Origin of the sequence: Pseudomonas sp. (assembly GCF_028293835.1) — a bacterium.
In the GTDB taxonomy this organism is placed as follows: Bacteria; Pseudomonadota; Gammaproteobacteria; order Pseudomonadales; family Pseudomonadaceae; genus Aquipseudomonas.
Genome location: NZ_JAQGNX010000076.1, coordinates 1 through 56,101, shown reverse-complemented (window position 1 = coordinate 56,101; position 56,101 = coordinate 1). Strand labels below are relative to the sequence as shown.

56 protein-coding genes and 1 pseudogene (1 of these 57 cut by a window edge) are annotated in these 56,101 nt (G+C 56.3%); 23 read left to right on the top strand and 34 right to left on the bottom strand.

Features of this window, described 5'->3' with window-relative positions:
- The 7 genes and pseudogenes from JWR17_RS09325 to JWR17_RS09295 all read right to left on the bottom strand — a co-directional run.
- Window positions 1-224, bottom strand: partial view of an EAL domain-containing protein gene (locus JWR17_RS09325; protein WP_299830529.1) — the 5' end (the start) only. The gene continues 1,390 nt to the left of window position 1, outside the view; the window shows 224 of its 1,614 coding nt (coding positions 1-224); it begins with the start codon at window positions 222-224; the stop codon falls past the left edge of the window.
- 82 nt (window positions 225-306) lie between these two features.
- The gene (locus JWR17_RS09320) at window positions 307-1,089 is read right to left on the bottom strand and encodes an N-acetylmuramoyl-L-alanine amidase (RefSeq protein WP_299830527.1); all 783 of its coding nucleotides are present in this window, start codon (window positions 1,087-1,089) and stop codon (window positions 307-309) included.
- 107 nt (window positions 1,090-1,196) lie between these two features.
- Complete coding sequence (locus JWR17_RS09315; RefSeq protein WP_299830525.1) at window positions 1,197-3,281, bottom strand: GGDEF domain-containing protein; 2,085 nt, start codon at window positions 3,279-3,281, stop codon at window positions 1,197-1,199.
- Window positions 3,278-4,156, bottom strand: a complete 879-nt coding sequence (locus tag JWR17_RS09310; protein ID WP_299830523.1) for an endonuclease/exonuclease/phosphatase family protein — start codon at window positions 4,154-4,156, stop codon at window positions 3,278-3,280. The genes JWR17_RS09315 and JWR17_RS09310 overlap by 4 nt, the downstream gene beginning before the upstream one ends.
- 12 nt (window positions 4,157-4,168) lie before the next feature.
- Window positions 4,169-4,810 carry a thiol:disulfide interchange protein DsbA/DsbL gene (locus JWR17_RS09305; protein WP_299830521.1) on the bottom strand — a complete coding sequence of 214 codons (642 nt, stop codon included), beginning with the start codon at window positions 4,808-4,810 and terminating at the stop codon, window positions 4,169-4,171.
- A gap of 198 nt (window positions 4,811-5,008) precedes the next feature.
- Window positions 5,009-5,623, bottom strand: coding sequence for a c-type cytochrome (locus JWR17_RS09300; RefSeq protein WP_299830520.1), 615 nt, complete (start codon window positions 5,621-5,623; stop codon window positions 5,009-5,011).
- A 58-nt stretch (window positions 5,624-5,681) separates the two neighbouring features.
- A pseudogene (locus tag JWR17_RS09295) lies at window positions 5,682-5,960 on the bottom strand (c-type cytochrome).
- Window positions 5,961-6,151: 191 nt separating this feature from the next.
- Between JWR17_RS09295 and yihA the strand changes: the two are divergent.
- Window positions 6,152-6,802, top strand: coding sequence for a ribosome biogenesis GTP-binding protein YihA/YsxC (gene yihA, locus JWR17_RS09290; RefSeq protein WP_299830518.1), 651 nt, complete (start codon window positions 6,152-6,154; stop codon window positions 6,800-6,802).
- A gap of 281 nt (window positions 6,803-7,083) precedes the next feature.
- On the opposite strand, the gene polA is transcribed toward yihA, so the two are convergent.
- The gene (gene polA, locus JWR17_RS09285; protein ID WP_299830516.1) at window positions 7,084-9,846 is read right to left on the bottom strand and encodes a DNA polymerase I; all 2,763 of its coding nucleotides are present in this window, start codon (window positions 9,844-9,846) and stop codon (window positions 7,084-7,086) included.
- Between the two features lie 74 nt (window positions 9,847-9,920).
- On the opposite strand from polA, the gene JWR17_RS09280 reads away from it, so the two are divergent.
- Window positions 9,921-10,208: a DUF2782 domain-containing protein gene (locus JWR17_RS09280; protein WP_299830514.1), complete on the top strand. Its 288-nt coding sequence runs from the start codon at window positions 9,921-9,923 to the stop codon at window positions 10,206-10,208.
- A gap of 36 nt (window positions 10,209-10,244) precedes the next feature.
- Window positions 10,245-11,195, top strand: coding sequence for a homoserine kinase (locus tag JWR17_RS09275; protein ID WP_299830512.1), 951 nt, complete (start codon window positions 10,245-10,247; stop codon window positions 11,193-11,195).
- A 71-nt stretch (window positions 11,196-11,266) separates the two neighbouring features.
- Here JWR17_RS09275 and JWR17_RS09270 read toward each other — a convergent pair whose 3' ends face one another.
- A complete protein-coding gene (locus tag JWR17_RS09270) occupies window positions 11,267-12,190 on the bottom strand; it encodes a zinc ABC transporter substrate-binding protein (RefSeq protein ID WP_299830510.1) in 924 nt (307 codons plus the stop codon).
- 66 nt (window positions 12,191-12,256) lie between these two features.
- On the opposite strand from JWR17_RS09270, the gene JWR17_RS09265 reads away from it, so the two are divergent.
- The 4 genes from JWR17_RS09265 (at window position 12,257) to JWR17_RS09250 (ending at window position 15,119) form a co-directional block, all read left to right on the top strand.
- Window positions 12,257-12,739, top strand: coding sequence for a Fur family transcriptional regulator (locus JWR17_RS09265; protein ID WP_299830508.1), 483 nt, complete (start codon window positions 12,257-12,259; stop codon window positions 12,737-12,739).
- Complete coding sequence (znuC, locus tag JWR17_RS09260; protein ID WP_299830507.1) at window positions 12,739-13,527, top strand: zinc ABC transporter ATP-binding protein ZnuC; 789 nt, start codon at window positions 12,739-12,741, stop codon at window positions 13,525-13,527. Before JWR17_RS09265 ends, znuC begins: the two co-directional genes overlap by 1 nt.
- On the top strand, window positions 13,520-14,302 hold the full coding sequence (gene znuB / locus JWR17_RS09255; RefSeq protein ID WP_299830505.1) for a zinc ABC transporter permease subunit ZnuB: 783 nt from the start codon (window positions 13,520-13,522) through the stop codon (window positions 14,300-14,302). Before znuC ends, znuB begins: the two co-directional genes overlap by 8 nt.
- Window positions 14,303-14,402: 100 nt before the next feature.
- The gene (locus tag JWR17_RS09250) at window positions 14,403-15,119 is read left to right on the top strand and encodes a PA5502 family lipoprotein (protein WP_299830503.1); all 717 of its coding nucleotides are present in this window, start codon (window positions 14,403-14,405) and stop codon (window positions 15,117-15,119) included.
- Window positions 15,120-15,139: 20 nt separating this feature from the next.
- Here the strand turns inward: JWR17_RS09250 and katE are convergent, their stop codons facing one another.
- The gene (katE, locus tag JWR17_RS09245; RefSeq protein WP_299830501.1) at window positions 15,140-17,308 is read right to left on the bottom strand and encodes a catalase HPII; all 2,169 of its coding nucleotides are present in this window, start codon (window positions 17,306-17,308) and stop codon (window positions 15,140-15,142) included.
- A 353-nt stretch (window positions 17,309-17,661) separates the two neighbouring features.
- On the opposite strand from katE, the gene JWR17_RS09240 reads away from it, so the two are divergent.
- Genes JWR17_RS09240 through JWR17_RS09230 form a run of 3 tightly spaced genes read left to right on the top strand, consistent with a single transcriptional unit; the run spans window position 17,662 to window position 20,171 of the window.
- Window positions 17,662-18,669: a methionine ABC transporter ATP-binding protein gene (locus tag JWR17_RS09240; RefSeq protein WP_299830499.1), complete on the top strand. Its 1,008-nt coding sequence runs from the start codon at window positions 17,662-17,664 to the stop codon at window positions 18,667-18,669.
- Entirely contained in the window at window positions 18,669-19,343 is a 675-nt protein-coding gene (locus JWR17_RS09235; RefSeq protein ID WP_299830497.1) for a methionine ABC transporter permease, read from the top strand. Before JWR17_RS09240 ends, JWR17_RS09235 begins: the two co-directional genes overlap by 1 nt.
- 54 nt (window positions 19,344-19,397) lie before the next feature.
- Window positions 19,398-20,171 carry a MetQ/NlpA family ABC transporter substrate-binding protein gene (locus JWR17_RS09230; RefSeq protein WP_299830495.1) on the top strand — a complete coding sequence of 258 codons (774 nt, stop codon included), beginning with the start codon at window positions 19,398-19,400 and terminating at the stop codon, window positions 20,169-20,171.
- 389 nt (window positions 20,172-20,560) lie between these two features.
- Here the strand turns inward: JWR17_RS09230 and JWR17_RS09225 are convergent, their stop codons facing one another.
- Genes JWR17_RS09225 through JWR17_RS09205 form a run of 5 tightly spaced genes read right to left on the bottom strand, consistent with a single transcriptional unit; the run spans window position 20,561 to window position 24,504 of the window.
- Complete coding sequence (locus JWR17_RS09225) at window positions 20,561-21,193, bottom strand: SCO family protein (RefSeq protein ID WP_299830493.1); 633 nt, start codon at window positions 21,191-21,193, stop codon at window positions 20,561-20,563.
- On the bottom strand, window positions 21,190-22,089 hold the full coding sequence (cyoE, locus tag JWR17_RS09220; RefSeq protein ID WP_299830492.1) for a heme o synthase: 900 nt from the start codon (window positions 22,087-22,089) through the stop codon (window positions 21,190-21,192). The genes JWR17_RS09225 and cyoE overlap by 4 nt, the downstream gene beginning before the upstream one ends.
- A gap of 11 nt (window positions 22,090-22,100) precedes the next feature.
- Entirely contained in the window at window positions 22,101-23,195 is a 1,095-nt protein-coding gene (locus JWR17_RS09215; protein ID WP_299830490.1) for a heme A synthase, read from the bottom strand.
- A gap of 9 nt (window positions 23,196-23,204) precedes the next feature.
- Complete coding sequence (locus JWR17_RS09210; protein WP_299830488.1) at window positions 23,205-23,798, bottom strand: hypothetical protein; 594 nt, start codon at window positions 23,796-23,798, stop codon at window positions 23,205-23,207.
- Window positions 23,764-24,504, bottom strand: coding sequence for an SURF1 family protein (locus JWR17_RS09205; RefSeq protein WP_299830486.1), 741 nt, complete (start codon window positions 24,502-24,504; stop codon window positions 23,764-23,766). Before JWR17_RS09205 ends, JWR17_RS09210 begins: the two co-directional genes overlap by 35 nt.
- Before the next feature lie 80 nt (window positions 24,505-24,584).
- Between JWR17_RS09205 and JWR17_RS09200 the strand changes: the two genes are divergently transcribed.
- On the top strand, window positions 24,585-24,788 hold the full coding sequence (locus JWR17_RS09200; RefSeq protein ID WP_299830484.1) for a twin transmembrane helix small protein: 204 nt from the start codon (window positions 24,585-24,587) through the stop codon (window positions 24,786-24,788).
- Between the two features lie 61 nt (window positions 24,789-24,849).
- On the opposite strand, the gene JWR17_RS09195 is transcribed toward JWR17_RS09200, so the two are convergent.
- Genes JWR17_RS09195 through coxB form a run of 4 tightly spaced genes read right to left on the bottom strand, consistent with a single transcriptional unit; the run spans window position 24,850 to window position 29,134 of the window.
- Entirely contained in the window at window positions 24,850-25,737 is an 888-nt protein-coding gene (locus JWR17_RS09195; RefSeq protein ID WP_299830482.1) for a cytochrome c oxidase subunit 3, read from the bottom strand.
- A gap of 56 nt (window positions 25,738-25,793) precedes the next feature.
- Complete coding sequence (locus tag JWR17_RS09190) at window positions 25,794-26,351, bottom strand: cytochrome c oxidase assembly protein (protein WP_299830480.1); 558 nt, start codon at window positions 26,349-26,351, stop codon at window positions 25,794-25,796.
- Window position 26,352: 1 nt separating this feature from the next.
- On the bottom strand, window positions 26,353-27,951 hold the full coding sequence (ctaD, locus tag JWR17_RS09185; RefSeq protein WP_299830478.1) for a cytochrome c oxidase subunit I: 1,599 nt from the start codon (window positions 27,949-27,951) through the stop codon (window positions 26,353-26,355).
- A gap of 55 nt (window positions 27,952-28,006) precedes the next feature.
- Window positions 28,007-29,134, bottom strand: coding sequence for a cytochrome c oxidase subunit II (coxB, locus tag JWR17_RS09180; RefSeq protein ID WP_299830476.1), 1,128 nt, complete (start codon window positions 29,132-29,134; stop codon window positions 28,007-28,009).
- Window positions 29,135-29,520: 386 nt separating this feature from the next.
- Here coxB and JWR17_RS09175 point away from each other — a divergent pair, with 386 nt between their 5' ends.
- On the top strand, window positions 29,521-30,165 hold the full coding sequence (locus JWR17_RS09175) for a hypothetical protein (protein WP_299830474.1): 645 nt from the start codon (window positions 29,521-29,523) through the stop codon (window positions 30,163-30,165).
- Between the two features lie 68 nt (window positions 30,166-30,233).
- Here the strand turns inward: JWR17_RS09175 and JWR17_RS09170 are convergent, their stop codons facing one another.
- Window positions 30,234-30,965, bottom strand: a complete 732-nt coding sequence (locus JWR17_RS09170; RefSeq protein WP_299830472.1) for a carbonic anhydrase — start codon at window positions 30,963-30,965, stop codon at window positions 30,234-30,236.
- A 237-nt stretch (window positions 30,966-31,202) separates the two neighbouring features.
- Here JWR17_RS09170 and JWR17_RS09165 point away from each other — a divergent pair, with 237 nt between their 5' ends.
- Window positions 31,203-31,451: a hypothetical protein gene (locus JWR17_RS09165; RefSeq protein WP_299830470.1), complete on the top strand. Its 249-nt coding sequence runs from the start codon at window positions 31,203-31,205 to the stop codon at window positions 31,449-31,451.
- Window positions 31,452-31,613: 162 nt separating this feature from the next.
- Here the strand turns inward: JWR17_RS09165 and JWR17_RS09160 are convergent, their stop codons facing one another.
- Entirely contained in the window at window positions 31,614-32,672 is a 1,059-nt protein-coding gene (locus JWR17_RS09160) for a PA0069 family radical SAM protein (RefSeq protein ID WP_299830468.1), read from the bottom strand.
- A 297-nt stretch (window positions 32,673-32,969) separates the two neighbouring features.
- On the opposite strand from JWR17_RS09160, the gene JWR17_RS09155 reads away from it, so the two are divergent.
- Complete coding sequence (locus tag JWR17_RS09155) at window positions 32,970-34,643, top strand: hypothetical protein (protein WP_299830466.1); 1,674 nt, start codon at window positions 32,970-32,972, stop codon at window positions 34,641-34,643.
- A gap of 45 nt (window positions 34,644-34,688) precedes the next feature.
- Here the strand turns inward: JWR17_RS09155 and JWR17_RS09150 are convergent, their stop codons facing one another.
- The 5 genes from JWR17_RS09150 to prlC all read right to left on the bottom strand — a co-directional run bounded on the left by JWR17_RS09150 (window position 34,689) and on the right by prlC (window position 41,350).
- On the bottom strand, window positions 34,689-35,996 hold the full coding sequence (locus JWR17_RS09150; protein WP_299830465.1) for a cytochrome c: 1,308 nt from the start codon (window positions 35,994-35,996) through the stop codon (window positions 34,689-34,691).
- 12 nt (window positions 35,997-36,008) lie between these two features.
- Window positions 36,009-37,784: a GMC family oxidoreductase gene (locus tag JWR17_RS09145; RefSeq protein ID WP_299830463.1), complete on the bottom strand. Its 1,776-nt coding sequence runs from the start codon at window positions 37,782-37,784 to the stop codon at window positions 36,009-36,011.
- Between the two features lie 2 nt (window positions 37,785-37,786).
- Window positions 37,787-38,533, bottom strand: a complete 747-nt coding sequence (locus JWR17_RS09140) for a gluconate 2-dehydrogenase subunit 3 family protein (protein WP_299830462.1) — start codon at window positions 38,531-38,533, stop codon at window positions 37,787-37,789.
- A 445-nt stretch (window positions 38,534-38,978) separates the two neighbouring features.
- Window positions 38,979-39,266, bottom strand: coding sequence for a YheV family putative zinc ribbon protein (locus JWR17_RS09135; protein WP_299830460.1), 288 nt, complete (start codon window positions 39,264-39,266; stop codon window positions 38,979-38,981).
- Window positions 39,263-41,350: an oligopeptidase A gene (gene prlC, locus JWR17_RS09130; RefSeq protein ID WP_299830458.1), complete on the bottom strand. Its 2,088-nt coding sequence runs from the start codon at window positions 41,348-41,350 to the stop codon at window positions 39,263-39,265. The genes JWR17_RS09135 and prlC overlap by 4 nt, the downstream gene beginning before the upstream one ends.
- Before the next feature lie 67 nt (window positions 41,351-41,417).
- Here prlC and JWR17_RS09125 point away from each other — a divergent pair, with 67 nt between their 5' ends.
- Window positions 41,418-41,957, top strand: a complete 540-nt coding sequence (locus JWR17_RS09125) for a gamma carbonic anhydrase family protein (RefSeq protein WP_299830456.1) — start codon at window positions 41,418-41,420, stop codon at window positions 41,955-41,957.
- Between the two features lie 974 nt (window positions 41,958-42,931).
- The gene (locus JWR17_RS09120) at window positions 42,932-43,582 is read left to right on the top strand and encodes an HAD family hydrolase (RefSeq protein ID WP_299830455.1); all 651 of its coding nucleotides are present in this window, start codon (window positions 42,932-42,934) and stop codon (window positions 43,580-43,582) included.
- Window positions 43,583-43,620: 38 nt separating this feature from the next.
- Here the strand turns inward: JWR17_RS09120 and JWR17_RS09115 are convergent, their stop codons facing one another.
- Window positions 43,621-44,679 (bottom strand): aminopeptidase, encoded by a 1,059-nt coding sequence (locus tag JWR17_RS09115; RefSeq protein WP_299830453.1) that lies wholly within the window; start codon window positions 44,677-44,679, stop codon window positions 43,621-43,623.
- A gap of 96 nt (window positions 44,680-44,775) precedes the next feature.
- Between JWR17_RS09115 and JWR17_RS09110 the strand changes: the two genes are divergently transcribed.
- Window positions 44,776-45,189 (top strand): hypothetical protein, encoded by a 414-nt coding sequence (locus JWR17_RS09110; protein ID WP_299830452.1) that lies wholly within the window; start codon window positions 44,776-44,778, stop codon window positions 45,187-45,189.
- On the opposite strand, the gene JWR17_RS09105 is transcribed toward JWR17_RS09110, so the two are convergent.
- Together JWR17_RS09105 and JWR17_RS09100 are read right to left on the bottom strand one after the other, a co-directional pair.
- On the bottom strand, window positions 45,190-45,423 hold the full coding sequence (locus JWR17_RS09105) for a DUF1161 domain-containing protein (RefSeq protein WP_299830451.1): 234 nt from the start codon (window positions 45,421-45,423) through the stop codon (window positions 45,190-45,192). It lies immediately after the preceding gene.
- Between the two features lie 124 nt (window positions 45,424-45,547).
- Window positions 45,548-45,979 carry an OsmC family protein gene (locus JWR17_RS09100; RefSeq protein ID WP_299830450.1) on the bottom strand — a complete coding sequence of 144 codons (432 nt, stop codon included), beginning with the start codon at window positions 45,977-45,979 and terminating at the stop codon, window positions 45,548-45,550.
- 235 nt (window positions 45,980-46,214) lie between these two features.
- Between JWR17_RS09100 and JWR17_RS09095 the strand changes: the two genes are divergently transcribed.
- A complete protein-coding gene (locus JWR17_RS09095; RefSeq protein ID WP_299830449.1) occupies window positions 46,215-47,216 on the top strand; it encodes an LLM class flavin-dependent oxidoreductase in 1,002 nt (333 codons plus the stop codon).
- Window positions 47,217-47,280: 64 nt separating this feature from the next.
- Here the strand turns inward: JWR17_RS09095 and JWR17_RS09090 are convergent, their stop codons facing one another.
- On the bottom strand, window positions 47,281-47,505 hold the full coding sequence (locus JWR17_RS09090; protein ID WP_299830447.1) for a DUF1161 domain-containing protein: 225 nt from the start codon (window positions 47,503-47,505) through the stop codon (window positions 47,281-47,283).
- A gap of 136 nt (window positions 47,506-47,641) precedes the next feature.
- Window positions 47,642-47,857, bottom strand: a complete 216-nt coding sequence (locus JWR17_RS09085) for a dodecin (RefSeq protein ID WP_299830446.1) — start codon at window positions 47,855-47,857, stop codon at window positions 47,642-47,644.
- 153 nt (window positions 47,858-48,010) lie between these two features.
- On the opposite strand from JWR17_RS09085, the gene JWR17_RS09080 reads away from it, so the two are divergent.
- Complete coding sequence (locus JWR17_RS09080; RefSeq protein WP_299830444.1) at window positions 48,011-48,334, top strand: DUF883 family protein; 324 nt, start codon at window positions 48,011-48,013, stop codon at window positions 48,332-48,334.
- Between the two features lies 1 nt (window position 48,335).
- Here JWR17_RS09080 and JWR17_RS09075 read toward each other — a convergent pair whose 3' ends face one another.
- The gene (locus JWR17_RS09075; RefSeq protein WP_299830442.1) at window positions 48,336-49,235 is read right to left on the bottom strand and encodes a LysR family transcriptional regulator; all 900 of its coding nucleotides are present in this window, start codon (window positions 49,233-49,235) and stop codon (window positions 48,336-48,338) included.
- Window positions 49,236-49,359: 124 nt separating this feature from the next.
- On the opposite strand from JWR17_RS09075, the gene trpB reads away from it, so the two are divergent.
- From trpB to JWR17_RS09060, 3 genes are all read left to right on the top strand, one after another.
- Window positions 49,360-50,589, top strand: a complete 1,230-nt coding sequence (gene trpB, locus JWR17_RS09070) for a tryptophan synthase subunit beta (RefSeq protein ID WP_299830440.1) — start codon at window positions 49,360-49,362, stop codon at window positions 50,587-50,589.
- Window positions 50,586-51,404 (top strand): tryptophan synthase subunit alpha, encoded by an 819-nt coding sequence (gene trpA, locus JWR17_RS09065; RefSeq protein WP_299830438.1) that lies wholly within the window; start codon window positions 50,586-50,588, stop codon window positions 51,402-51,404. The genes trpB and trpA overlap by 4 nt, the downstream gene beginning before the upstream one ends.
- A gap of 115 nt (window positions 51,405-51,519) precedes the next feature.
- Window positions 51,520-51,954 carry an anti-virulence regulator CigR family protein gene (locus tag JWR17_RS09060; RefSeq protein WP_299830437.1) on the top strand — a complete coding sequence of 145 codons (435 nt, stop codon included), beginning with the start codon at window positions 51,520-51,522 and terminating at the stop codon, window positions 51,952-51,954.
- Between the two features lie 128 nt (window positions 51,955-52,082).
- Here the strand turns inward: JWR17_RS09060 and JWR17_RS09055 are convergent, their stop codons facing one another.
- Window positions 52,083-54,005: a methyl-accepting chemotaxis protein gene (locus JWR17_RS09055; protein WP_299830435.1), complete on the bottom strand. Its 1,923-nt coding sequence runs from the start codon at window positions 54,003-54,005 to the stop codon at window positions 52,083-52,085.
- 230 nt (window positions 54,006-54,235) lie between these two features.
- Entirely contained in the window at window positions 54,236-55,186 is a 951-nt protein-coding gene (locus JWR17_RS09050; protein WP_299830433.1) for a LysR family transcriptional regulator, read from the bottom strand.
- A gap of 114 nt (window positions 55,187-55,300) precedes the next feature.
- Between JWR17_RS09050 and betC the strand changes: the two genes are divergently transcribed.
- Window positions 55,301-56,101, top strand: an 801-nt coding sequence (gene betC / locus JWR17_RS09045) for a choline-sulfatase (protein ID WP_299830431.1), incomplete at its 3' end; no start/stop codon positions are given.

The following is a 56,101-nucleotide window of genomic DNA, read 5'->3' as shown; positions in this document are numbered from 1 at the left end:
GCTTCCAGCTGATCGAGGCCTTCGCGCAATTGCCCGAACAATTGCTCCAGACGTAGCAGAAAGCGCTCACCCTGAGCATTCATCTGCGCGCTTTCGTCTTGCCGTGCCTGATGCAGGGTCAAACCCAAGCTGCATCCGAATAAAAGGACAGCGCTGAGTGTTGCCGCTAGCAGTGCCAACAACCAGGGACGTGAGTTTGCGATGAGTGTTGCAGCCGTAGCCATCAATGGATATCTCGAGGAATAGCCAATGAGGTATAGCAACAAGTCGGAAAATAGCCCGCCCAATCGGACGGACCGAGCGTATTTAATCCTGGTTGTTCAGCACTTGAAGGATAGCGGCACTTTGCACGTCCGGCTGGCCATCGAAGCGCTCAGGACGGTAATGCATCTGAAAAGCCGCAATGACGCGGCGTGTAGCGGTATCGAGTTCACCTGTCTGCGGTGTCGCATAACCCAAATGGAGCAACTGCTGCTGAAACCAGCCGACGCTTGGCACGTTGTCCATCATTAACGCCTGACGCTGAACCACGGCACGAGCATCCGGCCAAACGCCCAACCCTTCTGCAGCCAGACGCTTCCATGGAAACAACGGCCCCGGATCAAGCTTACGCAGCGGGGCGATGTCACTGTGGCCGATCACGTGCCGCGGTTCGATATGGTTACGCTTGACGATGTCCTTGAGCAGCAGCGTCAGGGCCTGGATCTGCCCTTCGGTGTAGGGATACCAGACTCGGCCTGTGGGCAAATCACGATAGCCAGGGTTCACGATTTCAATACCGATGGAACTGGAGTTGAGCCAGGTGCGGCCCTCCCACTCGCTCTCACCTGCATGCCAGGCCCGAAATTGCTCATCCACCAACTTGTAGATCACCGGGTGTTGCTGGTCGCCGATCAAGTAATGGCTACTGACCTCGCCATGGGTCAGCAATGCCAGGGACCGTTCCAGCGACGCGGTCGTGTAGTGCACGATGACGAACTGCGCCCGGCCGTCGAAGTTGGTCGATGGGTGAGTGGTGTCGAGCTTCAGGCCGGGACTGCTGCAAGCAGTCAAGAGAACGAGCAGTACCAAAGAGACGAGCAATTTCATGGCAATTCAAATTACACAGCGGAGTCATGCAATAGCATAACGTAATGCAGGATAAGCGCTGAGTTAAAGCCTGGATTGAAATATCCGCTCATTAAATAGCTCAGCGATCAGCCCTGCTCGATCCGGTTACGCCCTTCGCTCTTGGCACGATAGAGCGCCTGATCCGCCCGCTGAATCACCGACTCGCTTCGCTCGCCGATTCTGAAGGCGGTGATCCCCATGGAGAGCGTGATCGTCACCGGCTCGCCTTTGAAATGGAACGGGCACGCCTCGACGGCGATGCGCAGCTTATTCAGTAGTGCTATGCCCTCGGTTTCGGAGGTATTAGGGATCAGCAAGACAAATTCTTCCCCGCCAAACCGAGCGATGAAATCACCCGGTCGCAGGCGTTTACGTAACTCGTTGGCGATGATTTTGAGTACCTTATCCCCCGCCAGATGGCCGTAGTTGTCGTTGATCCGCTTGAAGTGATCGAGATCGATCATGCTCAACAGCAGCTTGTTTCCATTTTTTTGCCAGAGACTAACTTCGTGTTCCAGCCGCTCGTTCCACGCCGCGCGATTGGGCAACGTTGTCAGGGGATCGATCAGGGCCTTCTGGCGCTGCTCTTCCAGGTGCACCCGAAATCCTTGCGCCTCTTGCTCCATGGTTGCAACGCGGGTCGCCAAGCCTTGTAGGCGTGAGGCAATGTCCTGTTCACGTTGGTCATGTTGCCGTTGATGCTGGTCCATGGTGCCGAGCAAACCTTCAAGACGGTTTTCCAATACCTGCTTGAGGCTGTTCAGGTCTGCGGCTTCTAGCACACTGCTTTGTAAACCGCCGACCTGTTCACGCAGCTCGCTCTGCATGCCCCGCGCCACCGAGCGACCATCCGCATGATCGTTACTGGCCGTCTGCAAGTTGCTCTGGAAAGCCTCCAAGCGCTCATTGAGCTGCTTGAGATACACCTCGAAGTCGTGCTGACCACTGTCGTTGATGGCCAACATCAGCACTGCAAGGTCGTCGAGAATCGGTAATAACTCGTACCAGTTCAGCCCCTTTTCCAAGCGCGCCCGCATCGCCATCGCTTGAGGACGGTGATGCTCTGGCAAGGTCAAATCATCAAGCAGACCTAATAAGGTTTCTTCGATATGGTTCGCCACCGAGCTATAGCTTGGCTCGGGACTGGAAGGCAGAGCGTAAGTCGGGTCTGCCGGCTCGCCGGTAAAGGTATCCGGAGCGCCAGATTCTTCAGCGGCGCCTTGTTCGAGCTCCGCTTGTTCCGACGGCTCTATAGGCGCTGAAATTGTTTCGCCTGGTTCTGGTTCTGGTTCTGGTTCGGGCTTTAGCTCCGGACTCGGCGTCTCGACCCCCTCGTTGGCGACCGGTGGTGCTTCAGCAGCAGATATTTCAGCGCCGGCGACAATTTCGCTCAGGGTCTGTACGGTTTCGGAGGGATCCGGGACTGCAACCGGAGCCGTCGCTTCAGCCGTTGGCGTTGGCGTTGGGGCTGGCGTAGCCATGGCAATCGGACTGAGGTCGGGCGCCATTTCAACGACAATAGGGGCAGTTTCGACGGAGAGGGAATCGCCCTCGTGGATTTCTTCAGCGTTCCGGGCTAGCGCATCCGCCGCGACCGGACCCGCTACTGAAACCTCTGATGACTGTTCCGCACCCGCATTGGCCGCATCCCGCGCGCCGAACAAGCGCTGCAAAAACCCTGGCCGTGCACCCTCATCAGGATTTTCCAGAATACTTAAGGCTTTGCCTTGCAGGCCACTCAATTCATCCAACAGCAGTGGCAGCTCCCGTGCCTGGGAAATCCGGTCATCGAGTTTTTTGGCGAAGGCCTTGAGCGGTCGGCTGACTTCGCGGGGCAAAGGCAAGCGTTGCAACTGGCTGACCAACGCATTCAGGGCAGCGCCCATCTGACCGACGCGGGTTTCACGGCGCTGCTCTGAATCGAGTACCGCTTTTTCGAGACGCGGGATCAATGCAGCAAGGCCTGCGTCCATGTCGTCCTTGCGGACGATTTCACGCATTTCCTTCATGCATTGGTCGACTGCCCGATCAGTGCCCTCGGCCGCCAGACTGCTGCGCACCAAGCCGCGACGCAGCAAGTCGAGCTGGGCGTCCCAGCGACGCTGAAGCTTGTCCTGTTGATCTATGTTTTTGAGGTATTTTTCTTTCCAGCGCGATGCTTCGTCGCTCATGCAAGTGTTCCACGAGGAGGCGTGCTGAGAGCCGGCAGCGCGTCAGCGCTTAAAGAAACGGGCAACCGAATCTCTACCGCAACGGGTAAGTGGTCGGAGATGGGTTGAGCTAAAACCTGTACCCGTTCAAGGGTCAGGGTAGGGCTGAGTAAAATATGATCCAGACAACGCTGCGGACGCCAACTGGGAAACGTCGCCTCGATTTGCGGGGCTAATAACCCCAGGTCACGAAGCGGCGAGTTTTCCAGCAAATCGATGGCGTGGGTGTTCATGTCGCCCATCAGCACCTGGTGCCGATAACCGCCAATCAGTTCGCGAATATAAGACAACTGACGGGTGCGGGTTCGCGCACCCAACGCCAGGTGCATCATCACGACAACCAATGCTTCCGGGCCCTCGCCGAAGCGGACCAGGATAGCGCCACGTCCTGCAGGCCCCGGCAACGGATGATCTTCAATTGCCCACGGTCTCAAGCGGCTGAGCACGCCGTTACTGTGCTGGCCAAAACGACCCAGGTTGCGATTGAGCTGTTGGTACCAGTACGGGAAGGCCCCAAGGTGGGCGAGGTGTTCGACTTGATTGACGTAGCCCGAGCGCATGCTGCCGCCATCGGCTTCTTGCAAAGCGACCAGATCAAAGTCGCCCAGCAGGTCGCCAATTTTTTGCAGATTGCCGGCTCGCCCGGTGTGCGGTAATAAATGTTGCCAGCCTCGGGTCAGGTAATGTCGGTAGCGCTCTGTGCTGATACCGACCTGAATATTGAAACTGAGCAGGCGCAACCGACCATCAGCCGGTAAACCGCTTGCTTGCAGGTGGTGCTCGTTGACCTTTGCATCCGGGCGGCCAACGATGCGCTCTGCTCTCCAACGTCCCATGGCCGGGGCCGCTTACTTGGCAGCGACTGCGGCGCGCTCTTTGGCAATCAACTGATCAGCGACTTGCAGCGCCTGTTCAGGTCCGCCAGCCGTGCCCAGGTCAAACCGGTACTTGCCATTGACAATCATGGTCGGTACGCCAGAAATCTCGTATTTCTTCGCCAGTTCTTTGTACTGAGCAATCTTGCCCTTTACGGCGAAGGAGTTGTAAGTCTCAAGGAATTTGGTTCTATCGATACCCTGGGTGGCGACGAAGTCAGCCATGTCGTCCGGCTTGTCGAGACGCTTGTGTTCTTTCTGGATAGCTTCGAACACTGCGGCGTGGACTTTGCTTTCTACGCCCATGGTGTCGAGGGTGATGAACAGTTGACCGTGTGCATCCCACGGGCCACCGAACATCGCTGGAATACGAACGAAGTGAACGTCGGCAGGCAGTTTGGCTACCCATGGATTGATGACGGGTTCAAAGGCATAGCAATGTGGGCAGCCATACCAAAACATTTCTACTACTTCGATCTTGCCCGGCACAGAGACAGGGACGGCGCTGCTCAGCTCTACATATTGTTTACCGGCTTCGATTGGGTCGGCAGCCTGGGCAGACATCCCGAACAGGCTGGCGGCAACGAGAGCGGCGCTGAGAATCAGATTACGCATGCTTTACTCCTGGGCATTTGAGGTCGCCTTGACGCGACCAGTCTTGGACTGGCTCGGTGGGCTTGAGTTCGTTAGTGTAACGCTGGCAGATGCGAAAAAGGGCAGCCGAGGCTACCCTTTTTGTTGCTGCGTCTCAGTGATTAAGCCTGAAAAAACTGTTGCGAAAGATGAAATCAATCGCAACCGATCAGACCGATATCAATGCAGACCTTCAATGTACGCCGACAATGCCGCGATATCCTTGTTGCTCAGCTTCGACGCTACGCTACGCATGACCATCGTATCGCCATCGTTGGTACGATCGCCTTCACGGAAACCGGTCAGCTGTTTGGTAATGTAGGCAGCGTGCTGGCCGCCAAGGTGCGGAAAGCCGGCAGCCGGGTTGCCGACACCATTGGGCGAGTGACACCCGGTGCAGGCGGGCATGCCCTGGTCCAGTTTGCCACCCCGGAACAGCGCTTCACCGGCGGCAACCAGCTTGGGATCCGCTGCGCCGACGCTGCCTTTCTGACTGGAAAAATAGGCCGCGAGGTCCGCGAGGTCCTGGTCTTGCAGGTTATTCAGCAGGCCGGTCATTTCCAGAACGACGCGCTTGCCGTCCTTGATGTCATGCAACTGCTTGATCAGGTAACGGTTGCCCTGACCGGCCAATTTTGGAAAGTTAGGCACCATGCTATTGCCGTCCGGGCCATGGCAAGCGCCACACACAGCAGCTTTTGCCTGACCGGCAGCAGCATCGCCAACCACACCGGCAGCGTGGGCCATACCGGAGATGCCCAGGGTCAACAGCAGACTCGCGAGTAATTTGTTCATCAGCTAATCCAACTACGGCTAAGGGTTAGAAAGTTATGTGGCGGGTTTACGCGCTCATTCATCGAATGATTGCGCGGTAATCCTCGCTACCTGCAGTCCATGCACAATCCACGCGGCGGCATTGCCTTGAAACCCTGGGTGACGTGTTGCACCAGCGCCTCCATACCTTGCGACAGTCTAGGCGCCCAACTGCCAGATCACCGGATTTCGGTGGTATTTGGCAATGGTCGGCACGAAAGGCCCCACAAGCACGGTTGTACACAGCTTCTGGATCCTGTGTAGCCTGAGCACTGAAGAACGGCATCAAGATACCGGTAGCTAACAGCCATTCATTCATGAAAACGACTTTTTCAGGGCTGGGAACGTGCTGCGTTCTAGTTGCGCAATTCACTCATCGTTCCCGTGTACTTCATCCTATGGTGGGACAAAGCACACACAAAATCTGCGGCATTATATACTGGCGCTACTGAAACGGAAACGACACCGCTTGCCGCGCTTCTGCCGGCACCCGCCCTCATCGGAAATCTCATGCAACTCAAGAATCCCATCCTCGGTCTGTGCCAACAGGCTACCTTCATGCTCAGCGCTGCCAAAGTCGATCAATGCCCCGACGACGAAGGTTTTGAAGTGGCTTTCGCAGGGCGCTCCAACGCCGGCAAGTCGAGCGCGCTGAACACCCTTACCCACGCCAGCCTGGCGCGGACGTCGAAAACTCCGGGTCGTACCCAACTGCTGAACTTCTTTAATCTGGACGAGGATCGACGCTTGGTCGACCTGCCTGGTTATGGCTATGCGAAGGTGCCGATCCCGCTGAAATTGCACTGGCAGCGTCACTTGGAAGCCTATCTGGGCAGCCGCGAAAGCCTCAAAGGTCTGATTCTGATGAAGGATATCCGTCATCCAATGACCGATTTCGACCTGTTGATGCTGGATTGGTCCATCGCCAGTCACATGCCGATGCACATTCTTTTGACCAAAGCCGACAAACTCACCTACGGCGCAGCTAAAAACACGCTGCTGAAGATTCAAGCAGAGATTCGCAAAGGTTGGGGCGAGGCTGTGAGTATTTCGTTGTTTTCAGCGCCAAAACGCTTGGGTTTGGAAGAGGCTTACACGGTATTGGCAGGCTGGATGGAGTTGGCAGACAAGGGCTCGGAACTGGTCGAGCCAGAGGCGTAACAAACTGCGGGCAAAAAAAACCCCGGACTTCTATGGGGAGGGGGAAGTTCCGGGGTCCAAGTTCCAGACCCTTAGGGCGGGGGTCTGGATATCTGCCAACACTTAACACAACATAGGAGCATCGAAGGGCTTCACCAGCCATTCCCAAGCTCTGACTGGCAATTCACTGGTTTAGTTCCAACGTCGACCGCGCCTCTTTGCTATAAACGTCGTCCGTTTGAGGCATAAAGGGTCGATGCGGCATCCAGGCTGCGACCTTAAGTCGCGGCCCGGGCAACAGGCTAGTGCGCCTCGTCCCAATTATTGCCCACGCCAACTTCCACCAGCAGTGGCACGTCCAGGGTGGCCGCGCCGCTCATATGCGGTCGAATCTGTTCGCTGACCTGCTCGACCAATTCCTCGCGTACTTCCAGCACCAATTCATCGTGGACCTGCAGAATGACCCGGGCATCAATTCCAGAGTCGGTCAGCCAGCCATCCACGGCGATCATGGCTTTCTTGATGATGTCAGCTGCAGTGCCTTGCATTGGCGCGTTGATCGCCGTGCGTTCGGCGCCTTTGCGCAGCGATTGATTTTTTGCGTTGATGTCCGGCAAATACAGGCGACGGCCGAAGATGGTTTCGACATAGCCTTGCTCTGCAGCCTGTGCGCGGGTGCGTTCCATGTACTCGAGCACACCGGGATAACGGGCGAAATAACGGTCGATATAGGCTTGTGACTCCTTACGGTCCACGCCGATTTGTTTGGCCAGGCCAAAGGCGCTCATGCCGTAGATCAAGCCGAAGTTAATAGCTTTGGCCTTACGACGCATGTCGACGCTGACGCTTTCCAATTCGACCCCAAATACCTCGGCAGCCGTTGCGCGGTGTACGTCCAGATCATTGCGAAATGCATGCAGCAAACCTTCATCCTTGGCCAGGTGCGCCATGATCCGCAGCTCAATCTGCGAGTAGTCCGCCGCCAACAGCTTGTAGCCTTTGGGCGCGACGAACGCCTGACGAATCCGACGCCCTTCGGCGCTACGAATGGGAATGTTCTGCAGGTTGGGATCACTGGAGGACAGGCGACCCGTCGCGGCCACTGCCTGGTGGTAGGAGGTATGGATGCGCCCGGTACGTGGATTGATCTGCTCAGGAAGTCGGTCGGTGTAAGTGCTTTTCAGCTTGCTCATGGAGCGGTACTGCATCAGCACTTTGGGCAGCGGGAAATCCAGCTCAGCCAATTCGGCCAGCACCGCTTCGGCAGTAGACGCCTGGCCTTTAGCGGTCTTGTTGAGCACCGGCAGACCGAGCTTTTCATACAGGATGACGCCCAGTTGTTTCGGCGAACCTAAATTGAATTCCTCACCGGCGATAGCAAACGCCTCGCGCTCCAGAGCGGTCATCTTGTCGCCCAGCTCGACACTCTGAATACCCAGCAACCTGGCATCGACCAATGCGCCCTGACGTTCGATTTTCGCCAAGACCGGTACCAGCGGCATCTCAATCTCGGTCAGCACCGGCGCCAGACTTGGCGTCACGGCAAGTCTTTCCATCAAGGCCTGGTGCAGACGCAAGGTGACGTCAGCATCTTCGGCGGCAAACTGCGCTGCCTGTTCCAGTGCGATCTGGTCGAAGCTCAACTGTTTCATACCTTTTCCAGCAATGTCTTGCAGGCTGGTATTGGTATGGCTCAGGTACTTGAGGGCAAGGCTGTCTTTGTCGTGCCGAGTGGCGGTGGAATCAAGCACATAGGATTCGAGCATGGTGTCGAACGCCAGACCCCGAACGGTGATGCCTTGGTTTTGATCACCGTTCAGGGCGCAGTTGGCGAGAATATTGATGTCGAACTTGGCGTGCTGGCCGACCTTGATTTTGCTGGCGTCTTCAAGCAATGGTTTGAGCGCACGCAGCACCCAGTCACGGTCCAGCTGTTGCGGCACGCCCATGTAAGAGTGGGTCAGCGGGACATACGCCGCTTCATTGACCTTGACCGCAAACGAAATACCGACCAGTTGCGCACGCTGGGCATCGAGCCCATTGCTTTGAGTGACGAACGCAAACAGCTTGGCGTCGCTGAGCTTTTTTAGCCAGGCGTCCAATCGGTCCTGCTCGAGGATGGTTTCGTAGTGCGTTTCAGCAACCACCGGCTCATCGGGGATAATAATTTCTTCACCGGCGCGCTTGGCGTCGCGCTGCAATTCATCGATCCAGCTTTTGAATTCCAGCTCGGTGTACAACTCCATCAGCTTGTCGCGATCCGGCTCGCTGCAATGCAAGGCGTCCAGTTCGATGTCCAACGGCACATCTATCTTGATGGTCGCCAGTTCGTAGGACAGGAACGCCATATTCTTGTGTTCTTCAAGCTTGATCGCCAGGGTCTTTGCCCCGCGAAAAGGCAACGCGGCGATTTTCTCCAGGTTGGCGTAAACCTCAATCAAACCGCCGCCGATACCCACCAGCAGACCAACCGCCGTTTTTTCGCCCACGCCCGGTACGCCAGGAATGTTGTCGACTTTGTCGCCCATCAACGCCAGGTAATCGATGATGTGCTCAGGACCGACGCCGAACTTCTCCTTCACGCCAGGGACGTCCAGCACAGTACCGGTCATCGTATTGACCAAGGTAATGTGCCCGTCTACCAGTTGCGCCATGTCTTTGTCGCCGGTGGAAATGATCACCGGGCGATCGGCCGCCGCGCTGCTGCGGGCCAGCGTACCGATGACGTCGTCAGCCTCGACGCCATCAACGCACAGCAACGGGTAACCCAAGCCTTTTACACAGGCGTGCAGCAGATCAACCTGCACCCGCAGATCGTCCGGCATGCTTGGGCGATTGGCTTTGTACTCGGTGTACAGCGCATCGCGGAACGTGCCGCCTTTGGCGTCAAATACCACGGCAAAAGGGCTTTCCGGGTACTGTCGACGCAGGCTTTTAAGCATGTTGAGCACGCCTTTCACGGCTCCGGTCGGCAGGCCTTTAGACGTGGCGAGCGGCGGCAGCGCATGAAAAGCGCGGTAAAGATAAGAAGAACCGTCCACCAGGACGAGGGGGGCTTGGCTCATGAGCAGGATCAACCTTTTCGACGGGGTCGGCGCTAGAATGCGAGGACCGTTGACGACAAAGGGACAAGGTTATCATGCGAACAACAAATCGCCTGTGGCTGGCCGGCCTGTTACTACTTTGTTCGACAGCCGTTTTGGCGGAGGAAGATGCTCCGTCAGCGGAACCTGACATCACTATTCGCACGGAAGGCGACAAAGTCATTCAGGAATACCGGCAAAATGGCTTCCTTTATGCAATCAAAATAACGCCGGAACACGGCAAACCGTACTTTTTGGTACGCGCCGATGGCACAGACGCCAATTTTATTCGTTCGGACCAACCGGACATGCTGATTCCCTCTTGGGTCATTTTCAGCTGGTAACGCCCTACATTCACCTTATTGCTGGCAGTCTTGACCATGTCCGTGTTTACCCCCCTGGCTCGTCCCGAGTTGGAAAATTTTCTGGCCCCTTATGGGCTTGGCCGTTTACGTGATTTTCAAGGCATTGCTGCTGGCAGCGAGAACACTAATTTTTTTATCAGCCTGGAACAGGGCGAATACGTTCTGACGTTGGTCGAGCGCGGCCCGATTCAGGATTTGCCGTTTTTCATCGAGCTGCTCGACATTCTTCACGATGCCAGCCTGCCGGTGCCTTACGCCTTGCGCACCACCGACGGCAGCGCCCTGCGCGAGTTGGCGGGTAAACCAGCGCTGTTGCAACCGCGCCTGCCCGGCAAACACATCAAAGAACCGAATGCTCAACACTGCGTGCAGATCGGCGAGTTGCTCGGGCATTTGCACCTGGCAACCCGTGAACGGGTACTGGAGCGCAAAACGGACCGTGGCTTGGATTGGATGCTGGTAGAAGGCGCGAACTTTTTATCGCACCTGGACGTTACCCAGCGAGGGTTGTTGCAATCGGCCCTGGAAGAGATCGAACGCCTGAAGCCAAGAATCCTGGGGTTGCCGCGGGCTAACCTGCATGCAGACTTATTTCGGGACAACGTGCTGTTCGAAGGCACCCACCTGACCGGACTGATTGATTTCTACAATGCCTGTTCAGGCCCCATGTTGTATGACTTGGCCATTGCGCTTAACGACTGGTGCTCAGGCGAGGACGGCCAGATCGATGGCCCCCGCGCCCGCGCCATGCTTGGTGCCTATGCTGGACTACGGCCGTTCACGGCCAGCGAAGCCGAACTGTGGCCGACGTTGCTGCGTGTGGCCTGCGTACGCTTTTGGCTGTCACGCTTGATCGCCGCAGAATCGTTCGCCGGACAAGACGTATTGATCCACGACCCGATGGAGTTCCAGCAACGGCTGACACAACGTCAGCATACCCACACGCCGCTGCCCTTTGCGTTGTAAAAGCCGGATCCTACAGATTGTGTTTGCTGCGCGACAACGCGGCGTCTGGATGAAGGGCGACCTCCTATGGCTTACAACGACTCCAGACACACAGCCAGATCATTACCAAGCTTTTCCATCATGTGCTCATAGCCTTGGGCGGTCGCCGGGGTGTAGCCGCCCAATCCATCGAGTTCGGCCAGTTTGACCGGCAACCCTGCTGTCAGGGTTTCTGCCAGGCGCGGACGCAGGGGTGGCTCACTGAACACACAGGTTTTACCCACTTCCGTCAATCGCGCGCGCATTGCCGCGACATGCTTTGCACCTGGCTGCACCTCTTCGGCGACGCTGAAGACGCCAGCGTGCTTGATCCCATAGGCATCTTCGAAGTAATCAAACGCCTCATGGAAGACAAAGAACGGCTTAGTACCGACGCCCGCAAGCCGAGCCTTTAACCGGGCGTCCATGGCGTCGAGGCGCCCATCGAACGCCTTTAAATTGCTTTGATAACGCGCGGCATTAGCCGGATCCGCTACAGCAAGATCACTGGCCATCCGCGCCGCTATCACTCGCGCATTGACCGAAGACAACCATAAATGGGCATCAAGACTGCCCGGCTGGTGATCGTGATCATGTTCAGCGGGATCAGCTGCTTCATGGGACTGACTGTCTGCAGCGAAATGGCGCAGCTGCAAACCAGGCAATGACTGCACACTGACAGTGGGCAGCGTGCGACTTTTCAGTACTCGCGGTAGGAAGCTCTCCATGTCCGGACCGATCCAATACAGCAAGTCCACCTCGCTCACCCGCCGTACGTCGGACGGACGCAGCGCATAATTATGCGGTGAAGACCCCGGTGGAAGTAACACTTCAGGCGTACCTACGCCGTCCTGAACGGCAGCGGCGATCAGTTGTAATGGCTTGATACTGGTCAGGACCCGGACGTCAGCCTGGGCGGAGGTAATCAGCAAAAGGCTGGCTGATAAAGCAACAATAAACGCAAAAAGACGGGACACGAAGACCACCCAAGGGGACAGGAACAGGTAACATAATAACGTCTCTCACAAAAGCCGTCGCCGCTCATGCCTAAAACACCGCTTGCCAGTCGCCCCCATGACCACTCCCATTGCGTGCACACCGCGCTCTCCGAGGCTGACACGCTGTGTGCGCGTAAAGGTTTGCGCCTGACCGCCCTGCGCCGTCGGGTACTAGAGCTGGTCTGGCAGAGCCATAAACCGTTGGGTGCCTACGACATTCTCGCGGTCCTCAGCGAAGAAGACGGTCGCCGTGCAGCGCCGCCTACGGTTTACCGTGCCTTGGACTTCCTGCTGGAAAACGGCCTCGTTCACCGCATCGCATCACTCAACGCGTTCACCGGGTGCAACCACCCAACGCATGCGCACCAGGGCCAGTTCCTGATCTGCCGCGAATGCCACGCCGCCATTGAACTGCAACACCCCGCCATTACCCAGGCGGTCATCGGCGCGGCTACCGAAGTCGGCTTTACGGTGGAAGGGCAGACCATCGAAATTATCGGTATATGTGCAGGCTGCAAGGCCGCCTGATGAGCACTGCATTGATCCGCCTCGATCAGCTGACCGTCAACTATGCCGGGCAAAGCGTGCTTGAGAACATCAAACTCAGCGTCGAGCCGGGACAGATCGTCACGTTGATAGGTCCAAATGGCGCGGGCAAAACCACGCTGGTTCGGGCGGTTCTAGGCTTACTTAAACCCGACGCGGGTCGCGTCTGGCGCAAGCCTAAATTGCGCGTCGGCTACATGCCGCAAAAGCTGCACATTGATCCAACCCTACCCTTATCCGTGCTGCGTTTCTTGCGACTTGTACCCGGTGTCGACCGCAAAGCGGCATTGACGGCACTCAATGAAGTCGGGGCGGAAAGGGTCATCGACAGCCCGCTGCAAAGTATTTCTGGCGGTGAGATGCAGCGTGTCTTGCTGGCCCGCGCCTTGCTTCGCGAACCGGAACTGCTGGTTCTCGATGAGCCGGTGCAGGGCGTAGACGTCGCAGGCCAGGCCGAGCTCTACAGCCTGATCACCCGGTTGCGTGATCGGCACGGTTGCGGCGTCTTGATGGTGTCTCACGATCTGCATCTGGTCATGAGCACCACCGATCAAGTGGTCTGCCTCAATCGACACGTCTGCTGTTCGGGCCATCCGGAACAGGTCAGCAACGATCCAGCCTTCGTCGAGCTGTTCGGCACCAATGCTCAAAGCCTGGCGATTTATCACCACCACCACGATCACGCCCATGATCTGCACGGTGCGGTGGTCGATGACGGTGCCGTAGCGGCGCACACTCACGTCCACGGGGACAACTGCAAGCATGGATGACTTTCTTCTCTATGCCCTGCTCGCAGGTCTGGCATTGGCGTTGGTTGCGGGGCCTCTGGGCTCGTTCGTGGTCTGGCGACGCATGGCCTATTTCGGCGACACCTTATCCCACGCGGCGTTGCTCGGAGTGGCCTTGGGTTTTCTGCTGAATATCAACCCCGCGCTGGCGGTTACCGTCGGCTGCCTGCTGCTGGCAATCTTGCTGGTGACCTTGCAAAAGCGCCAACCGCTCGCGTCTGACACCCTGCTGGGAATTCTCGCACCCAGCACCTTGTCCCTCGGGCTAGTGGTTCTGAGCTTCATGCACAACGTACGGATCGACCTGATGGGCTATCTGTTTGGAGATCTGTTGGCGATCAGCCCCACTGACCTTGCCTGGATCCTGGGTGGCAGCGCCGTGGTCATGGGACTGATCGTCGGGCTCTGGCGCCCATTGCTCGCCATTACGGTGCATGAAGAACTGGCCACCGTAGAAGGCCTGCCCGTGGCGGCCTTGCGCATGACGCTAATGCTGCTCATTGCCATCGTGATCGCCGTCGCCATGAAGATCGTCGGCGTGCTGTTGATTACATCGTTATTGATCATTCCGGCAGCTGCGGCACAACGCCACGCGCGCTCGCCTGAACAAATGGCCCTCGGTGCGAGTCTATTAGGCGTAGTCGCGGTATGCAGCGGGCTGGCCTTGTCGTGGTTCAAGGACACACCGGCCGGACCCTCGATTGTGGTCAGCGCCGCGGTGTTGTTTCTGCTTAGCTTTGTTTTGCCCAGGCGGTAGCCCCTGACCCGAAAATGCGCCCACAATCGAACAGTTATTTTCGGGGCAAGGCACTTGTGTGTAGACTTGCTCGTTTTTTGCGCAATTAGAGAATCGCAGGATGAAGCCGTTCACCTCCCGTTATCTGCTCCTTGTCGCATTTTCAATTCTGTTGGGCGCTTGCCACACTGCGCCGATGGTCGAAGCACCCGCGCCTGCCGCCCAGCCCTCCGGCTTCGAGCAGCTTGAGCAAAACATCGCCAGCAGCGAACTGGCCACTGCCGAAGATCAGTTGGCCGTTCTGCAAAAACAGATGCCGGATGATCCGCGGATTGAGCAGTACCAACGACAGTTGGCTGAGGCGTACTTGAAGCGCAGCCAGATTGTTCTTCAGAAAGGCGATGTCAACGCAGCCGCCACCGCGCTGAGCCGTGCACGGGTGCTGATGCCCAAAGCCCCGGCCTTGACCAGCGGCGTTAATGGCGCGATTGCCCAGGCGCGCAAGGCAGAGTTAGAGAAAGCCGAAGCCGATTTGAAGGCCGCTGAAGCCAAACGCATCGCAAAAGTCATCGACCCCACGGCTGAAAGCACGACCGTCGCGCTGAAAATCGGCAATATGCGTGAATTGCGTCGTCAGTTAGACGCGATTGCCGCCGATGTCACGGCCTTTGATTGCACCGTTGTGCTTCAGGTGCCCCGCACGGATGACTTCCAGTGGCTCGCAACCCTGCTGACCAAGCGCGTAACCAAAATCAATCCGGATTTTGAATTGCAGCTGGAGCGGCAGATTGACCGAAGCCAACCTGCCCACATGATCCTCAAGCCCGCGAAGTTGTAATTTCTATAGGTTATCGGGGGTCAGGCCGGAATCGCCTTTGCCTTCGGCTCCCGCGCCCATACCCTGTGTTGAGCGATTGCGGCGATAAATGGCTTGAACAGCTTGCCATTCTTGCCCACTAACAGCCCCTCGTCCGCTTCCAGGTGCAGAACGTCCAGCAACTGACTGGCTTCACCGCTCAAGGCAATGGCCTTCAGATGCTTGTACGCTTCCAACAAGAAGTGCAACGCCACACCATCGCTGCTCAGCGCCGTGACCGAATCAGCGCCGCCCGGTACAAACACGGCGTCGAACGCAACAGATGGCATGCCTTCCATTGAGGCGTCCACCGGCAGCGTTCTGCCATCCGCCGTAGTGACCGGTGCCGAGGTCGGCCCAAGTAACCTGGCGTGAGCGCCTTCGGCCTCCAAAGCCTTTTTCAGCGCGTCGATAGCCGCACCATCAACGCCGTTGGCAGCCAGAATCGCCACTTTGCGCGAAACGATGTCGCCCGACAGCAAGTTCACTTGGCTCAACGCCGGAGACTCGGTCACCGAAACCGCTTTAGCGGGAACAGTCCCGGCGGTGGGCGCAGAAAGGCCAAGGTTTGCAGCAACCCGGGAGGCCAATTGCAAATCAATGTTGGCCAGGATTTCATTGACCTGACGCTCACGAATCCACTCGCGGTCAACCTTGCCCAACTCGAAGCTGTACGCCGCGATGATGTGCTCTTTCTCGTGGTGGCTCATGCTGTTGAAAAACAACGTCGCCTGGGAGAAATGGTCAGAGAACGATTCGCTGCGGCGCCGCACCTTGTGTGCCTCCAGGCGCTCAGGGTAGGTTTCGAAGCCACCGTCTTGAGACGCAGACGGCGTTTCTTTCGGCCAACCGCTGTCGATTGAGTTGGGCTCGTACGAGGCCCGACCTTTGTCGATGGTCGTCCGGTGTTGCGCGTCGCGTTGATTGCTGTGATTGGGTGCCAGCGGACGGTTGATAGGAATCTCGTGAAAGTTTGGTCCACCGAGTCGGCTGATCTGCGTGTCGGTGTAGGAAAACAAACGGCCCTGTAGCAGCGGATCGTTGGAAAAGTCGATGCCGGGGACCATATGGCCTGGGCAGAACGCGACTTGCTCGGTCTCGGCGAAATAATTGTCCGGGTTGCGATTCAGCACCATTTTGCCCAGCGGCGTGACTGGCACCAGCTCTTCAGGAATGATCTTGGTCGGGTCGAGGATATCGAAGTCGAACGAATGTTCATCTTCTTCAGCAACGATTTGTACGCCAAGTTCCCATTCCGGATAGTCACCGGTTTCAATCGATTCCCACAAATCCCGGCGGTGGAAGTCGGTATCTTTGCCTGCCAGTTTCTGCGCCTCATCCCACAACAATGAGCAAACGCCGAATTTTGGCTTCCAGTGGAATTTGACGAAGGTTGACTTACCTTCAGCATTGATCAGGCGGAAGGTGTGAATGCCAAACCCCTGCATGGTCCGCAGGCTTTTCGGAATAGCGCGGTCAGACATGGTCCACAGCACCATGTGCGCCGACTCTGGCACCAACGAAACAAAATCCCAAAACGTGTCGTGGGCCGAGCCACCGGTTGGGATCTCATTGTGCGGTTCGGGTTTTACCGCATGTACAAAGTCTGGAAACTTGATCGCGTCTTGAATAAAGAATACCGGCATATTGTTGCCGACCAGGTCGAAATTGCCCTCATCCGTGTAGAACTTGACTGCAAAACCGCGGACGTCACGCACTGTGTCCCCAGAGCCCCGTGGCCCTTGCACGGTCGAAAAACGGGCAAAGACCGGGGTCTTTTTCCCTGGGTCCCGCAGAAAACCAGCCTTGCTCAGCAGCGCATGGTTTTCATAGGTCTGAAAATAACCGTGGGCGGCGGTGCCGCGCGCATGGACGATGCGCTCCGGAATCCGCTCATGGTCAAAGTGCGTGATTTTTTCACGCATGATGAAGTCTTCCAACAAGGACGGACCACGATCGCCAACCTTCAGGGTGTTCTGATTATCAGAAACCTTTACGCCCTGATTGGTGCGCAAGGCTTGCCCGGTGGCGTCGGATCGAAACTGCTCCAGGCTCTCGACTTTCTCATTGGTGTTGCCCCTATCCAATGTGTCAGTGCCGGCCAATTGGCTGTTTATGGTGTTGGGAGTAGCGGCAGTAGTGGTGTTTGTTATGGTCTTCTTCGTGGCCATCAGACTAAAACTCCTTGGACGCAGGTAACCCGCCGATCAGGTCGTCACGGGGCCAATCAGATTTGACTTTCCTGGCGCGTGTCTCAGGAAATTCAAATGCTTATTAATGACTGGCGCCCGTACTAACCGTTCCGTGTTTTCGCGACCTTCGGTCTGCCTGCATTTGCCGCCAAATCCGATTAGCTTTATTGCCGTTTCGTAGGTCTGGTAGCAAATTAATGCTAAGAACCTTGACCCGGACAGGCTAAAATGCGCGCCCGGCTTATCCAGCCGGCGCTCGCTGGTTGTAAGAACGCCTGAGCATTCGGCACTTTCACCACCCTTTTTTATTGCGCCCCCACAAGGTTCGCTACGTGATCGAGTTCCATAACGTCCACAAAACTTATCGGGTTTCAGGCCGGGAAATCCCGGCGCTGCACCCCACCAGCCTGCGGATCGAAGACGGCCAGGTATTCGGCCTGATCGGTCATTCCGGCGCGGGCAAAAGCACCTTGCTGCGGCTGATCAATCGTCTGGAAACCCCCAGCGGTGGGCAGATTGTCGTTGATGGCGAGGACGTCACTGCCTTTGATGCCACCGCGTTGCGCGGTTTTCGTCGGCAAGTCGGGATGATCTTCCAACACTTCAATTTGCTCTCGTCACGGACTGTTGCCGATAACGTCGGCATGCCGTTAACCCTGGCCGGGGACATGACCCGCAGCCAGATCGATACCCGCGTCGCCGAGTTGCTTGAACGAGTTGGTCTGTCGGACCATGCGAAGAAGTACCCAACTCAATTGTCTGGCGGACAAAAACAGCGCGTGGGAATCGCACGTGCGCTGGCGACCAAACCGAAAATCCTGCTGTGCGACGAAGCCACCAGCGCCCTTGACCCGCAAACCACAGCGTCGGTTTTGCAGCTACTGGCTGAAATCAACCGCGAGCTTAAACTGACCATCGTCTTGATCACCCATGAGATGGATGTCATCCGTCGCGTGTGCGACTACGTGGCGGTCATGGATGCCGGCAAGATCGTCGAGCAGGGCGCGGTGGCCGACGTGTTCCTGCATCCGCAACATCCGACCACCAAGCGTTTCGTGCAAGAAGACGAACAGGTTGATGAAGGCGAAATGCGTGATGACTTTGCCCATGTGCAAGGTCGTATTGTGCGTCTGACGTTCCAGGGCGAATCCACCTACGCGCCACTACTGGGCACCGTCGCCCGGGAAACCGGCGTCGATTACAGCATTCTTGCCGGACGCATTGACCGGATCAAAGACACCCCTTACGGACAGCTGACACTGGCTATTACCGGCGGTGACATGGAAGCGGCCTTTGCTCGCTTCACCGCTGCGGATGTTCATATGGAGGTGTTGCGCTAATGGACACGTTGATCAACCTGTTCTCCAATGTCGACTGGTACGAAATCTGGCTGGCGACCGGCGATACGCTGGTGATGCTCGGTATTTCCCTGGCCTTCACCGTACTGCTGGGTTTACCGCTGGGCGTCTTGATGTTCTTGACGTCACCACGCCAGTTGCTTGAAAACCGGCGGTTGTACGCCACCGTGGCGCTGTTGGTGAACATGCTCCGCGCCCTGCCCTTCATCATTTTGCTGATCGTGATGATGCCGCTGACCGAGCTGATCACGGGCACCTCGCTAGGCGTTCTTGGCACCTTGCCGCCGCTGGTAGCTGGCGCCACACCGTTCTTTGCGCGGCTGGTCGAGACCGCCTTGCGCGAAGTCGATAAAGGCATCATCGAAGCGACCCAGGCCATGGGCGCCACCACTCGGCAGATCATCATCAAGGCGCTGTTGCCAGAGGCACGTCCCGGCATCTTGGCTGCAGTGACCGTCACCGCCATCGCCCTGGTGTCATTTACCGCCATGGCCGGCGCGGTGGGTGCCGGAGGCCTCGGCGACCTGGCCATTCGTTATGGATATCAGCGCTTTCAGAACGATGTGATGTTCGTGACGGTCGTATTGCTATTGGTCCTGGTGCAGATCCTGCAAACCGTCGGCGACAAGCTGGTGGCGCATTTCACTCACCGATAGACCTGGACACCAAGACGCTCCTCCCCAAGAGGGTCTTTTCAATGGAGTTGATGCATGAAAAAGCTTCTAGCAGTGTTTGCCGCACTGATTGCCCTAAGCGCCCACGCCGATGAAACCCTGACCGTCGGCGCCTCAGCCGTGCCCCATGCAGAAATTTTAGAAGTGGTCAAACCGATGCTGGCCAAAGACGGCATCGATCTGCAAATTAAAGTGTTCAACGATTACATCCAGCCTAACGTGCAGCTCGCAGAGAAACGCCTGGATGCCAACTTCTTCCAGCACCAGCCTTATCTGGACGAGTTCAACAAGGGCAAGGGTACTGATCTGGTGGCCGTGGCCAAGGTCCACATTGAACCGTTGGGTGCTTACTCGAGCACCTATAAAAAAGTCGATGAGTTGCCAGACGGCGCTACCGTCGCCCTGCCAAACGACCCGACCAATGAAGGCCGCGCATTGTTGCTGTTGGCCAAGGGTGGCTTGATCACGCTTAAAGACCCGAGCAACATTTTGTCGACACCCAAAGACGTCTCTGGGAACCCCAAGGGTCTGAAGTTTCGCGAGCTGGAAGCCGCCACCTTGCCGCGCGTCCTTACCAGCATCGATTTGGCACTGATCAATACCAACTATGCGCTGGCGGTCAAACTTGATCCCACCAAAGATGCCTTGCTCATCGAAGGCAGCGACTCGCCGTACGTGAACATTTTGGTCGCACGTCCCGACAACCGTGATTCGATCCCGATGCAAAAACTGGTTGCCGCCTTGCACAGCCCGGAAGTGAAGCAATTCATCCTGGAAAAATATCAGGGCGCCGTGGTCCCGGCTTTTTAATCGTTCAATGGTTGGATTGGCGAACCTGCCGATAAATGGACACCGAGACCGTGCGCGGGCGAACAAGTTGGCTCTTATCAACAACGGCTAAGTCACTGAATCGGCATAAATTAAACGGTAGGAGCCAACTTGTTGGCGATGAAGCGCGAAGCGATCCCAAATGCCATACCCGGTTTTAACGGGAAGAAACCTACTCAATGAACCGCGACTGCTGCGCAGCCGATCGCGAACAAGTTCGCTCTTACAGGTTTCGTGTTTGCTGCGCGACAGCGCGGCGTCGAAAACGAGGCGGACCCTCCTACAGATAAGGTATACCCCGGTAAGCTTTTGATTCTGGATCTTGAAAAGCGGGGGCCTTCATTGTTCAGGCAGACCCAGCCCTGGGTTAGCTATTCCCGAACTAACAACCCCGGCAGTTGCTCGACCATTTTCTTGTCATTCAACGGCGAGCGGATGAAGCCGCGTTGGGTGCCGTCCGGGCCGAGCAGGGCGAGGTTGCCGCTGTGGTCGACGGTGTAGTTGGGTTTGCTGGTGTCAGCCGGGATGAACGGGATACTCACCGCATTGGCAAGTTTCGCGATGACATCGACTGGCGCGGTGAGCCCCATGAACGAAGGGTCGAAATAGCCCAGATACTGCTTGAGCTGCTGCGGCGTGTCGCGGTTGGGGTCGACGCTGACCAGGACGATTTGCAGCTTGCCGAGTACTTCTTTGGGCAATTCGCTTTTGATCTGACGCAGTTGCGCAAGCGTCGTTGGGCAAATATCCGGGCAGAAGGTGTAGCCGAAAAACAGCATCGTCCATTTGCCTTTCAACTCATCGATGGAAACCGTTTTGCCGTCCTGATCAGTCATCTTCAGGTCAGGGATACTTCGGCTGGTGGGCAACAAAATGATCCCGGCATCGATCATTGCCGTCGGATCACCTTGGCCTCTGTTAGATAGCACCTGATTCACCGTGAGGCCCAGAACCAGCGCCACCAGCGCAACCAAAATGAAAACCGTTTTTTGAACTCGAGTCATATTTTCAACAATAAGTAGTGGTCGACGAGCAACGCGATGAATAACAGAAACAAGTAGTAAATAGAGTACTTGAAGGTGTCGATGGCCGCGTGTGGTTTAACACCTCGGTACAGCACCCACGACATGTACAGAAACCGTGCGCCCAATCCCAACGCACACAGCAGATAAAGCATACCGCTCATGTGGATCACGTACGGCAGCAAGCTGACCGCCAATAGCACCAGCGTGTACAGCAGAATATGCACCTTGGTGTAGTGCTCGCCGTGGGTGACCGGCAGCATCGGAATGTCGGCCTTGGCGTATTCCTCCTTGCGGTGGATTGCCAGCGCCCAGAAGTGCGGCGGAGTCCAGGCGAAGATAATCAGCACCAGCAGCAGCGGCTCAGCGCCGACATGGCCGGTGATGGCGACCCAACCCAGCAAGGGTGGCGCGGCGCCTGCCAGGCCACCGATTACAATGTTCTGCGGCGTCGCCCGCTTCAAAAAGCCTGTGTAGACCACCGCGTAGCCCAGCAACGAAGCCAGTGTCAGCCAGGCTGTCAGCGGGTTAGTAAACGCCAGCAGCAGCGCTTGCCCCGCTACCGCCAGCAGCAAGGCGAAGGTTAACGCCGCAGCAGGTGTCACGCGGCCTTCGGCCAATGGCCGCTTCTTGGTACGAGCCATTACCGCGTCGATGCGCCGGTCTACCACATGGTTGACCACCGCCGCGCCGCCTGCGCAAAAGGCGATGCCCAGGTTGCCGAACACCAGCACGGTCCACGGCACGCCCGCGCGGGTGGCCAGAAACATACCGACCAGCGAGGTGATGAGCATCAACACCACCACCTTGGGTTTGGTCAATTCCAGGTAGTCGCGCCAAATAGCCTGGCTGTGTTGCTCACGTAACAGAGAAGCCACGGCATCCCTCCTTATCGTAATAATCTGTGCCCGATTGCCGTGCCCGGCTGTTTGTCTGGATGCAGCCCTTGTCCCTGATGCCGCGCTGCAAAGCTATGCCCAGGTGCAGCCTTGACTGCCCACCCAAGCGCGGATCGCACGCGATAGTTCACTAGCGTCAGGGTCAACATCAACGCTGCACCGCCCGCGTTATGGGCCACCGCAATCGGCAGTGGCAGATGGAAAATCACATTGCTAATGCCCAACGCCACTTGCACGGCCAGCGCCAGGACCACCAACCAAGCCATGATTTTAAGGCCGGCACGGTTCAATTGCCACGCCAGCGCCAATAACACCCCAGTCACTAGCATTGCGCCCAACCGATGGGTGAGATGAATCGCCGTGCGCGCGTCGCTGTCCAGCTGCCCACCCAGGTAATTCGGGCCAATGTGCTGAGTCAGACGGAAACCATTGACGAAGTCGGCCTTGGGCCACCATTGACCATGGCAGGTTGGCAAGTCGGCGCACGCGATCGCAGCGTAGTTGGAACTGACCCAACCACCGAGGGCGATTTGCGCCGCCACCAAGACCAACCCCAACGCGGCCAAATGACGTAACCGCACGGGCAATTGCGGCAACGGGGCGAACGCACCCGAGAGACGCAGGGTTAGCAAGAACAACAAACTTAAGGTCGCGACTCCACCCAGCAAATGCGCGGTGACCACCTGCGGCCACAGCTTGAGCGTCACCGTCCACATGCCAAACGCAGCCTGGAAAACCACCACACCGAGCAACAGCATCGGCAACATAAAGGGCTGCCCTTGCTGATGGCGCCGCCGCACCGCTTTCGCCGCCAGCAATATGATCATCAAAGCCAAGCTGCCGGCGAAGTAGCGATGCACCATCTCATTGCGGCCTTTATGCGGCTCAACCGGCGTGTCGGGAAAGTGAAGTTCAGCATGGGCCAGTTGCGCCTCGCTGCTGGGCACGCTGATAAACCCGTAACAGCCGGGCCAGTCCGGACAACCCAGCCCGGCGTGGGTCAGCCGGGTGTAGGCACCGAGCAACACCACGACCAGCGCAAGCAGTGTGGCAAGGAAAGCGAGGCGAAATCCAGGTCTGGCCATGGCGATGCCCTATCCGATGTTCGACAGTTTCAACAATTGGCGTAGATCGTTGAGCAGGTCCTTGCCGTTGACCTTGGCGTCGTAACGCAGCACAAGGTTGCCGTGGGGATCGACGATCCATAGTTGTGGCGCTTCAACGCCCGGTGCGGCTTTGTTGTACAGCGACAAGTCCAGCGGGTAGCGCTGCAATTTGGGGTATTCACGGGTCAACTTGGCGGTGTACGCCGCATCCAGCGGCCGAGCGGTGGCCAGACCGTGGCTGGCCCGAGCAGCGTCCTGACCCAAACCGATATTCAGCTGGCGAGCCAGGTACACCAGATGTTGGCAATCGGCCTCGCAGCCTTGGGGCGCACTCACCAAAAGCTGCCAGCGGTTTTCGTCTGCCTGCACCCCAAGTTCGTCGCGGCTCTGACCATTGCCGATCATTTCGCCGTGAAAGCTGCGGCTGTCCGGCACCCAGAACTGCAGCTTGTACATGCCGGTCGCGAGGATCATCGGGCCGACTGCGATAAGCGCCACCAGAAGCAGCTGCAGGCGTCCTTTACGGCGCGATTGCAGCGGGCGTGCTTCAGACATGTTGGGTTGATTCATGGCTCGTTCCATGGTTTTTCTCCTTGGCGTTGCGATATCCGAGGTACAGAAACAGTCCGAACAGCGCCGCCGCCATGGCAAACCACTGGACGGCATAACCGAGGTGCTTCTCCGGGCCCATGGCAACCACTGGCCAGTCCAATTGATACGCCGCGACTCCTGGCTCCAGTCGCAGTTCATCGGCAAACCCTTCGCGCCCGAGTTCGGTCCACAATTTTTCCGGATCGATCGCGGTGACCAATCGTGGCCAAGGCGCGCCCACCGGATCGGCCCCCAACTGAAACGTCGCCGCAGACGGCACATACACCCATGCATTCAGGCTCAGCACTTGCTCGGGCGTGGTGAACACCGGCGGCACGCGTCGATCAGGCCAAGGCAGCCAGCCGCGGTTGACCCACAGCCACAGCCCGCTGGCCTGATCATGAAAGGGTTGAATCAGCTCGATACCGCCACGGCCGCCACGGGTGCTGTTGTCCAGCATCAGGCTGTGTGCAGGGTCAAACTGACCGCGCAGTAGTACGCGTCGATAAGTGGGGTCGGCGGTTTGTTCCAGCTGGGTGCTGGCGATGGGTTCAGCGGCGCGGCGCTCGGCGTAATTGGCCAGCAATACGCGTTTTTCCTCGCCACGATCGAGCTGCCAAAAGCCAAGAAATATCAGCAGCGGCAGCAGCAGCAAGACCACCACGGTAGGGAGCACGCCCGGTTGAAAACGCTTCATGGCGCCTCCGAATCGACGCATCGGCGAGTAGCTATACTGTTCGGCATCCAGTCCCCCCCGACGCACTGTGGAGTTGCATCATGCTCAAAGCGGCGATTGTTCTAATGCTCATTGCCACGATGATCAGCCTGTTCAGCGGCCTGTTTTTTCTTGTGAAGGACGACAGCAGCTCCAACCGGGTGGTAAAGGCCTTGACCGTTCGTGTCTGCCTGGCCGCAATCACCGTCATCCTGATAGCCTGGGGCTTCTACAGTGGGCAGCTGGTGTCCCATGTGAATTGGTAAGTCCTCCAGCAGCACCGAGTGGTCCCTCGCCAACACGTTGGCTCTTGCAGAGTTCCGGTGCCTACAGCACATAAACGAAGACAAACAAGCCAATCCACACCACGTCGACAAAGTGCCAATACCAGCTGGCCGCCTCGAAGCCGAACTGATGCTCAGCGTCGAAATGCCCGCGCATTATTCGCATCAACATTACAAACAGAATGATCGTGCCGATGGTGACGTGAGCGCCGTGGAACCCGGTGAGCATGAAGAACGTCGCGCCGTAGATGCCCGAACCCAAGGTCAGGCCAAGCTCGTGATACGCCTCTCGATACTCCATGGCCTGCAACGTCAAAAAGCCCCAACCCAGCAAAATAGTGATCGCCAGCCAGACTTTTAGCGCGCCACGATGACCCTTTTTCAACGCGTGGTGAGCGATGGTCACTGTGGCGCTGGAGCTGACCAGCAAGATGGTATTGATCAATGGCAGGTGCCACGGATTGACCACTTCTTTAGGGCCGGGAAACAGCTTCGGATCGGGCGGATTCAACAGCGGCCAAGTGTAATGAAAGTTCGGCCAAAGCATGTGCGCTACACCTTTTGAGCCTTCGCCGCCAAGCCATGGACCCGCCCAGGTACGCACGTAGAACAGGGCACCAAAAAAGGCCACGAAGAACATCACTTCCGAGAAGATGAACCAGCTCATGCCCCAACGGAACGAGCGGTCCATCTGCGCGCTGAACAACCCCGAGCGGCTTTCCTTGATTACCGTGCCGAACCAACCAAACAGCATGTAGGCCAGCAGCAGTCCGCCGACAGAAAAGATCAGCGGCCCGTGGGATTCGGAGTGTGCTGCTTTCATGTCGTTGAACCACGTACCGAGGCCAAACATGGTGGTGAACATGCCCACTGTGGCAATTATCGGCCACTTGCTTTGCGCGGGAACGTAGTAATGCTCGTGCCTTGCCATTTTATTGTTCTCCTTATCGGGCGCCCGGACTGCTCAAAGTGCTAGCTGCTTAGGGCTTAGCCGCCATTGCTTGCTACTTTAGCTACCGGTGGCGAGCGAGCGGTGATGTCGAACAGCGTGTAACCCAGCGTTAGTTGTTTCACGTCTTTGGGCAAAGCCCGGTCGAGGATGAAACGCACCGGCATCTCGATGCGCTCGCCCGGCTGCAAAGTTTGTTGGGTAAAACAGAAGCACTCGGTCTTGTGGAAATACACCGCGACTTCACCCGGGGAAATACTCGGAATCGCCTGCGCTTTCATCACATGGTCGGTGGGGTTATGTGCCACGAACAACATCTCGTTGACCGCCCCAGGGTGTACGTCCAGCACTTCATTTTTGGGGTAGAAATCCCAACTCATGTCCACGTTATTGCTCGATAGAAACTGCACCCGCACTTGGCGGCTTAGGTCAACCACTTGCGAACCTTCGTATCTGTCGCCGGTTTTGCCGTTAATCCCCAGCGCTTTGCACATCACGTCGTACAGCGGCACCAGAGCAAAACCAAACGCAAACATCGCCACCACCAACAACAACAGGCGGATGACCAGGCGTCTGATAGAGCGCTGTTCGTTCATCTCATTCCACTTCTGGCGGCGTGCTGAACGTGTGATACGGCGCGGGTGACGGAATGCTCCATTCCAATCCCTCGGCACCATCCCACGGCTTGGCGGGCGCAGGCTCGCCGCCACGAATGGTCTTGATCACGATAAACAGGAAGAAGATCTGTGTGGCGCCAAAGGTGAACGCGCCAATCGACGAGACCATGTTGAAGTTGGCAAATTGCAGGTTGTAGTCCGGAATTCGCCGTGGCATACCCGCCAGCCCAAGGAAGTGCATGGGGAAAAAAGCGACGTTCATGCCGATGAAAGACAGCCAGAAATGCAACTTGCCCAGGGTTTCGTCATACATATGGCCGGTCCATTTCGGCAGCCAGTAATAGGCCGAGGCGAAGATGCCGAAAATAGCACCCGGCACCAACACGTAATGGAAGTGCGCCACTACAAAGTAGGTGTCCTGATACTGAAAGTCGGCCGGTGCGATGGCCAGCATCAGCCCGGAAAATCCGCCGATGCTGAACAGAATCACAAACGCCACGGCGAACAGCATCGGCGTCTCAAATGTCAGCGATCCCTGCCACATGGTGCTGACCCAGTTGAACACTTTTACCCCGGTGGGCACGGCGATCAGCATGGTGGCGTACATGAAGAACAACTCGCCCACCAACGGAATGCCGACTACAAACATGTGGTGCGCCCAGACGATGAACGAGAGGAAGGCTATACTCGCCACCGCATAGACCATCGAGGTGTAGCCGAATAACGGCTTACGGGAAAACGTTGGAATGATCGAACTGACCGCGCCAAACGCTGGCAGGATCATGATGTACACCTCGGGGTGACCGAAGAACCAAAACACGTGCTGGAACAACACCGGGTCGCCGCCACCTGCCGCGCTGAAAAAGCTGGTGCCAAAGTGAATGTCCATCAACATCATGGTTACGCAACCTGCCAGCACCGGCATCACCGCAATCAACAGGAACGCAGTGATCAGCCAGGTCCAGACAAACAGCGGCATTTTCATCAAGGTCATGCCGGGCGCGCGCAGGTTGAGAATAGTCGCGATCACGTTGATCGCACCCATGATCGAGCTGATACCCATCATATGGATGGCAAAGATGAAAAACGTCACGCTTTGCGGCGCATACGTCGTCGACAGTGGCGCATAGAACGTCCAGCCGAAGTTCGGGCCACCACCGGGCATGAACAGCGTCGAGACCAACAGCAGGAACGCCGCTGGTAGCAGCCAGAAACTGAAGTTGTTCATCCTCGGCAACGCCATGTCTGGCGCGCCGATCATCAGCGGGATCATCCAGTTGGCGAGGCCGACAAAGGCTGGCATCACCGCACCAAAGACCATCACTAGGCCGTGCATGGTCGTCATCTGGTTAAAGAAGGCAGGCTCGACAATTTGCAGACCGGGCTGGAACAATTCGGCGCGAATGACCATGGCAAACGAGCCGCCCAGCAAGAACATGCAGAAGCTGAACCATAGGTACAGCGTGCCGATGTCTTTGTGGTTGGTCGTCAGTACCCAACGCATCAGTCCCTTCGCGGGGCCGTGGGCGTGGTCATCAGCATGGCCGACATGGCCATGGTCATCGATCACTGCACTCATGATCTGTCTCCTGCGAAACCGTCTGCGAAACGATGTGAGCGCGCCATGGACGAGGTCATTTCGCGTCCGCCTGTTTCAAAGCCAACACGTCTTTGGGCGTGACCATGTCGCCCTTGTTGTTGCCCCAGGCATTGCGCTCGTAAGTAACCACTGCGGCGATGTCGACCTCTGAAAGCTGTTTACCGAACGCGGCCATCGCCGTGCCCGGTCGACCGTGGAACACCGTATTGAGGTGGCCCTCTTTCGTACCGGTGACTGTTTTCGAGCCTTTCAGCGCCGGGAACATTGGCGGCAGGCCCTGACCTTCGGCTTGGTGACAGGCCACGCAAGTGGTGTGATAAACCTTATCGCCACGCGCCACCAGTTCATCCAGCGTCCAGTCTTTACTGGTCAGTTCTTTCAGCTTAGCGCTTTCGACTTTGCGCTCCGCCAGCCAAGTGTCGAAGTCCGCCTGGGTTTTGGCCACTACCACAATGGGCATGAAGCCGTGGTCTTTGCCGCACAGTTCCGAACACTGGCCGCGGTAGGTTCCGGGCTTGTCGACGCGGGTCCAGGCCTCGTTGACGAACCCTGGAATGGCGTCACGCTTCACCGCAAACGCGGGTACCCACCATGAGTGAATAACGTCAGCGGCGGTCACCAGAAAACGAATTTTCTTGCCCACCGGAATCACCAGCGGCTGGTCGACTTCCAGTAGGTAATTTTCGCCTTTGGCTTCTTTGTTGTGGATCTGCTCGGTAGGCGTCGCCAAGTTGCTGAAGAACTCGACGTCTTGTCCCAAATATTTGTAATGCCACTTCCACTGGTAGCCGGTGATCTGGATATCAATATCCGACGCACCGGTGTCATACATTCTGATCATGGTCCGGGTAGCCGGGATGACCATCACAATCAGAATCAAGAGCGGCACAATCGTCCAAAGAATCTCGATTTTAGTGCTCTCATGAAACTTGGCGGCCACTTGGCCAGTGGAGCGCCGGTGAAGCATCATCGACCAGAACATTGCACCAAACACCACGACGCCGATCACCACACATATCCACAAGATGGCCATGTGCAGATCGAATATTTCGTGGCTGACTTCAGTCGCTCCAGGCGCCATATTCATTGTCCAGGCGGCCTGCGCCTGGTTGAATACTGACCACAACAGGAGGCCCATCCAGACATGTGGATGTCGCATCATTGCGGGTTCCCCTTATCGTTCTTGTTATCCCGCCAGCTTTCACGATCACCTGCGGCCAAGGGAGCGGCTGTCAAGAATGGGCTTGACCACCGGGGCCAGGGCTGCGAATGCAGTCGGGCGTTGCCAGCTAATCTTCCTTCAGACCCGAGTATAGACAGCGCCTCGGACCTCGCAATGTGAGGACGTAAAAACTCGTTAGCTGGCTAAATTGTCAATTAAGGACTATGACGGGCGCACGAGTTAGTCCCGCTGTGGCTCCGCTTATATAAGTCATCCACATAAATATGAATTTGTTATGACAAATGCGTCTGAGGAATTTTTATAAGCAGGCTACCGTATGGCTTCGTTTTGCTTTTTGCCTTAATTGACTACGTTCAGGAGTTTTCATGAACACCGCCGCTTTGCGCGAGCAGATTCAACATGCGCTTCACCTTGAGGCCGAGACCGGCCAATTGTCGCGTCAGCTTGAAACTCAGTTGCCCCACCTACACCCAGCCATTGACCTTCCAGAAGTGGACGCGAAGGGCGTTTTGACACGTTTTGTTGCAGCTTATATCGAGCTTGTTCCTGATCTGCTCGACGCCGCCAATGAAGTGGCCATCGAAGCAGGTATCGAAAACCAGATCAAGCCAGTGCTAAAAATTGCCGAGCAATTTTTTCTTCAACCGCCAGCAATTTTGACCGGCCACCAAGGCCTTGACGGTTTGCTCGACGAAGCCTACCTGGCCCATCGCCTGGTCGAAGAGGTTAACGATCTCTACATCAAACATTTTGGCCAACCGCTGATTCCGTCGAACACCACCGTGGCGAGCGTCATTGCCCACCAGTTGATCGGTGAAGCGTTTGCCAACCAGCTGGACGAAGCCGTGCACCACGCGGTAGACCAAATGCTCGATGAGGAGGGTTTCGCGCTAGAGTCCGTCGAAGCCTATCGAGAGAAGCTGAAAAGCCCGGAGACCGAAGCGGCATGGAAGCGTTGGCCAAGTCTGTCGCGCCAACTGGGCGTCGGGCTTGATCTCAACCAACCGTAAATCCTGTAGTAACTCCCACCAAGCGCAGGACTCAGGGCCGACGTCGTGCGCAGTTTTCCACTACGTGATTAGAACCTCGACTTCGGGGTTGCAACCGGGATCGGGTGCAATCCGTCGAGCGGCAGAAAGCAATCCTGCTCAGCGTCGTAAGCGAGAATGTCGCTGGTTTCGATGCTGTAGACCCAGCCGTGAATAAACAACTGACCGCTGGCCATTCTTGAGGCAACGGACGGGTGTGTGCGCAAATGTTGCAGCTGCGCGATCACGTTTTCCTGGGTCAGGATGTGCATACTTTCCTGCTCATCAGCACAATGGCAATTGTCCTCGACCACGGTCTTTGCTACTTCGGCATGCCGCAGCCAGCCCTTGACCGTGGGCATTTTTTCAAGGGTTTGTGGATTAAGCACGGCACGCATGGCACCGCAATCAGAATGCCCGCAAATAATGATGTGCTGAACACCCAGCGCGATCACCGCGTATTCAATGGCGGTGGAAACACCGCCGTTCATTTGGCCATATGGTGGAACAACGTTGCCGACGTTGCGGGTCACGAACAAATCGCCGGGCGAGCTTTGGGTGATCAGCTCCGGCACGATGCGCGAGTCAGCGCAGGCAATAAACATCGCACGCGGGCGCTGGACCGTCGCCAGGCTTTTGAAAAGCGCTTCCTGCTTTGGAAAGACTTCGTGACGAAAATGCAGGAAGCCGTCAACGATATGTTGAAGCGCTGCCTCGGCGCTTTCCGCTTCTGGCAAGGCATTGGCCGGCGCAGCCAACGGCTGTTTATCAGTGCCGCTCATAGTCATCGTCTCCATGCTAGCGTGACCGACTGGCCACCTCGATTGGATCATAGCTGATTAAACTTAATTGAAACTAGTTATGCACTCCGTGCGATGCAACGGTGCGAAATTTCACACGGTTTGTATCATTTCTGACAGAGACAAGAGAGCCGGAGACGCTTACTGTTTAAACAGGAAGCGGGTTTGATAATCAGGCAACGCTACCGATTTATTAATTCTGAATAATGAGGCAATTTGATGGCTATTTACGAAGTTCGCTTGTCGACTGAAGACCTTGAAAACGATATGAGTCCAGAGGTGCTGGTCGAGTTCTATGATAAAAATGAATTAGAGTATGTTGCGTCGGTTTCCAGCTCGAAGAAAGACGGCGTCCTCGACAAAGTCTCTGGCGAGACTGACATTGATGGCGAAGCGGGATACACCAAAGCAGACGACGAGATAATGATAAGCCTGGCTACTGCTTTCTCGAAAATTAAATTTGTATGACCCCGCGTTAATTCGCCAATGCTAATGCGTTGGCGAGAAACATGACTATCCGAACATAAACGTAATCTTTTATAGGAGCTGCCGCAGGCTGCAATAACCGGCAAGAACTTCGGCGGGTATAGTTTTCGGACGCACCCCGGTCTTCGGCTTCTCCTATAAATACTACAACAAAGACATCTGTCCACCTGGTGGGCAAAACGCGTCGCAATCCAGGATAAAACTCTCGCGATTGTTAAGGCCCAGGCGCTTCACCGCCTTGCTGTAACGCTGCGCCAATAAATCGGCAAATGGTCCTTCACCGCGCATCCGAACGCCGAAGCGACTGTCATACACTTCGCCACCTCGAACCTGTCGGATCAAGCTCATGACATGGGCAGCCCGTTGTGGGTAGTGCGCTTGTAGCCACTCCTCAAACAGCGGCGCGACCTCCAGTGGCAAACGCAGCATCACGTAACTCGCGCTTAAGGCGCCAGCTGCCTTGGCCTCACTCAGCAGGCTTTCCAGTTCGCTGTCATTGATCATCGGGATCATCGGTGCGCACAACACACCGACCGGAACACCCGCCTCGCGCATGACCCGAATAGCTCTCAACCGTGCTTTGGGCGCCGCAGCACGCGGTTCAAGGATGCGCTTTAGCTCATCATCAAGGGTCGTCAGACTGATGAATACCGACACCAGTCGCTGCTTGGCCAGTTCAGCCAACAGATCCAGATCACGCAAAATCAACGAGCCTTTGGTGATGATCGTCACCGGATGCCGGTAACGCAGCAACACCTCAAGCGTCGCCCGAGTAATTTTGTATTCGCGCTCAATCGGCTGATAGGGATCGGTATTTGAGCCGAGGGTAATCGGCGCGCAACGATAGCCCGGCTTGGACAACTGCTGCTCCAGCACCGCCGCCGCGTTAGTCTTGGCGATCAATTTGGTTTCAAAATCCAGCCCTGGTGACATGTCCCAATAGGCGTGGCTGGGCCGTGCATAGCAGTAAATACAACCGTGCTCACAGCCTCGATATGGGTTTATTGAGCGGTCGAAGGGAATATCCGGTGAGGTGTTGCGGGTGATGATGGTCTTTGCTGTTTCGCTACGGACCTCAGTGCCCTGAGTCATCGGCACCTCTTGGTACCAACCATCGTCCTCGGCCACGGAGCGATTGGGCGCAAAGCGGTTATGCGGGTTGCTGGCGGTGCCTCGACCACGGGGCGGAAGGGAGATAGACATGAGGATTTTCCCTGTACTGTTTATACATACAGTACAGCGGAAACGTGACTTTCTCCAACTGTCTGTCAGAAAAGACCTCTGGCCTGATAGGCGGCAGCCATAAAATTAGTAGAAAACTTTCATCAGCTCTTGGAATTATCCGTAAGGCTTGTAACTAATTTCACGTCACACATTGAAACTACCTAGATCCTACAAGCGATATAAATTCATCTATTGTTTTTTTGCGATGTTGAAAAAGACACAGCTCTTTCATCGCTTTCTTAGAACCATACCTCAGACTTTGAAAAGGATTTCAACGTGAATCACCTCTCCACCATCAGCGCCCTATTGGGCGGCTCACTTATGTCGATTGCATTGACCGCTCACGCGAACGCTCCGTTTGCGGCCAAAGACAAATCATTTGATCAATACTCCTGGGTAACCACTCATAACTCGTACGAAAAAATTAACCAGAACCTCGCCGAAATACCCCGCCAACTACGAGACGGTGTACGGGGCTTTATGCTAGACATTTATTCATACGACACGCCACGGCCAGCGGAAGTTCTTAGGGTGTGCCATAAGACCATTGCATGTTATGGACCATGGTCGAATCAGCTTAAAAATGAGTTTATCCCTTTCCTCAAGAGCAATCCGACGGAAGTGGTCACTATTTTTTTGGAAACCTATGCAGAACGAAAGCACTTGCAGACGGTGTTCGAAACCATTCCAGAGTTGGCCGACTATAGCTTCAACCCCAAAAATTTTTCCGGCAGCAATTGGCCTACGCTCGGCGAAATGGCGGAAAAGAACAATCGGCTTATTCTTTTTACCAACCGGGCCAACACCAGTGGCGACTACATCGTTAACGGAAAAACCATCACTGTTTTGGATGAAGGTCATTGGGTGGTATCCAATAAATGGGATTCGCTGGGTGCGTCGGTGTTCACCCATGATTGGTCGTGCCCCCCACGAAACCAAGACTTGCCAGTCACCACGGAAAAGGTCAATCCAGACACAAAAAAGGACTCTTGGAATCGTCTGTTCCTGATGAACCAATTCCACAGCTTCATTTCGACCGTTACTGATTCGGCGGCTAAAGACAACAACCTGACCTACCTCGCTCGCCGTGTTCAGACCTGCGGTAAGACGCCCAATTTTATCGGTATCAACAACTATCAAAACGGTGACACAACGCCGTATACCAAAGCGTTAAGCGAAGGCGGCATTTATTTCTGGGAAGGGAACAACGCGGATCCCAAACAGGATGCTGTGTGTGTCGTTCCTCGCGGCCAAACCACATTGAGTCTTCCAGCTCGAGGCTGCGAAAATGACGAAGCACGCTCCCTGACGCTGTCGGGCATGGCCAAGGGCACCCGAATCACAGTGTTTGACAGCCGCGACGGTGATCGCAACGATGATTACACCGTTGTGCATCTTAAACGGAACATTGACATCAACGAACGCGTTGTACTTCCCTCTTTTGAAATCGATAGGAATACCGCTACCTATAAAGTAGTGAATTTCCGAAACAATGGCCTGGACGGTAAAGTCTCCAGAATCGTCGTTGACGGACCCGCTCCGGAGAATTTACCTCCCGTCATGATGATGTACGAAGGTAATAATGTTTCGCAGAATCGGGTGTGTACGGTACCCCTTAACGCCCGTGACAGTTTCAACATGAAGTCGCACAAGTACGGTTGCCGCAATGACGAAGTCAGGTCGATGAAAATCTTCAAGGCAACCAAAGGGTCAAGAATGGTGTTCGCCGGTAACCCCAGTGGAAGTCACAACCAAGGTGTCACTGAGATTACGATTTTGAAGGATATTGACTTCCCGGTTCCGATCAATTCGTTCGATAGGTCGTTCACCAATGAATACGTTCGTGTGGAACACCGCGGTAACAGTATCGATGGGAAAATTTCCCACATTCAGGTTCACCATGAAGGCCTTTCGTCAAAACAGCATGCTGCCGGAGTGGCTAGCTTCTAACATTTAAAATGCGGCCCGCTGCTCGGGCCGCATTTAACGTCAATGCTAGTTGTGCTGCGTGACCTGCCCCAGGTCATCGCTTGACGTCGTTTTCAAATCATCCTTACGCTGCTTTTCGATGTCCCCCACTTTTACCATTCCAGCCTGATTGCCCCAACTGGTGCGAATAAAATTCACTACATCCGCCACTTGTTGGTTGGACAGTCGCCAGGCAAAGGCGGGCATCGTAAAGTCTGACGGTGCCGTGTGGGTGGCCGCCAACGTGCCGCCTTTAAGGACGAGATTTATCAACGACGCCGCGTCTTCAGACTGCACTACCGGGTTGCCGGCCAGCGCCGGGAACACTCGGGTATAACCCTGACCGTCGGTACGGTGGCACGCTGAGCAGTTATCGACATACACCGCAGCCCCCGCTTTGCTGTCGTCACCTTTCCATAAGGCTTTGGCGACCGTTTCGTCAGACGTCTGTGGTTTATCGTTGGGATCGTTCGCGGGCAGGGATTTCAAGTACCGAGCAATAGCCGTCAGATCTTCGTCGCTCATGTACTGCATGCTGTGCACGACCACGTCGGTCATGCCACCAAACACGGCGCTGTGATCACTACGACCGGTCTTGAGAAATTGCACCAACTGGCCTTCCGACCAACTGCCCAAGCCGTCTTTGTGGTCGCCGCGCAGGCTTTTTGCAATCCAGCCTTCCAACGGCGCGCTGCCAGACAAGTACGCTGAACCTTCACTCGCGCGGAGGGCTTTCTCCTGCATGCTGATGGCGCGGGGGGTGTGGCATGCGCCGCAGTGCCCAAGGCCTTCGACCAAGTAAGCGCCACGACTGACCACGGCATCCTGTGCAGCAGGGGCCTGATAATCCTCGACCGCCGGCGCGAACATCCAGCGCCATCCGGTCAACGGCCAGCGCATGCTCAACGGCCATGGAATATCCACCTCTTTGTTGTCCTGCACCACCGGTACGACGCCTCTCATGAAGTACGCGTAAAGCGCATGCATATCGTCTTCTTTTACCCGTGCATAGGACGGGTAGGGCATGGCTGGGTACAGCGTGCTGCCCGCTTTTGAAACCCCGTGGCGTACCGCTTTGTCGAAATCCGCAAAGCTGTATTCGCCAATGCCGGTTTTATCCGGAGTGATATTGGTCGAATAAATAGTGCCGATGGGTGTTTCCATGGGTAGGCCACCGGCGAACGGCTTGCCACCCTTGGCCGTGTGGCAGGCCACGCAGTCACCGGCGCGCGCCAGGTATTCACCTTGTTTGATCAGCGCCGCATCTGAGTCGTCAGCAGCAAAAACCGGTGTGCCGAAACACACGACCAAGGTCGCGATAAACAGACTTTTCATGATCATCGCTCCTTAAGCCTGAACCAGCGGGCCAGGGTTCTTCAGGTACTGTTCACGGATGGCCTTGGCCGACCAATAGGTCAGGGCGGCGACTAGACCTGTGGGGTTGTAGCCCAAGCCCTGTGGGAAAGCGGACGCGCCAGGCACAAACACGTTATGCACGTCCCAACACTGCAGATAGCGATTGATCACACTGGTTTTCGGGTCGGTGCCCATGATCGCGCCGCCGTTGAGGTGAGTCGTCTGGTACGCCGCCGTATTAAAGTGATCACCGACCTTTTTGCCCAGCTGGGCAATGGTTTTAGGGTTCATGGCTTCGGCAACTTTGGTCAACTTCGAGACCATGAACTGGTTCATCTTGATGTCGTTCTCTTGCCAGTCGAAGGTCATGCGTAACAATGGCTGACCGTAAGAGTCGCGATACGTCGGATCAAGATCGAGGTAATTTCCTCGGTACGATTGATGTGCGCCGTGGGCGTCCATCGACACTTGATGCGAGTAAAAGTCAGCAGTGGTACGCTTCCAGGCACTGCCCCAAGCTGGAGTGCCCGGTGGGTTGGACGTACCGGCAATCGGCCGGCTGCCGGCCTGGTTGACCCACATCGGTGAACCGCCAACGAAACCATGGGGCCCATGGTCGAAGTTATCGGCGTTAAAGTCGTCTATCGCCACGCCTGCGCCACCGGCACCAATGAAGTTGTTGGTGTATACGTCCTTGTCGAAGAACGCCTTGATGGTCGCCATGTTCTGGTAAGCGAAGTTTTTGCCGACTACTCCTTCGCCCGTTATCGGGTTATACGGCTTGCCAATACCGGACAACAGCAACATTCGTACGTTGTTGAACTGGAAAGAGCCCAGAATAACCAGGTCCGCGGGTTGCTCCAGCTCCCGGCCTTGGGCATCGACATAAGTCACCCCGGTGGCTTTGGTCTTGCTGCTGTCGAGGTTGATCCGCAGCACGTGGGCATTAGCGCGGAGCTCGAAGGTCGGCACCTGTTTGAGCGCCGGTAGAATATTCACGTTGGGCGACGCTTTGGAATACATGTAGCAGACGTAGCCGCTGCAAAATCCGCAAAAATTACACGGCCCCATCTGCGCGCCGTACGGGTTGGTATAAGGCCCGGAGGTATTGGCTGACGGCAAATCGTATGGTTTGTAGCCAACCGCGCCGGCAGCCGCATGAAACAGTTGCGCGGAGTAGGTTCTTTTCTGTGGCACCAGCGGGAAATGATCGGAGCGATCAGGCGCATAGGGATTGCCCGGCCCGACATGCTGGCCCTTGACGGTAAACGCCTGCCCAGACGTGCCGAATACTTTTTCGGCGAAGTCGAAGTGGGGTTCCAGCTCTTCATAGCTGACCCCGAAATCCTGAATGGTCATGTCCTTGGGGATAAAACTTTTGCCATAGCGCTCTTCGTAATGGCTGCGCATGCGCAACTCAATCGGATCGACCCGAAAATGCACGCCCGACCAGTGCAAACCCGCGCCGCCCACCCCGTTGCCCGGCAAGAACGCGCCAAGCTGACGATTAGGCAGGGCCACATCATTGACGCTGTGGCGGATGGTCACGGTTTCTTTGGAGATGTCCTGAAACAGCTTCTTGCGCACGCTGTAGGTCAGTTCGTCGATCACTTGTGGGTAATTGCCGTCTGGATAGGTGTCCTGCATCGGCCCGCGTTCCAGCGCCACGACATTGAGACCCGCCTCGGTGAGTTCCTTGGCCATGATGGCGCCGGTCCAGCCGAAGCCGATGATGACTGCATCGACCTTCTTCATTACGGTTGCCATGCTCAAGCTCTCTCGCCGCGAATGGATACTGCTGGAAAGGGATAGGGCTCGTTGCGCTCTACCCAGTCCATGAAGTCGGCGCGGGCGCCGGGGAATCCGACCATGGTCCAACCGACCAGGCCTTTATTGCCGCCGTGGATGGGGTCGCAGAAAAAGCCTTCTTTGGTGTTTTGCACCAGCAAGTTGAAAAACATGCTCGGCGGTACGGTATCGAATGCCGCCTTGCCCGCTTCAAGCTGCCTGAGCGTTTCATCCTGAGCCGCCGTGCTTAGTTCAGCGAACGTCTTGCCTTGCTGCTGCTTGCACCAAGCGTCGCAGGCGGCGATGCCCAAGCGGTAGATTTCCTTAGGCACTAACTTGCTCTGCCAGCCCATTTCGGGCGCAGCGTCGGCCACGAACGGTCCTTGCATGAACCACAACGCACCGCTGGCGTAGGGCGTGCTCATCTGACGGTCAATGTATTCCGGCGCGCCGGCTTCGAGAGCGCCGGGCCCTTGCTCGTCCGCAGGGATCAAACGGGCAACTGCTGCCTTGATAAAAACCCACTCTTCGGCGGTGAAATAGGTGGGTTCGTACACCACATTGCTCGGCGGAGCCACCGGTGGTGGCGTGGCCGTGGACACGGCCGCAGGCTGCGCCATCACCACGCGGCTGCCTAAACCAAATCCGGCGCTGGCGACGGTCACGACCGGAATCAACGTCAGGGTTTTGCGCAGGAACTCACGCCGGGGGTTGTCTTGTTCAGACATGAAAGACCTCATCTTGCGAGCACGGTTAAGGAGCCGCTCGAGAACGGCTTAACTTTTTCTTCGGGGCTGTTCCGGTCGCACAGACGAGGCGTTATGGCCTCAATTACTGATTACGCCAGCAAACATCAGTTACAAAGGTTAGCAGGCTATCATTAAGAAAAAACGATTCATCATCAAATAAACAGATCAATTCGACGAATGAAACCGGTATCAGCGTTTGTTTCACTGTTGATGGGCGCAAAAAATGAACGCGACTACGCCGGTCCCTCGGTAGGAGCGAACGAGTTCGCGAGGCGGTGTACCTGATAGGTCGCAACAATCCTTTCGCCGACACGTTGGCTCAGGGTACGAGCGATCAGAAGGGTCGGGAAATCCCCCACAGATTTGAAAACATCTGTGGGGCGAATTGATCCCTAAGAGGAAAGGCGTGACGCGGACGTTCCAGCTAGCTCGGATTAAGCGGTTTTTTCAGCTTGGGGTTAGGGAAAAACTGCACACCCTGCACCTTTGGATCAGCCACTTTAACCGGAGCTGTATTAACCCGCGTGCCCAATTCCTTAGGCACGGACAAGCCTTGTTCGTTGAGTGTATCGGAGTAACCACAGCTCACGCATTCGCGGTGAGGCACGTCGTTCTCATTCCACATCATCAACTTGTCCGGCTCGCTGCACGCCGGGCAAACAGCCCCGGCGATAAAGCGTCTTTTAGTAATCGTGACGGGTGTATCGGTCATGCTGCCGCTTCCTCACTCAGGCCTGAATGGCGCAACAGTGCGTCAATCGAAGGCTCACGTCCGCGGAAGTCGACGAACAGCACCATCGGCGCCTGTGAACCGCCACGTGCGAGGATGGCGTTGCGGAATGCGCGGCCGGTTTCGGCATTGAACACCCCGTCTTCCTCGAACTTCGAGAACGCATCGGCAGACAACACCTCAGCCCACTTATAGCTGTAGTAACCCGCGGCGTAGCCACCAGCAAAAATGTGCGCGAAGCTGTTGGGGAAGCGGTTGTAGGCGGGCGGACGCATCACCGACACTTCGTCGCGAATGTTCTCCAGCACTTGTGCGACGGTGCGGCCATCGCCGTGGGTCGCGTGCAGCTCGAAGTCGAACAGCGAGAATTCCAGCTGACGAACCATCATTAGCCCGGACTGGAAGTTTTTCGCAGCGAGCATTTTTTCCAGCAAGTCCTGGGGCAGTGCTTCGCCGGTCTCGTAATGCGCGGAGATGAGCGCTAGACCTTCGGGCTCCCAGCACCAATTCTCCATGAACTGGCTCGGTAACTCCACCGCATCCCATGCCACGCCGTTTATGCCGGACACGCCTGCATGCTCAACGCGGGTCAATAAATGGTGCAGACCATGACCGAACTCATGAAACAGCGTGGTCACCTCGTCGTGGGTCAGCAGCGCAGGTTTGCCGCCGACTGCGGGAGTGAAGTTGCACACCAGGTTTGCCACCGGGCTTTGTAATTGACCTTCGGCCGTACGGCGACGATCACGCGCACCGTCCATCCAGGCGCCGCCACGTTTATTGGCACGAGCGTACAGGTCGAAGAAGAAGCGTCCGACGTGCTGGCCGTTCTCTTTGATTTCGAACAAACGAACGTCCGGGTGCCAGGTGTCGAAGCCTTTCTGCTCGGCGATTTCGATTCCGTAGAGACGCTGCACGATGGCGAACAGGCCGCTCAGCACGTTATCGATGGGAAAGTAGGCCCGAAGAGCTTCTTGAGAAACGCTGTAACGCTGCTCACGAAGTTTTTCGCCATAAAAACCACTGTCCCAGCTTTGCAGGTCGTCGCAACCTTGTTCTGCCGCGTAGGCCTTGAGCTGCTGCAGATCCTGGACCGCAAACGGTTTACTGCGCTTGGCCAGGTCACGAAGGAAACTCAAGACCTGGTCGCTGGACTCAGCCATTTTGGTCGCCAGGCTCAGTTCGGAGAAACTGGCGAAACCGAGCAACTGGGCCAGTTCACGGCGCAAATCAAGAATCTGTTCCATGACCGGGCCGTTGTCGTTCTTGCCGGCATTCGGGCCTTGGTCTGACGCACGAGTGCAATACGCCGCATATAACTCCTCACGCAGGGCACGGTCTTCAGCGTAAGTCATCACCGCAAAGTAGCTCGGAAATTCCAAGGTAATCAGGTAGCCATCGAGGTCCTTTGCCTTGGCCGCAGCAGCCATTTGCGCTTTGGCCGAATCGGTCAAACCGGCAAGCGCCGCTTCGTCAGTAACGTGCTTGGTCCAGGCTTGGGTCGCGTCGAGTAATTGATTCGAGAAGTGGCTGCCTAGCTCGGACAACTTGCTCTGCACTTCGGCATAGCGCACTTGCTGCTCCGGCGGTAAATCAATGCCCGACAGACGGAAGTCACGCAGCGAATGTTCCAGAATAGTTTTTTGCGCTACGTCGAAGCCCGCCGCTTCCGGGCCATTGGCCAACGCTTCGAAGGCCTGGAACAACGCACGGTTCTGGCCCATCTCGGTAGAATAGGCGCTCAAGGCTGGCAAGCAAGACTCGTAAGCCTCACGCAATTCAGGGCTGTTGCACACGGCGTTCAAATGGCTCACCGGGCTCCAGGCGGCGCCCAGGCGGTCGTTGAGCTCGTCCATTGCTAGAATCAGCCCGGCCCAAGTGGGCTGTTTGCCTTGGGTGACGAGGATCTCGGCAATCGCGTTACGGTTGTCGGCAAGAATCTGTTCAATGGCCGGTTTAACGTGCTCGGCGCGAATCGCAGAGAACGGTGGCAGGTCATACGCTTGTAAAAGAGGGTTGTTCGCGCTCACGGTTAAGCACCTTGGCTGAAAGAAACACCGGTTCATCTTAATTACAATCGACGCCGACCGCAGCACTCTGACCCATCTATCATTCTTAAAGAGGCACGCTATCGTGACTATTCGACCGTTTCAGGGCCATACACCGCTGCTTGCCGAGCGCGCTTTCGTCGACCGATCCGCTGTAGTGATCGGCGATGTCGAGATCGGTGCCGACAGTTCGGTGTGGCCGTTAACGGTGATTCGCGGCGACATGCACCGCATCCGTATCGGCGCCCGCACCAGCGTTCAGGACGGCTGCGTGCTGCACATCACCCACGCCGGCCCATTCAACCCGGACGGTTTTCCGTTGCTGATTGGCGACGAAGTGACCATCGCGCATAAAGTCATGCTGCACGGTTGTTCGGTGGGCAACCGCATTTTGATCGGCATGGGCAGCATCGTCATGGACGGCGCCGTGGTTGAAGACGATGTGATCATCGGCGCAGGCAGCCTGGTGCCGCCGGGTAAGCGCCTGGCGAGTGGCTTTTTGTACGTCGGCAGCCCGGTCAAACAAGTGCGCGCCCTAACGGATAAAGAGCGTGCGTTTTTTAGCTACACCGCTGGAAATTACGTGAAGCTAAAGGATCAGCATTTGGCTGAAGGCCAGATATGAGGCTTACTTCTGGAAGACATTGCCGTTTTCATCGCGAGGCCGAAAAATCCTTTAATGCAAATCGGGTCACGCACACAGATCTGGATGTGGGTTTTCTCATGAAAACCGCCGCCGGGGTAGAGGAGCCTTCCCTCTTGAAATGGTGATCTGACCGAGTCATATCCCTCGACCCCGGTGCTTTCACGCCAAGCGTGCAGGTTCTCGAATACCGCACAGTCAAGATGACGCTTGATTTCATCAACGTCATTTGGATAACCAGAAACGTTTTTGGCAACATGGCTGGGTTGTCAACCGTAGCGGCCAGAATGTCATAAGCGCCGCGCAGCTCGAATAACGCCCCTTCATCGGTGAGGGTTCAGACACTGCCCGAGGTGAATCACAGCACCAACAACGAAGGGGTTTTTAATCGTACCCTTGGTCTGTTTGGTGAGATTCATCAGCATCTCGGCATAGCTGAGTGCTCTGTGAGGGCTGTTTTCCCAAAAGTAGAGCCGCCACCCAGCCAGTCCCAATTATTGAGGCTTGGTTCCAGGTGCTCACCTGCAAGCACCGCCTCACCCACTTCTCGGTCACAGCCGTGAAAGCCAAGAACGAATGACGGGAGCTCGCGATACATCTACCGGTAAGCAGCCGTGAGTTCACCGGCTTCATCATAAACGCCTGTTTTTTCACCGAAAGCCTTTGCTTCGCCGCGATTAGATTTCAGTTTTATAGCAAAATCGCGCATCCGCTCTCCAGCTTCGCATGCGAAGGCTGGCGCGGAGGGCTACTAACTGCTGGGGGTTTATCAGACAGAGCTATCTCCTGGGATTGCTCGTATTGATCATTCTATAACCAGTTGGGCGTCAATGTCAGCTCACTGACATCCAGCGCTGTGTAACGCTGACTTGGCCCTTTACGCATGTCACCATTGTGCAATGGCGACTCTAGTGGGTGCCGCATCATACTTCCCACCGGCAATTTGTAGGATTCCCATGCATTACAAAACAATTTTGTTCGACCTCGACGGCACCTTGACCGACCCGCGTGAGGGTATTACTCGCTCAATCCAGTTTGCCTTGGGCCGTTTAGGCATAAATGAGCCAGACCTGAGCAAGCTTGAACATTTTATCGGCCCACCGTTGCTGCAAGCGTTCATGCAGTTTTATGCCTTCGATGAAGCCAAAGCCTGGGAAGCGGTGGGGTTTTATCGCGAGCGCTTCAAGGTCACCGGGCTGTATGAAAACCTGGTGTTCGATGGTGTTTTCGATTTGCTGGAAACCCTCGCCAGTCAGGATCGGCAGCTTTACATAGCCACTTCAAAGCCGTGGGAATTCGCCCGGGAAATTGCTCGGCATTTTGATTTCGCCAAGCACTTCAAAGTGATCTACGGCAGTGAACTCGATGGCACACGGACCGATAAAGTGGAGTTGATCCGACACCTGGTGAGCGAAGAGGGCCTGGACCCCAGGCAGACACTAATGATCGGCGACCGCAAACACGACCTGATTGGCGCCAAGCGCAACGGTCTGGATGTGGCGGCGGTGGGTTATGGGTTTGGTAGTTATGAAGAATTGGCTGCGGAGTTGCCGACATACCACTTTGCAACGTTGGCCGAGTTGCATGGGGCGTTTTTGATGGGTTGAGTAAACCATCAATTCCATCGATCCTACAGAATGGCCCTTCAGTTGCTCATCAATATACGCAACGCCGCTTTGCGCTGTTCTATGGGCAACCCACCCAATCTTTTCACCTCTCCGTAGAACGCTGGCCAATCACCGTTGACCTGTTTATACAACGCAGCAAAGGCGGGGACCCATTGGTCGTAGAGACCAAAGGGCAACAGCTTGGCGTTGTTCATCGGCGCGTTAATCCAGGGGTCGTAGCGCTTATCGCCCGCCCACTCGCTGTCGCGCAATTGCCGATAATCGCTGCGCAGCCGCTCGAATTCCGCCGCCTTGCGTTCGCGCATCTCTTCGGCGGGCAACGGCAACGCGTAAAGTTTTTTCAAGCGTTCCCGAGCATCCAGCACCAATTGGGTAAATTGATTACGCTGTTTTGAATCCGCTTCTTTTTCGGGCGCCAAGCCGCGCGCGACACGCCATTGACGGCCGCCTTCCTGCTCGACGAAATTGGCGTAGGACTCGTTGAATTCAGAATCGTCCTTCACATAAAACAGCTGATGGGCCAGTTCGTGAAAGATCAATGCCGCCAGCCGCTCATCGCCCCAGTGCAGCATTGAGCTGATAATCGGATCGTCGAACCAACCCAGGGTCGAATAGGTTTCGACGCCACTTAGATAAACATCTTTTCCGGACAGTCGCTGCAGCGCCGCCTCGCCACGAGCATCGCTCGGGTTGTAATAGCCTCGATAGGCAACGCAGCCGGCGACGGGAAAGCACTGACTGACCGCGTCCAGAGAAAATTCATCGGTGGCGAATACATTCCAGACCACATATGGCCGGTCGATATCCACGTACAGGCGATAGCTGCGGTTGTCAGGCAAGTGCAGATGGCTGCTGGCAAACTCACGGGCTTGTTGTGATTTGACCAGGTGATCACGCAACTGAGGGTCACTGGTAGGGTCGGCGATAATCGTCGCTACTGGCTTCCGAGCGTGTAACAACCGCAATTGGCCACCGGCGAGCTGACCGTAGTAATCAAGACTGGAGCAGCCGCTGGTCAGTAGAACCGCCAGCAAAGCCATACAAGGGCGAAGAAACAAGAGGTCGTGTCGAATCATGCCTTGGCCTAAGTGTCTTAATTTAAGCTGCGTTATGCCGGACACCGCCCCCCAGACGCAACTATCATCGTCATCTGTTCGATCTCGGAGCCCTCCATGCGTCAGCCACTGTTGATCACCGCTTTGTTAATCCTTGCAGGGTGCGCAATTCCACCGATACCGCCGGTAGACCCTCAGCAGGCGTGGGTCGAAATGTTTACCTACACCGGCAATCTGGTTATGGCCGACAAGCTCGACGGCAAACGCTGGGACGACGGCCGTTATTTCCAGGTGCAACCGGGAAGCCATGAGTTGCAGGTGCGGTTCGACTACGACACCAACGGCCTCGGTTTCACTGGTTTTGATGATGTAAACGACCGCACGTGCTACATCGTCGTGCACTACGACAATTTCGCACCGGGGCAACATTATCGCCTCGAGGCACGCAACGCAGGCGTCACCATCAGTGGCCGCTTGTATAACGCACAACACCAGATGGTGGCGCAAGACCGTGAAGTAACCTGTATTTAGCTATTTATCGTTACGCTGATAAATAATTTTGCGGGTGCCGTTCTCACAGGTGCCGACGACCATATTCTGGTCGTGTACTTCCTCGTTAGAAACAATTTCCAGCGTGTAGGACGTCACGTTTTTTGCCTGGATTTGGGCTTCGATTTCATCCTTGAGTTCTTCGCAAGGTTTCGGTGCCGCCAGGGCGCTTGCGGCAAATGCAGTGCAGATAACGGCTAAAACGATGCGTTTCATACTCGATTCCTTCGATTGAGCGCACAGAGTACTGCGAAATCCACTGATCTACAGCGGGTTGGGCAAGAACAAAACGATAAAAAACCCGCGCAAACAATGGCCGCACGGGTGTGTCATCACTCGATTAGCTAAGCAATGTAGCGTCCAGCGTAATGTTAGCGTTCAACACCTTGGAAACCGGGCAGCCTTCTTTGGCTTTTTTGGTCAGGTCGTCGAATTGCTCTTGGGTGGCGTTAGGAATTTTCGCCTTCAAGGTCAGGTGGACAGCGGTAATATCAAAGCCGCCAGCCGACTGTTCCAACGTGACAGCAGCTTCGGTGTCGATGCTGTCCGCTTTCAGGCCAGCGCCTTCGAGAATCATCGACAGTGCCATGGAGAAGCAGCCTGCATGGGCCGCACCAATCAATTCTTCCGGGTTCGTGCCTTTGCCACCTTCAAAGCGCGCCTTGAAACCGTACGGGGCTTTGTCGAGTACGCGGGTTTCGGTGGAGATGCTGCCAATACCGCTTTTCAGGTCGCCTTCCCAATGGGCCGACGCTTTTTTAACGATGCTCATGGTATCTCCTCATGATGCGTGCAAGAGGGTTCGCACGATGACAGAGTAGTGAGCCGTGTATTCGTTACAAGTTCAACCGTAGGGGAAGTCCGACCATTTCAGTAGGATATTTCTGGCTCTGCTATTGAAACGCGGAAATACGCCCATATTTTCAGTACAGTTCTCGTGGGTTTCGGTCATCGTTGGATGTTTGGGCCAGGCCTGCACGACACACTCCAGAGGCTATCAGTGGCTTATGAAACGTTTAGCAGATGTCAAAATATCCACCCTTGATCTAGTGCCTGTGCGCCAGGATGCCGGTCCGGCTCAATCCCTGCGAAATTCGCTGGATTTGGCGCAACATGTCGAGAGACTCGGCTATAACCGATTTTGGGTGGCTGAACACCACAACATGGACGGGATCGCCAGCTCGGCGACATCAGTGTTACTCGCGTATCTGGCCGGCGGCACCTCGACGATTCGCGTCGGAGCCGGTGGCGTCATGCTGCCGAACCACGCCCCTTTGGTGATCGCAGAACAATTCGGCACCCTCGCCAGCCTTTATCCAGGGCGGATCGATCTGGGACTTGGCCGCGCGCCGGGTTCGGATCAGATGACCGCCCGCGCACTGCGCCGCGAGCGCTCGGGCAGTGCCGACGATTTCCCTGACGACGTTGAAGAATTACTGCGCTACCTCGGCCCCCGTACACCTGATCAAAAGGTGATCGCTGTTCCCGGTACGGGCACCAATGTTCCGGTCTGGTTGTTAGGTTCGAGCCTGTTCAGCGCTCAACTGGCGGGGATGCGTGGTCTTCCGTATGCCTTCGCTTCGCATTTCGCGCCGCGTTACATGCACGAGGCGATTCGGGTTTACCGCAATCATTTCGAACCGTCGATTTATTTGGACGAGCCCTACGTGATGCTGGGCGTGCCGCTGGTAGCTGCGGACACCGATGAGCATGCTGACTTCCTGGCGACGTCGCTCTATCAACGGATTCTGTCGTTGATGCGCGGCCAAAGCCTGGTTCAGAAACCACCGGTGAAAACCATGGACGGCCTGTGGCTGCCCCACGAACGCGAAGCTGTTGCGGACTTCCTGGGCCTGGCAATGGTCGGCAGCCCGCTGAAAATCCGCGCCAAGCTTGAGGTGCTGGTGGAGCAGACTCAGGCAGATGAACTGATTTTCACCTGCGACATGTACGAACATGCAGACCGATTGCGCTCGTACGAGCTTCTAGCGCAGACGGTGTTGGGCTGATGTTGATTAATCCTGCATAAAAAAAACCGACGCCATGTGCGTCGGTTTTTTTAAGCCCTAAGCGTCAGCCGCGCTTATAGACAATCTCTTTGCTTCCCGCATCACAGGTGCCGACAACTTTCGCCCCGGCCGCACTGCCTTTTTCAACGACATCCAAGCTGTAACCGCTGGCGCCTTTAGCTTTGATTTTCGCGTCGATTTCCGACTTCAAATCATCGCAGGACTTGCCAGCAGCCATCGCGGTACCCGCAATGCTCAACAGCGCTATCGCCAACACAAACTTCTTCATCGGTCACACTCCTTCGTTAGGTTAACCATGCTGGAACGCAACCCAGGTCATTAACCACGCCAACGATTACGCGATAGCGGGTTCACTGTGTGTAGCGGAAATTATGGCAGTCGGCCAGTGCAAAAGTTCAGCATGATCAGCTGTTGGCGATGCGGAAGCCTACATTCAACGTGACCTGGTAGTGGGCAACCTTGCCACCCTCAATATGGCCGCGGGTCTCAAGGACTTCGAACCATTCGAGGTGCTTGATGGTTTTGCCAGCCTCAGTTATAGCGTTATTGATCGCATCTTCAATCGTCGTGGATGACGAGCCAACCAGCTCGACCTTTTTATACGTATGGTGATCAGTCATGGCAGTTCTCCAAAGGTGTCGTAAGAGCGTAGCAGCAGATTTGCTCCTTACTGTGTGGGCAAAAACTTTTGAAAAGTTCAGGCACCACTGCACTTTCCTGAAACCCCGCAGTCGGAAACAACACACGCCACTCATCAATGCAGGAGAGCCACCATGGCTAGCACTTCCCTACGTAAAGCCTCGTTGCAAAGCATGGAAGCCGAGATCGAAAGCCTTCTCAAATCCCTTGAGAGTCTTAAGTCCGATACCTCGGACGAGTCGCGCAAAACCCTGAAGAATCTCAAAGCCAACGCTGAAAGCGCGCTGAGTCATTCCCGCAGCCTGCTCAGCGACGTGTACGCAGACGTCAAAGATAAAACCCGCGAAACCGGTCTTGCGACTCGGGATTACGCACAAGAACATCCTTGGACCACCGCCGGCGTTGCGGTGGGTGCGATGGGCATTTTGGCCGCCTACCTGTTGTTCAAGCGCGACTGATTCAGTTCTTTACTCCCCGCTCCAGCTCGGCCTTCAACCATTGCGCCAATTGCTGTGCGCGTCCATCTGCGGCGCGTTTCGGGACCCACAGCGCCAGCCGCGCCGGAGTTTCGCTGAAACCCCACGGCGCGGCCAGGCGTCCGGCGCGTAGGTCGTCCGCCACCAAGGGCTCCGGCGCAATCGCGATGCCCAATCCGGCAACTGCAGCCTCCAGTAAATAATACAAATGCTCGAACCCCTGTCCGTACCGCAGCGAATCTGGCTCGATACCATTTTGTCGCGCCCAGATGGGCCAGGCTTGCAACCTTGAGGTGGTCTGCAACAGGGCCTCCCCGATCAAGGCCTGCGCAGGCGCTTGGCGCAACTGTTCGAAATGGGCGAAGCGTGGACTGAGAACCGGGCCAATCCGTTCGCTGGCCAGCTCATAGACGTGCATGTCAGCTGGCCAAGGCGGCTCAGCGAAAATCAATAAGGCATCGAGGCCGGGACGACGAGGGTCAAGATCGCCTTCGCCAGCCGATAGATGCAGGCGCAAATCCGGTAATTCAGCATTCAACCGTCCGAGACGCGGAATAAACCAGCGCGCCAGCAAGCTTCCTGAACAGCCCAGTACGAACGGCGCGTCTGCGCTACTTTGGGTTAACTCAGCACAGACGTTGCGCAACCGTTCGAAGGCTTCGCCGCTGGCATCACGCAAGCGCACCCCAGCATCTGTGAGTTTAACGCCGCGTCCGTCCTTGACGAACAGCGCCAGCCCCAAATGTTCTTCAAGGACTTTAAGCTGGCGACTCACGGCACCGTGAGTAACGTGCAGCTGTTCGGCAGCCTGACTAACGCTGTTCAAGCGGGCGGCCGCTTCGAAGGCGCGCAAGGCATTGAGAGGAGGAAGATCGCGGCTCATGGTATCTGTGAGTTTTTCTGACAGGTTGTGCCGATCTTATCGGTTTTCATCGGCGTTGGCGCTGGTTAAAGTGGGCTCATTGCCAAAACGGCTAACCCTTTTCTGCACATCACTCGGAGGTCCCATGACCCAGACCAATTTCCGCAAAGGCGCTGATGCCAACGGCCTGTTCGGCTCATTCGGCGGCCGCTACGTCGCCGAAACCCTGATGCCGCTGGTGCTCGACCTGGATCGCGAATACGAAGCCGCCAAGATTGATCCTGAATTCATCGAGCAACTGGCCTATTTCCAGCGTGACTATGTGGGCCGTCCAAACCCACTGTATTTCGCCGAACGCCTGACCGAATATTGCGGCGGCGCGAAGATATATTTCAAACGCGAAGAGCTGAACCACACCGGCGCGCACAAAATCAACAACTGCATCGGCCAGGTATTGCTCGCTAAGCGCATGGGCAAAAAACGCCTGATCGCCGAAACCGGCGCCGGAATGCACGGCGTGGCGACCGCGACTGTCGCGGCTCGTTTCGGTTTGCCATGCGTGATCTACATGGGCGCTACCGACATCGAGCGCCAACAGGCCAACGTGTTCCGCATGAAGCTGCTGGGTGCTGAAATTGTCCCCGTGACATCCGGCACTGGCACCCTGAAAGACGCAATGAACGAAGCCCTGCGCGATTGGGTCACCAACGTCGACGACACGTTCTACTTGATCGGTACCGTGGCTGGCCCGCACCCGTATCCGTCCATGGTCCGCGATTTCCAATCAATCATCGGTAAAGAAACCAAAGAGCAGCTGCAAGAAAAAGAAGGCCGTCTGCCCGACAGCCTGATTGCTTGTGTCGGCGGCGGCTCCAACGCCATGGGCTTGTTCCATCCGTTCCTGGATGACGCCAGCGTTGAGATCATCGGCGTTGAAGCGGGCGGTCACGGGGTTCATACCGACAAGCATGCCGCCAGCCTGAACGGCGGCGTTCCTGGCGTCCTCCACGGCAACCGCACGTATCTGCTGCAAGACGCGGACGGTCAGATCACCGACGCCCACTCCATTTCTGCCGGTCTCGACTACCCAGGCATCGGCCCGGAGCACGCTTACCTGCACGAAATGAAGCGCGTCGAATACGTCAGCATCACCGATGAAGAAGCCCTCGAAGCGTTCCATCATTGCTGCCTGCTGGAAGGCATCATCCCGGCGCTGGAAACCGCTCACGCCTTGGCCGAAGCCATGAAGCGCGCCACCAATTTGCGCGATGATCATCTGATGGTGGTTTGCCTTTCGGGACGCGGTGATAAAGACATGCAAACCGTGATGAGCCACATGGCCGCCGCAGACAAGACTCAGGAGCAATTGGTATGAGCCGCCTCGAACAACGTTTCGCCGAGCTGAAAACCGAAGGCCGCGCTGCTTTGGTGACCTTTATTACTGCGGGCGATCCAGGCTATGACACCTCGCTGGCCATCCTCAAGGGCCTGCCGGCAGCCGGGGCAGACGTCATTGAGTTGGGTATGCCCTTTACTGATCCAATGGCGGACGGTGTGGCCATTCAGTTGGCGACGTTGCGCGCATTGGACGCCGGGCAAACCTTGGCGAAAACTCTGAACATGGTTCGCGAATTCCGTGTCGATAACCAAACCACGCCAATTGTACTGATGGGTTACTACAACCCGATCCATCGTTTTGGCGTCGAGGCTTTTGTTGCCCAGGCACAGCAGGTCGGCGTGGATGGCTTGATCATCGTTGACTTGCCGCCCGAGCACGACGCCGAGTTGGCGACACCTGCACAGGCCGCCGGTATCGACTTCATTCGCCTGACCACACCAACCACTGATGACGCGCGCCTGCCAACAGTCCTGGAGCGCAGCTCAGGCTTCGTTTATTACGTATCGGTGGCCGGTGTGACCGGTGCCGGTTCGGCCACCTCGGACCAGGTCAAACACGCGATTGAGCGCTTGCGCCGACATACCGATTTGCCGATCAGCGTTGGCTTCGGTATCCGCACCCCGGAACAAGCGGCGGCCATCGCCCGGCTGGCAGACGGCGTCGTAGTCGGTTCGGCACTGGTGGACAAAATCGTAACCGCCGCTTCGCCAAGCGAAGCCATCGACGATGTATTGAGCCTGTGTTCGGCGTTGGCGGAAGGCGTGCGCGGCGCCCGTGTCAATAAAGAGTAAAGATTGCGCTGACGCGGAATTTATATCGAAGCTGACACACTAAGTTACAAGCAAAAGGGGTTCATGGCCGAGGCTGTGAACCCTTTTTTGTTGACCGCATTCTGAGGAAGTAGAAATGAAATTGCCAACCCGTTTACTTGCAGGTCTGGGGATCATGATGATCATTAGCGCCAGTCCGCTGTTGCACGCCGATGATCGCGATCAGCACGATCAAGGACGTGGAGGCGACAATCATCAAGACAATCATCAAGACGATCATCACGATAATCGTGGACCAGGCGGTCATCCGCCGCAGAACTTCGACCATGAGCGCCAGACCTTTCACGACCACCACGAGTATTTCACCCGTGGCCGTCCACTGCCGTCGAATATGCACCTGGTGCGCGGCCGTCCTCTGCCACGCGGCTACGGCGATGAAATGGACCCACGCGCCCTTCAACAATTGCCGCGTTATGACGGCTATGAATGGCGTCGTGTAGGGCCAGACGCGGTACTCGTCGCGGTTACCACTGGTGTTGTCTACACCATTCTTAGCGGCGTACTGAACTGATCTGCTGACAAAAATCCACTGTAGGGGTCGCCCGTCGCGCAGCTCCTACAGATTATCGTCAGAAGCTTTACGCATCAGCGCGGGTTTAAGGATATTCGCCTGGCAGGCCTGACCCGAGGCAGTATCGGTTACAGGCGGAAATGACTGACCATCATCTGTAGCTGATTGCCTAAGCGGGCGAGTTCGACACTGGAAGCAGCCGTTTCTTCACTGGCGGCAGCGGTTTGTTCCGAAACGTCGCGCACGTTGAGAATACTGCGACTGATTTCATCGGCCACCGCGCTTTGCTGCTCGGCCGCAGCGGCGATTTGTAGATTCATGGACTGGATACCGGACACCGTTCGAGTGATGCTTCCCAGTGACGTCCCTGCCTTGCGCGTCAGCGCCACGCTGTTGTCGGTTAGTTCGCGACTGCTGAGCATAATGGCCGACACCTGGCGTGTGCCGTTTTGCAACGCGCCGATCAACGTTTCGATTTCCTCGGTGGATTTCTGAGTTCGCTGCGCCAGGCCGCGAACCTCATCAGCGACCACTGCAAACCCGCGTCCAGCATCACCCGCACGAGCGGCTTCGATGGCAGCGTTGAGGGCCAACAAGTTGGTCTGCTCGGCCACCGCTTTGATGACGTCCATAACCTTGCCGATTTTGCCGCTGTCTTGCTCGAGAACACTCATGGCATCTGCCGAACGCACCACTTCGATGGCCAGTTTCTCGATCTGGGCAATCGCCTCTCCCACCACTTTGTCACCCGCGCGGGCTTCATTATCCGCGTTAGTCGCCGCTTGCGAGGCCTGCTCGGCATTGCGCGCAACTTCGTGGACCGTGGCCGACATCTCATGCATCGCGGTGGCTACCTGGTCGGTTTCAACCTTCTGGCTGTTGACCCCGGCGCTGGTCTGCTCGGTAACCGCCGACAACTCTTTTGCGGCACCGGAAATCTGCGTGACGCCCTCACGGATCCCGCCAATCAGGTCGCGCAAGGTAGCACCCATGCGCTGAATACCCTGCTGCAACACACCTAACTCGTCGCGACGGGTGATGACCATGTTATGCGACAGGTCGCCGGACGCTATTCGCTCAACCACTTCCATCGTTTGCTGCAAGGGCCGGGTGATCTGGCGCGTAATGACCATTGCCGCCAGCGCCCCGAAAATCAAAGCGAGCAGCGTACAGACGATTTGCAAAGTGCTGGCTTGGGCACTTTCGGCATCACGCCGAGTGATTTGAATGGTGTAAAGACCATCGGTCAGCTTGACGATGGCTTGGCCCTGCTCCGTCATTTCCTTTCGTGAACCAATAAGGTCGCTAATGGCTGCCTTGTAACCCACAACAGAGTTGCGGTAGTTCAGCAGTGCTGTTTCCAGCTGCTTGAGTCGGTCGGCTTGGCTTTCGCCGAACGAGGCCTTGAGCGACTCAAGACCGCTGATGGCCGTCTCGATCTGACGCAGGGCGGTCTTTTCGGTATCTGCCGTGGGATTGGCGGTATAACCACGCATTTCGTAACGCACCATCATCAGGTCTTCTTTGGCCTTGGCGATGGATTGGGATTGGGCAAAACGCTGTTCGCTACTGGGGTCGGCCTGCTGCACCTGGTCGTTGATTGCGGCGATCAGCCCAACGGCCTTTTCTGCATTCACTTCCATCTCGGCGCGCAATGCAATGCTGGTCCGGTAGCCGCTGCGCATCTTGTTTAGCGAGCGTTCATAGTCGCTCGTCACGTCACGCAACTGCTTGAGCAGCTTCACGTTTTCAGGACTTTTGAAATGATCCAGTACGGAACTCTGCAGACGTTTAAATTCATCGACGGCGACCTGAACGGTCTGCGCCACGGCGTCGTCGCCATCAGCCACCATATATTGCAGGCGAGTCACGCGAACTTTGGTCAACTGGTTGTTGATCGCCATGATCTCACCCGTCCAGTTGCCACGATCAATCAGCTTACCCAAGCTGCTCCAACTAGTCAGAGCCAGGACGGCAGTCAGAGCGAGCACTAAACCAAACCCCAGCACCAACTTCATGTTGACGCTGATATTCGCAAACCATTTGTTCATCATATCCTCCCGGGACTTGTATTTCTTAATCAGTTGGCTGGAGGATTATTTTTGTTACACCAGCAAAATCTGTTCGCTTAGCGCTATCGGCCAAAGGCTGGTTCGCTGAATCGTTGCCGGTGGAAAAATTTGTAACTGTAAGATGCAGAGCTTAAATACAGCTTCTGACGTGATTTTTTATATTCACCTAATACCAAGCTAACTATTAAACACTGGAGTGCATCCAGCTTTTAAACCGCAATCGACGGCAACGGCCGTCCGGCCAATAAATCGCCGCTCTGTGCCTGTTCGGTCGCCAACCAATCGACAAACTGCTGCACCAACTGTACTCGGCGTTTGCGTTGCGGCAGGACGACGTAATAACCGCAGGCCGAGAGGGCGGTGTCGGCGATGGGGCGACAGAGTAGATTTTGCTCCAACAACGCATCCACCAAATGCCGCCAGCCAATGGCCACGCCTTGGCCGGCGATTGCGGCCTGGATCAGCAACGTGTAGTTATCGAAGCGCAGCTGACCAGGCGCCGGGGCCTGGCGCAGATTGAGCTCACGGAAGACCCCGCTCCAGTCGAACCAATTGCTGCTGCCCTCGCCGCGCAAATGCAGCAGCGGAAGGTCCAGCAAAACGTCGCTAGGTAGCGGCAATGTCCTGCCCGCGACCAATTGCGGGCTGCACACCGGGAACACTTCTTCGCTGAACAACCAGCGGCTTTCACCCTGCTTGAAACGCCCATCACCGAACAGCACCGCAACGTCCACATCAGCCCGCAGCATGTTATGGCTGCGCTCGCTGGTGACCAAGCTAACGTCCACGTCCGGGTTGGCTTTGTGAAAACGATGCAGGCGCGGCATCAGCCAGTACGCTGCGAATGCAAAGTCGGTGGCCACCTGCAACACCTCATGCTGGCGCTGGGCAGTGACCGCATTCAAGCCACCGTCGATTGACTGCATGCCCGACTGCACATAGCTGAACAGCACTTCACCGGCATCCGTCAATTCAATACCGCGGTAGATCCGGTCGAACAATCGCGTCGCCAGTTGCTCTTCAAGACGTTTGATCTGCTGGCTGACGGCAGGCTGAGTGGTGCCCAGTTCAACGGCAGCAGCGGTGAAGCTGCGGTGTCGGGCGGCCGCTTCAAACGCTCGCAATATGTCCAACGACATCCCACCAAGGGCTTCATACATAAGCTGGGCTTATCCTAGGTATTGTTTCACATGGGCTTTACCCACATCCCCGTGGGTCCCATCCTCAAGCACAGCACTCTCGCATAAATTTTCACAATGGAATGCCGCGAATACATGAAGCGCAAGAACATTCTTTTCATCATGGCCGATCAGATGGCCGCGCCGATGCTGCCTTTCTACGCTCCCTCTGCCATCAAGATGCCCAATTTGAGTCGCCTCGCCGCTGAAGGCGTGGTGTTTGACGCTGCTTATTGCAACAGCCCGCTGTGTGCTCCGTCGCGTTTTACCCTGGTCAGCGGTCAGCTCCCGAGCAAGATTGGCGCCTACGACAACGCGGCTGATTTCCCCGCCGACGTACCGACTTACGCCCACTACCTGCGCCGTCTCGGCTACAAGACTGCGTTGTCCGGAAAAATGCACTTCTGCGGCCCGGACCAGCTGCATGGCTACGAAGAACGCCTGACCAGTGACATCTACCCAGCTGACTACGGTTGGGCCGTAAATTGGGATGAACCGGACGTGCGCCCAAGCTGGTACCACAACATGTCGTCGGTGCTGCAAGCCGGGCCGTGCGTGCGCACCAACCAGCTGGATTTCGACGAGGAGGTGGTGTTCAAGGCTCAGCAGTACTTATTCGATTATGTTCGCGAAGACGGCGACGCGCCGTTCTGTCTCACGGTGTCCATGACTCACCCGCACGACCCGTACACCATTCCAAAACCGTTCTGGGACTTGTACGCCGACCAGGACATCCCACTGCCACCGGCCCACGCCGATCAGGACGCGCTGGATCCGCATTCGAAACGCTTGCTCAAGGTCTATGACCTCTGGGACAAGCCCATGCCTGTGGATAAGATTCGCGACGCGCGACGCGCCTATTTCGGCGCCTGCAGCTACATCGACAGCAACGTCGGC

Excerpts from the sequence above, each read along its gene's own strand:
- JWR17_RS09225 (WP_299830493.1), bottom strand. The coding sequence starts at position 21,193 with ATGACTCGAGTTCAAAAAACGGTTTTCATTTTGGTTGCGCTGGTGGCG.
- JWR17_RS09300 (WP_299830520.1), bottom strand. The coding sequence starts at position 5,623 with ATGAACAAATTACTCGCGAGTCTGCTGTTGACCCTGGGCATCTCCGGT.
- JWR17_RS09210 (WP_299830488.1), bottom strand. The coding sequence starts at position 23,798 with ATGGAACGAGCCATGAATCAACCCAACATGTCTGAAGCACGCCCGCTG.
- JWR17_RS09075 (WP_299830442.1), bottom strand. The coding sequence starts at position 49,235 with ATGAGCCGCGATCTTCCTCCTCTCAATGCCTTGCGCGCCTTCGAAGCG.
- JWR17_RS09080 (WP_299830444.1), top strand. The coding sequence starts at position 48,011 with ATGGCTAGCACTTCCCTACGTAAAGCCTCGTTGCAAAGCATGGAAGCC.
- JWR17_RS09120 (WP_299830455.1), top strand. The coding sequence starts at position 42,932 with ATGCATTACAAAACAATTTTGTTCGACCTCGACGGCACCTTGACCGAC.
- katE (WP_299830501.1), bottom strand. The coding sequence starts at position 17,308 with ATGGCCACGAAGAAGACCATAACAAACACCACTACTGCCGCTACTCCC.
- yihA (WP_299830518.1), top strand. The coding sequence starts at position 6,152 with ATGCAACTCAAGAATCCCATCCTCGGTCTGTGCCAACAGGCTACCTTC.
- JWR17_RS09250 (WP_299830503.1), top strand. The coding sequence starts at position 14,403 with ATGAAGCCGTTCACCTCCCGTTATCTGCTCCTTGTCGCATTTTCAATT.
- JWR17_RS09195 (WP_299830482.1), bottom strand. The coding sequence starts at position 25,737 with ATGGCAAGGCACGAGCATTACTACGTTCCCGCGCAAAGCAAGTGGCCG.
- prlC (WP_299830458.1), bottom strand. The coding sequence starts at position 41,350 with ATGAACCGGTGTTTCTTTCAGCCAAGGTGCTTAACCGTGAGCGCGAAC.
- JWR17_RS09060 (WP_299830437.1), top strand. The coding sequence starts at position 51,520 with ATGAAATTGCCAACCCGTTTACTTGCAGGTCTGGGGATCATGATGATC.
- JWR17_RS09190 (WP_299830480.1), bottom strand. The coding sequence starts at position 26,351 with ATGAACGAACAGCGCTCTATCAGACGCCTGGTCATCCGCCTGTTGTTG.
- JWR17_RS09090 (WP_299830447.1), bottom strand. The coding sequence starts at position 47,505 with ATGAAGAAGTTTGTGTTGGCGATAGCGCTGTTGAGCATTGCGGGTACC.
- ctaD (WP_299830478.1), bottom strand. The coding sequence starts at position 27,951 with ATGAGTGCAGTGATCGATGACCATGGCCATGTCGGCCATGCTGATGAC.
- JWR17_RS09055 (WP_299830435.1), bottom strand. The coding sequence starts at position 54,005 with ATGAACAAATGGTTTGCGAATATCAGCGTCAACATGAAGTTGGTGCTG.
- JWR17_RS09320 (WP_299830527.1), bottom strand. The coding sequence starts at position 1,089 with ATGAAATTGCTCGTCTCTTTGGTACTGCTCGTTCTCTTGACTGCTTGC.
- JWR17_RS09110 (WP_299830452.1), top strand. The coding sequence starts at position 44,776 with ATGCGTCAGCCACTGTTGATCACCGCTTTGTTAATCCTTGCAGGGTGC.
- trpA (WP_299830438.1), top strand. The coding sequence starts at position 50,586 with ATGAGCCGCCTCGAACAACGTTTCGCCGAGCTGAAAACCGAAGGCCGC.
- JWR17_RS09145 (WP_299830463.1), bottom strand. The coding sequence starts at position 37,784 with ATGGCAACCGTAATGAAGAAGGTCGATGCAGTCATCATCGGCTTCGGC.
- JWR17_RS09315 (WP_299830525.1), bottom strand. The coding sequence starts at position 3,281 with ATGAGCGACGAAGCATCGCGCTGGAAAGAAAAATACCTCAAAAACATA.
- JWR17_RS09310 (WP_299830523.1), bottom strand. The coding sequence starts at position 4,156 with ATGGGACGTTGGAGAGCAGAGCGCATCGTTGGCCGCCCGGATGCAAAG.
- JWR17_RS09160 (WP_299830468.1), bottom strand. The coding sequence starts at position 32,672 with ATGTCTATCTCCCTTCCGCCCCGTGGTCGAGGCACCGCCAGCAACCCG.
- JWR17_RS09200 (WP_299830484.1), top strand. The coding sequence starts at position 24,585 with ATGCTCAAAGCGGCGATTGTTCTAATGCTCATTGCCACGATGATCAGC.
- JWR17_RS09105 (WP_299830451.1), bottom strand. The coding sequence starts at position 45,423 with ATGAAACGCATCGTTTTAGCCGTTATCTGCACTGCATTTGCCGCAAGC.
- JWR17_RS09135 (WP_299830460.1), bottom strand. The coding sequence starts at position 39,266 with ATGACCGATACACCCGTCACGATTACTAAAAGACGCTTTATCGCCGGG.
- znuC (WP_299830507.1), top strand. The coding sequence starts at position 12,739 with ATGAGCACTGCATTGATCCGCCTCGATCAGCTGACCGTCAACTATGCC.
- JWR17_RS09305 (WP_299830521.1), bottom strand. The coding sequence starts at position 4,810 with ATGCGTAATCTGATTCTCAGCGCCGCTCTCGTTGCCGCCAGCCTGTTC.
- JWR17_RS09140 (WP_299830462.1), bottom strand. The coding sequence starts at position 38,533 with ATGTCTGAACAAGACAACCCCCGGCGTGAGTTCCTGCGCAAAACCCTG.
- polA (WP_299830516.1), bottom strand. The coding sequence starts at position 9,846 with ATGAGCCAAGCCCCCCTCGTCCTGGTGGACGGTTCTTCTTATCTTTAC.
- JWR17_RS09115 (WP_299830453.1), bottom strand. The coding sequence starts at position 44,679 with ATGATTCGACACGACCTCTTGTTTCTTCGCCCTTGTATGGCTTTGCTG.
- coxB (WP_299830476.1), bottom strand. The coding sequence starts at position 29,134 with ATGATGCGACATCCACATGTCTGGATGGGCCTCCTGTTGTGGTCAGTA.
- JWR17_RS09050 (WP_299830433.1), bottom strand. The coding sequence starts at position 55,186 with ATGTATGAAGCCCTTGGTGGGATGTCGTTGGACATATTGCGAGCGTTT.
- JWR17_RS09150 (WP_299830465.1), bottom strand. The coding sequence starts at position 35,996 with ATGAAAAGTCTGTTTATCGCGACCTTGGTCGTGTGTTTCGGCACACCG.
- JWR17_RS09100 (WP_299830450.1), bottom strand. The coding sequence starts at position 45,979 with ATGAGCATCGTTAAAAAAGCGTCGGCCCATTGGGAAGGCGACCTGAAA.
- JWR17_RS09275 (WP_299830512.1), top strand. The coding sequence starts at position 10,245 with ATGTCCGTGTTTACCCCCCTGGCTCGTCCCGAGTTGGAAAATTTTCTG.
- JWR17_RS09230 (WP_299830495.1), top strand. The coding sequence starts at position 19,398 with ATGAAAAAGCTTCTAGCAGTGTTTGCCGCACTGATTGCCCTAAGCGCC.
- JWR17_RS09280 (WP_299830514.1), top strand. The coding sequence starts at position 9,921 with ATGCGAACAACAAATCGCCTGTGGCTGGCCGGCCTGTTACTACTTTGT.
- JWR17_RS09265 (WP_299830508.1), top strand. The coding sequence starts at position 12,257 with ATGCCTAAAACACCGCTTGCCAGTCGCCCCCATGACCACTCCCATTGC.
- JWR17_RS09165 (WP_299830470.1), top strand. The coding sequence starts at position 31,203 with ATGGCTATTTACGAAGTTCGCTTGTCGACTGAAGACCTTGAAAACGAT.
- JWR17_RS09175 (WP_299830474.1), top strand. The coding sequence starts at position 29,521 with ATGAACACCGCCGCTTTGCGCGAGCAGATTCAACATGCGCTTCACCTT.
- znuB (WP_299830505.1), top strand. The coding sequence starts at position 13,520 with ATGGATGACTTTCTTCTCTATGCCCTGCTCGCAGGTCTGGCATTGGCG.
- JWR17_RS09095 (WP_299830449.1), top strand. The coding sequence starts at position 46,215 with ATGAAACGTTTAGCAGATGTCAAAATATCCACCCTTGATCTAGTGCCT.
- JWR17_RS09235 (WP_299830497.1), top strand. The coding sequence starts at position 18,669 with ATGGACACGTTGATCAACCTGTTCTCCAATGTCGACTGGTACGAAATC.
- JWR17_RS09215 (WP_299830490.1), bottom strand. The coding sequence starts at position 23,195 with ATGGCCAGACCTGGATTTCGCCTCGCTTTCCTTGCCACACTGCTTGCG.
- JWR17_RS09085 (WP_299830446.1), bottom strand. The coding sequence starts at position 47,857 with ATGACTGATCACCATACGTATAAAAAGGTCGAGCTGGTTGGCTCGTCA.
- JWR17_RS09205 (WP_299830486.1), bottom strand. The coding sequence starts at position 24,504 with ATGAAGCGTTTTCAACCGGGCGTGCTCCCTACCGTGGTGGTCTTGCTG.
- JWR17_RS09170 (WP_299830472.1), bottom strand. The coding sequence starts at position 30,965 with ATGAGCGGCACTGATAAACAGCCGTTGGCTGCGCCGGCCAATGCCTTG.
- trpB (WP_299830440.1), top strand. The coding sequence starts at position 49,360 with ATGACCCAGACCAATTTCCGCAAAGGCGCTGATGCCAACGGCCTGTTC.